We start from the raw sequence: 57,671 nt of genomic DNA on the forward strand, positions 1-57,671 counted from the left end.
AACCATCTTCTCCATGAGTATCCTGAGCTGTTACAAGTTCTCTTTTAATAGGAGTACTCTCCCCTAAATAAACAGGTATATCTAATCTATTCAAAAGCTTAAGTACCTTTAAAGCATTTTTAGCTCCCTGTAGACTTTCAACATTACCTGATACAGTTGTTATACCTACGACCTCAATCTCTTCTGATTTTAATGCAAGAATAAGCGCTAAAGCGTCGTCTATTCCTGGATCACAATCAATAATCACCTTTCTCTTATACATTTTAAATTCCTCCCTTTGATTTAAATTAACCAAAAGGCACTGTTATTACTCTCAAAAACACTCCTTATTCCTTGTAAAATCTTTCTGAAAATAATAAAAAACTATATTACAGGCATACTAAAGAGTATAACTATCCTACAATACAGTTACAGTCCTAGTTTTTTATAGAGGGATGGTTACGAACCTCTACCAAGTGAACTTGGATTTTATTATAAAGCTATGTTTTATGTAAATATTGATTTTAAGATGATCTTACAGTTCTATCTAAAAATCAACACTTGTTTAAAACATGATCTATTATAAAATTTTAGGTATGGTGTATATTTCACCATACCTATTATATATCAAAATTATATAAATTCAAATGGATCTTTTGATTCTTTTGAAATAACAAATTCTACATCTGAATCTAATCTTTCTTTTACCTTTTCACTTACATTAATTAGAACAGGCCACTCTGAATTAAAATGTCCTATATCCAGTATATTAAGTCCCATCTCTTTATAATCTGAAACAAAGTGATATGTTGTATCTCCAGTTATTATTAAGTCTGCACCAAGCTTTTTTGCATCTCCAAAGAAATCTTGACCACTACCATTTACAATGGCAACCTTCTTAACAACTTCATTTAAATCTCCTGCATATCTTAAATTTTTAACTTCTAGAGAATTTTTAATATTCTCTACTATTTCAAGGACAGTCATTTCTTTATTTAATTCAACAACTCTTCCTATACCAGCCTCATTATCAAATTGATTTTTCTCCATTATAATACCTTTTTCAAAACCTAACATTTTTACTAAGGTATCATTTAATCCATCTTTAACAGAATCCCAATTGGTATGAGCTGAATAAAGATTTATATCATTTCTTATTAATTCTATAATTTTTCTTCCTAACAAAGTATCTGTTGTTATTGATTGAGGTTTTCTGAATAAAAGTGGGTGATGAGTTAAAATAAGCTCTGCTCCCATTTCCTTAGCCTCTCTAATAACCTCTTCAGTACAATCTAAAGCTAATAAAACCTTAGTTATATTTTTCTTTCTATCCCCAACCATAAGACCTACATTATCAAAGCCTTCTTTTAAATTAACTGGGGCTATATCCTCTATTATTTTTATAATGTCATCTAGTTTCATTATATCATCCCCTTAAGCTTATTTATCTTTTCTTCTAAATCAGCTTTTCTCTTTTTTGCAGCCTCTGTGTCATCCTTAATAAAGCTTAATATTGTTTCACATCTATTTATTTTTTCTTCAATAAATTCTTTGAATAATGGATGTTCTTTTTTTCTTAAAATAGGACTGATTTCATAATCTATTTCATCTTCAAAAATTAATTTTTCTGAATCCTCATTATATTTAACTTTAAATAGCTCATAAAATCTTCCCTCATCCTTAATTAAATCCTCATCTATTATTTCATAATTATTTTTATATAAGAACTCTCTTAAAACTTCTGGATTTTGAGCTGGTTGTAAAATTAGAAAATCATATTTCTTTACCTTTGGCATATCAGCTAATAATATATCTCTAGTTAAGTTTCCTCCCATACCAGCTAATATAACACCATCTACTTCTCCAAGCTTTAAAGGGTTAAGACCAGGCCCTAAAAGACACTTAACCTTATCACTAACTCCTTCAAAAGCAACATTAACCTTTGCTTTTTCTATAGGACCTTTATTTATATCTGAAGCTATAGCTTTTTCACATATTCCTTCTTTAACTAAATAAATTGGTATATATCCATGATCCGTACCAATGTCAGCTATACTTTCACATTTATCAACATGTTCTGCTATTCTTTTTAATCTTTTACTTAGTTCCATCCTATCCCACTTTCTACAAAAAATTTAATAGTGTTTGTATCTGAGAAACCAAAAACACCAATGATATTATTAAGGACACATAAATATATCTTTGAGCTAATTTTTTATCGTATTTAGCACAAAAATGACTTGCATAATAAATACATACTAACAAAATCATATTCATTATGCCATATATAATTTGCCTTACAGCAAAATCCTTTGCATTTCCAAAAGTACAAGGAATAAAATGTGCATTAAAGTCAATTGGCATTTTATCAGGCATAATCCCAGATAAATATAATATAGAAGGTATCAAAATAATTGCTAATATTATTAATGATGTTATTATAAATGGAATATAAAATCCCTTATCCTTTATTATTGCCCTTGCATTATTAATCTTTACCTTAAAACTTTCTTCTTTTATGCCTTTTGATATTATTAACTCTTTGAACTTTTCAAATTCATCTGGAGATAATCCATAACTTATCTCTTCAGTGTGTATGTATATAACCTTTTTCCCAGAAGTTACAAACATACGCGCAAGCCCTACATTATGAACAACACATCTACCAAAACAATATTTATGCTTTCCAAAACCAGATAATTTAAATCCATTTATAAACTTATCTTGTTCTAAAAAACCATTTACATCTTTAAAATTTATCCTAAGTTTTTTTAATCCTTTAAAACAGTTTATTTCAATGTAATCATCATTAACTTCATAAACTAAGGATAAATCCAGTAGAATATAATAAATGCATATAATACTGTAAACAAAGCTTGCTACTATTACTAGGTTTCTTTCTAAATAACCATTCATTATGTCATTTAGTATTGCTAACAATACATTTCCTAATAAGAAATATGCCAAAACTTCAAATACGCCTTGGCCTCTTCTAGCCTTAAATTTTGTCATTTACTACTTCACCTCATTGTAATTATATCATAAAATAAAGCTTTCTTCAGAACTCACTCTTCTCTATTCATATAGACTGTACATACTTTATATGAATAATAAAATTTATCTGCTCCTTCAATAAAATGAATTCTTTAAACTCTACCTCAAATTCTTTATAAATAAGATTGTATTTTAAACCAATGTTGATTTTAGATAGAACTGTAAGCCCATCTTAATAAGCAACTTAGAGTTTCATTATCTATGGAAATATAAAAAAAGATTAGTACCATAAAGGTACTAATCTAAATAATCTTTTAATTTTTTACTTCTACTTGGATGTCTTAACTTTCTTAAAGCTTTTGCTTCAATCTGTCTAATTCTCTCTCTAGTTACGTTGAATTCTTTACCAACTTCCTCAAGAGTTCTAGCTCTTCCATCATCTAATCCAAATCTTAGTCTTAATACTTTTTCTTCTCTAGGAGTTAAAGTATCTAAAACATTGATTAATTGCTCTTTTAACATTGTGAATGCAGCTGCTTCTGCTGGTGCTGGAGCATCATCATCAGGTATAAAGTCACCTAAATGTGAATCTTCCTCTTCACCTATTGGAGTTTCTAATGAAACTGGTTCTTGAGCTATTTTTAAGATTTCTCTTACCTTATCAACTGGCATATCCATTTGTTTTGATAATTCCTCTGGTAATGGATCTCTTCCTAACTCTTGAACTAATTGTCTTTGAATTCTTATAAGTTTGTTTATAGTTTCTACCATATGAACTGGTATTCTTATAGTTCTTGCTTGGTCAGCAATAGCTCTAGTTATCGCCTGTCTTATCCACCATGTAGCATATGTTGAGAACTTATATCCTTTTCTGTAGTCAAACTTTTCAACAGCCTTTATAAGACCTAAGTTACCTTCTTGTATAAGATCTAGGAATAACATTCCTCTACCAACATATCTTTTAGCTATACTTACAACAAGTCTTAAGTTAGCCTCTGCTAATTTTTTCTTAGCATAGTTGCTTCCTTCTTCTATTTTCTTAGCAAGTTCTATTTCATCCTCTGATGATAATAGTGGAACTTTACCTATTTCCTTTAAGTACATTCTTACTGGGTCATCAATAGCAATTCCCTCTGGAACAGAAAGATCTAATTCCTCTTCCTCTTCCTCTTCTTGCTCTATTTCACTTATTACCTCTATACCCATTGATTCTAGAACTTCATAGATTTTTTCTATTTGTTCTGGGTTTAATTCTATTTCATCAAGTTCATCCATTATCTCCTTGTAAGTCAATGAACCGCTTTTTTTCCCTTTATCTATAAGCCTTTTTACTAAGACCATTTTGTCAACTTTTTCTTTTACTTCTTTACCTTCACTTTTTTTCGCTTTTGTTGTTTTAGCTTTCATTTTATTACCTCCTTCCGCCATTAAAACTACTTACTCCTTTCTAGTTCTTTTAGTTTATCACTTATTTCTTTAGCTCTTTTAACTAAATCAAGTGATTCCTTAAACATATTGTTTTGTTCACAAATTTTTAGTTCTTTAAGTACAGTAGTCTGTTCTTGCTCTAACTTATATTTTTTAATAAGATTAACATAGTCCTTAACAAGAACTTCTATATTAGAAGAATGATCTAGAATAAGTAAGTCTTTTACTTCTAACCATTCCTTTAAAACTTTTGGATCTTCACACTTAGCTTCTACATGCTTTTCTAAATCGCCAAATCCCACTTCATTTATGGAATCATTGATTATTTTTTCTAATGATTTAATATTAGGAGATATTAAATCATCCTCTTCTAAGTATTTTTTTACTAATGAATGGTTTTCCTCCATACAAAGAAGTTTTAAAACACTTCTTTCACATTTAACATAAGGAGGCTCTACATATAATTTTGTTCCATATTCTTCCTTATTATTCACATTTTCATGGTTTTTATTGTTATTTGTCAAATTTTTATTTAATAAATCATAAAATGCTTGTTCTTTTATGGATGTTTCTTCTGAAATTTTCTTTATGTATACATCTTTTTCTATTGGATTTAAATCTGATAATATATCCACAACTCTTTCAGCATACTTTATTAATCCATTGTTATCTGAAAAATCTATACCGATTCTAGCTCTATGAAGCTTATAATCTATAAGTTTTTTGGCAGATTGAATTAATTTTATAAAAGCTTCTTTACCATTTGCTCTTATAAATTCATCTGGATCTTTACCTTTTGGTACTGTTAGTACTCTAACATCTAATCCAGCATTTTGCAATATCTCAAGTCCTCGTATAGTAGCCATTTGTCCAGCAATATCTGCATCATATGAGATTATTACTCTGTCTACATATCTTTTTAATAACCTAGCTTGATTATCTGTTAATGCAGTTCCTAGAGAAGCAACTACATTAGTTATTCCATATTGGTGAAGTGATATACAATCCATATATCCTTCAACTATTATTAATGTTCTTTCTTTTAATCCATGTTTTATAGCAAAATTTAAAGCATATAAATTAGTTCCTTTGTGAAAAACTAGTGTTTCTGGAGAGTTTAAATATTTTGGTTTTGAATCATCTAAAACTCTACCACCAAAACCTATTACACTCCCTTTATAATCAAATACAGGAAAAATAACTCTATTCCTGAATCTATCATAAAAAGTTCCCTTTTCACTCTTAATTCCTAATCCAGCAGCTTCAATAGCTTCATTATTGAATCCTTGTTTTCTAAGATAGTTTATGGTATTTTGCCATCCTTCCTTAGCGTATCCAAGTCCAAAGCTTTTTAATATATTTTCTTTTATTCCTCTTCTTAAAAAATATTCCTTAGCTTCCTTATTGTTTTGGAGATTAGAAAAGTAATATCTAGCAGCTTGCTTATTTATGTTATATAAAACTTGTTTTTTTCTTTGTGTTTCACTTTGTTTTCCATCCTCTATAGGAATTATTATGTTAGCTCTATCAGCTAATTCTTTAACAGCATCCACAAAGTTCAAATTTTTAGTTTTCATAACAAAGCTTATTACATTTCCAGCTTCTCCACATCCAAAGCACTTAAATATTTGTTTATCAGGAGAAACACTAAAAGACGGACTCTTTTCATGATGAAATGGACATAAACCAGAAAAATTCCTTCCTGCTCTTTTTAGTCTTACAACATCAGAAACAACATCAACAATATCGTTTTGCTCTTTAACTTTTTCTATAATTTCTTCTGAAATTCGCAAGAACTCTACTCACCTTCTTAATATTTTTTGACAATTAATTATTATTCGACATCAATTGATAAATTCCTTCTCAAATTTTAAATATAACTTTTTTTTTATTATTTTTCAAGTCTAAATTTATAACAATTATATTTTGGCAACATTTAGTTCTAATTATTCCAAAAATATTTAATAAATCACAAACTTTGGAACATATATCTTATTAAACTCATTTGTACAGTAATCATCGGTCATTCCAGCTACGTAATCGGCTACCCCTCTATGTATTCCTTCTGATTCACATATATCCTTATATAATTTCGGCATTTCATTCCAATTCTTATAATAATGTTCTATGACCTTACTCAATACAAACTCAGCTTTTTTCCTCTCATCTTCTAAATATTTTCCTAAATATATATTATCAAACAAAAATTTTCTAAGCTGAATAAAGGCATATCCTATTTCTTCACTTAAAGATACCTTGAGTTCTCCTTGTTCCATATTTTTAATTGTATTAAAAACACAATCTTTAACTAAAGTTTCTATTCTTTTACTCCCACTATTACCTAATTTATTAATTATTTCCTTAGGTAGATCTTCTTCTTTTAAAATTCCCGCTCTAATTGAATCGTCTATATCATGATTTACATAAGCTATCTTATCTGCAAACCTAACAACTTGTCCTTCAAACGTTCCTGCGACTTTACTAATATTTGAAAAGCCACTATGATTTAATATTCCATCTAAAACTTCTTTTGTTAGATTAAGTCCTAAGCCATCCTTCTCTATCTTCTTAACAACTCTTACACTTTGCTCATTATGCTTAAAACCACCTGGTAGAAAATCGTTTATAACATCTTCCCCAATATGAGCGAAAGCTGCATGACCTAAATCATGACCTAAAGCAATAGCCTCTATTAAATATTCATTTAATGAAAGAGCTACGCCTATGGTTCTTGCTACTTGAGAAACCTCTAAAGTATGCACAAGTCTAGTTCTATAATGATCACCATAAGTTCTTATAAAAACTTGAGTTTTTCTCTTTAATCTTCTAAATGATTTACTATGGATTATTCTATCTCTGTCAACCATAAAGCAAGTTCTTATATCATCTGGCTCTTCAAATCTTTCTCTTCCTATTGATTCTTCTGAAAACTTTGCGACTTTATTTAACTTTATTCTTTCGAAAACTTCAATATTCTCTCTTATTTTCATAGCATCACCTATTATATATATTCTATTCCCCTATTTAAAATCCTTTTATATTATATAAATTTTATATAATAGCCATTAATTTTATAATCTATATTTTAAAATCTAAAATATTATGCTTTTTTAACCATTTAATTTACCAACTTAACTATTATTTTATTTAAATAACTAAACTATTTCACATTTTAAAGTATAATCTAAACTTAATGATAATATGCTTATATTAAGGAATTTTTATTAGGAGGTCAATCATGGGAAAGCATTCTAACCGTTTTAATGAAGCCGATGAAGTTTTAAGTGCTGTAAAAACCATAGTTTTACCTATGTATAACTTAGAAAATTATTCAATAGAAAATATAAAATTTAAAAATACAGATAAAAATAGAGCTGTTTATAAACTTATTGATAATATCTATAATCCTACTAACATTTTCTGTTTAAAGAAGGTTTATTATGATGAGGGTACTTTATTATTCATATATTCAGTTATGGAATGGTTTGCTAGAAACGAAATTAAACTTCCAAAAATTCTTCCTTCAAAAGTTAATGGTAGATTCGTTAAAGCAAACAACATGCTTTTCATGCTTTCTCCATGGGTTGAAGGAGAAAAATGTAGTTTTGATAATTTAGAACATATTCTACTATCTATAGAAAATCTAGCTAAAATGCATAGCTGCTCAAGAAATTTTAAACCAATTAAAGGTAGTTCAATTAAAACTGGGTTTGATAGTATCTACATATCTACCTTAAAGCATTTTAACAAAATTCTTTCATCATTTAATATGGCTACAAAAATTGAAAATAAGGATAAATTTTCATCAATATTCTTAGATATCTTTGATGATAACCTCTATTTAGCCAAAGAAGCACTATTAGTTTCTAGCTCTATAGATGATAAAAAACTTAGCAAATCTCTTTGTCATGGTGATTATGTAAATAAAAACTTAATAATTAATAATTCTGAAGTTTGGGTAATAGATTTTGATAAGTCTTCTCTTAATTACTCTATGTACGACTTATGTTATTTTATGAGACGCTTATTAAAAAGAACATCTACTAATTGGGACATAGAATTAACTAAAAAAATACTTAAGACATACAATTTAATTACACCATTTACTGAGGACGATCTTAAATATATCTTCTCATACCTATCATTTCCTCAAAAATATTGGCGCTTATCTAAAGATTATTATAATAACATGAAAAAATGTAGTAAATCAATGTTTATAGAATCTCTTAATGAAGTAGCTAATAATACATCAGCCCAAGTTAGGTTTGTTGAAGAATTGAGAATATTATTTTTAACCGAATTTAAAGTTAAATTATAAATAAAGGAGTATTCATAATGAATACTCCTCTTATATTATTTTATTTATTATCTCTTATTTTTAACTTGTGCTTGTGCAGCTGCAAGTCTTGCTAATGGAACTCTGTATGGTGAACAACTTACATAATTTAATCCTAAGTTGTGGCAGAATTCAACAGATGAAGGATCTCCACCATGTTCTCCACATATACCTAATTTAATATCAGGTCTTGTTATCTTACCTTTTTCACAAGCAATCTTCATAAGCTCTCCAACACCAGTTTGGTCCAGTTTAGCAAATGGATCTTGCTCATATATTCCTTTTTCATAGTAATCTTTTAAGAACTTAGCGGCATCATCTCTTGAGAATCCAAATGACATTTGAGTTAAGTCATTTGTACCAAATGAGAAGAACTCAGCTTCCTCTGCTATTCTATCAGCAGTTAAAGCAGCTCTTGGAATCTCAATCATTGTTCCAACCTTATAATCTAATTGAACACCTTTTTCTTCCATTACTGTCTTAGCAGTTTCAACAACTACATTCTTAACATATTTTAATTCTTTTATATCACCTATTAGAGGAATCATTATTTCAGGAACTATATTATATCCTTTATTCTTTTTAACCTCTATAGCAGCCTCTATAACGGCTCTTGTTTGCATCTCAGCTATCTCTGGATAAGATACTGCTAAACGACATCCTCTATGTCCCATCATTGGGTTAAATTCATGTAATTCAGCAACTACAGCCTTAATTTCCTCTACACTAACACCAATTTCCTTAGCTAATGTATTTATATCAGCTTCCTCAGTTGGTAAGAATTCATGTAGAGGTGGATCTAAGAATCTGATTGTAGCTGGTCTTTCTTCTAAAGCTTCATACATTCCTATAAAGTCTTCTCTTTGCATTGGTAGAAGTTTTTCTAATGCAACTCTTCTACTATCTTCATTCTTAGCTAATATCATTTCTCTAACAGCTAAGATTCTATCTTCAGCAAAGAACATATGCTCAGTTCTACATAATCCTATACCTTCTGCACCAAACTCAACAGCTTGTTTAGTATCTCTTGGTGTATCAGCATTAGTTCTAACCTTTAATTTTCTTATTTCATCAGCCCATCCCATGAATGTAGCAAAATGCCCTGTAATTTCAGGAGATACTGTCTTAACTTGCTCTGCATAGATATTTCCTGTTGAACCATCTATTGAAATGTAATCTTCTGAAGTTAATACCTTACCGTCAACTTCTAAAGTTCTAGATTCTTCATTAACTTTTAATTCTCCACATCCAGCTACACAGCAAGTACCCATTCCTCTTGCAACAACAGCTGCATGAGAAGTCATTCCTCCTCTAACAGTTAAGATACCTTCTGCAGCTATCATACCTTCGATATCTTCTGGTGAAGTTTCTAATCTTACTAATACTACTTTTTCACCATTTGCTTTTCTTTCCTTAGCCTCTTCAGCTGTGAAAGCTATTTTACCACATGCAGCTCCTGGTGATGCTGGTAAGCCCTTTGCAACCACTGTAGCCTCTTTTAAGCCATCAGCAGCAAAAGCAGGGTGAAGTAATGTATCTAATTGTTTAGGCTCAACTTTTAATATAGCCTCTTCCTTAGTTAACATTCCTTCCTCAACCAAATCAACAGCTATTTTTAAAGCTGATTGAGCAGTTCTCTTACCATTTCTAGTTTGAAGGAAATATAATTTTCCATCTTCTATTGTGAACTCCATATCTTGCATATCTCTATAATGCTGTTCTAATGTATTAACTATATCTGTAAATTGCTTATATATTTCAGGATTTTGTTCTTCTAAATGACTTATTGGTTGAGGGGTTCTTATACCTGCAACAACATCTTCACCTTGAGCATTCATTAAATACTCACCATATAACTCATTATCCCCATTAGCTGGGTTTCTTGAGAATGCAACTCCAGTTCCTGAAGTTTCTCCCTTATTACCAAATACCATCTCTTGAACGTTAACTGCTGTACCCCATTCCCCTGGAATATCGTTTAATCTTCTATAAACAATAGCTCTTGGGTTATTCCATGATCTAAATACAGCTGTAACAGCCTCTATAAGTTGCTCTTTTGGATTACTTGGGAAATCTTCTCCTTTTTCCTTCTTATAAAGCACCTTAAATTTTCCTACTAAATCTTTTAAGTCTTCTGCTGTTAAATCAGTGTCTATTTTATATCCTTTTTCTTCTTTAACTTCATCTAATAAATCTTCAAAAAGCCTTTTTTCAACACCCATTACAACATCAGCAAACATTTGAATAAATCTTCTATATGAATCATAAGCAAATCTTGGATTATTTGTTAAAGTAGCCATAGCTTCTACTGACTCATCATTTAATCCAAGGTTTAGAATTGTATCCATCATACCTGGCATTGAAACTCTTGCACCTGATCTAACTGATACTAATAAAGGATTTTCAAGAGAACCAAATTTTTTACCAGTTATCTCTTCTAACTCAGCCATTTTATTTTCAATTTCCTCAATAATGCCTTGAGATATTTTTTTACCATCTTCATAATACTTATTACATGCTTCAGTTGTTACTGTAAATCCTTGTGGAACTGGTATTCCTAAAATAGTCATCTCAGATAAGTTAGCACCTTTTCCACCTAATAAATTTTTCATACTTGCGTTACCTTCTTTAAAAAGATAAACATACTGCTTTTTCTCCATCTCAATACTCCTCCGTTCAATACTATAGTTGAATTTTTATATACTAACAGAGAATACTCTCTGGTAGTTACCCATTTGATCTTTCTTTTTAACCATATTTTTTAATTCTCTCCAAGCTTAACAAATAACTTAGTTATGTTAGTCTTAGACACTTTTCCTATGATCTCTAATCTCTCTTTTCCTTCATTTTCTTCAATTCTCTTTACAACTGGTACGGAGTCTATCTCATGTTCTATTATTTTTTTTGCTACATCAAAAGCGCAGTCTTCTTCTACAGCACATACTATGTTAGGCATTCTTGTCATGATAACACCAACAGGAACCTTATATATATCTGTTCCTCCTATAGCGACCTTTAAAAAGTCTTTTCTGGAAACAGCTCCTGTTAGAACTCCTCCATTTTCTACAAACATAGTTCCTACATCATTCAAAAATAGATGTACTATAGCATCATGAAGCATAGTTTCTTCACATACTGTAATCGGTTTAGACATAATGTCTTTAACCTTTATATTTTTTATCTTTTCATAGATGAAACTGTTTGAGGGTTTGTCTGAATATATATATCCAACCTTTGGTCTCGCATCTAATACGCCAATCATTGTAAGTATTGCAAGATCTGGTCTTAAGGCTGCTCTTGTAACCCCTAACTTGCCTGCTAAAGCTTCTGAAGTTATGGGTTGACCCTCTTTTACAAGTCTAACTATTTCTTCCTGCCTTGGTGTTAATTTCAATTTGAATGCTCCTTCCTTTAAACAAACTAGGAACAAAAAGGAATTTATTAAAGTGATTTTTTATATATTAATTGTAACACAACATAAATCTTTTTAGTATAGCAAATTTTCTGAAAAATCATTCAAATCTGATAATTATCACTTAAATTCCTTTGGTTTTTTCCTTTTTATTCCATTTTCCTTTAATTTACATCTACTTGCTAGTCAACATCATCAAATTTTACTGTATATGTAAAATTTGTTTCATTTTCTAGCTTATTATGATGCTTATGAAATTTGTTTATTTTACTTTCATTTGTTTTTCCATTTTCTCTTTTTTCTTTCATATCACTTGCTACACTAAAAGCCTTATCCTTTAGTCCAAATGCTTTTCCTTTAATATCACTAGCCGCATTTTTAACTATTTTATTCACAACCTCAACACTACCATCAGCTTTAGTTATTTCTATAGTTATTTTTGTAGCTATGGCTGCAACAACACTTACAGCTAATATGCTTGGGAATATCACAGCAATTGCTCCTGCTGCTATACCTGCATTAACTGGTATATCAGTTAAAACTTTATCATCCTTAAGTATTCTTACTCTTGATACATTTCCTTTATCAATTAAATCTTTTAAGAATTTCTTTATTTCTTCAAAGCTCTCAGCTTTTTCTTCCATTACCTTTTCTTCTTGTACTTTGCTCTCTTCTTCTCTTTTTTTCTCGATATATATTAAAGCATTTACCACATCACCATCACAAGCCTCTAACGCTTCTTTAGCTTCTGCATAAGTAGCATATGTTCTTTCTATTACTTGGTCTACTTTTTCTAATGTTATTTGACTCATCTAAATCACTCCTTTATAAACTTTAACATTTCTAAACTTTTAGGTTTTCTTGAATAAACAGAAGATATTATGAAGCTAGTTACTTTGAAAAGCTCATCTCTTACCTCTTCTGTCAATGTTAATCTATACACCTTATCCAAAGAAGTATTATTTAAGAACCTAAGAGCATTATATGTAGCTTTATTTATATAAAGTCCATGTTCCTTTGGACATTTATCACATACTCCTCCAAAGTATCTTAAACTAATATAGTTTGAAACATTTAATTTACTTTTACAAAATACGCAGTTATCAAATCTTAATCCATACCCTGTGTATTTTAATAATTTAAGTTCAAAAGCCCTTATTAAAAGTTCATAACTTATTGCCTCTGTATTTAATAAATAAAGACATGTTATGAACTCCCTATATAAGTTGAAATTTTCCTCTTCATCCTGTAGTGATATATCAATAAGCTCACATAAGTAAGATGCGTAAGTAAGCTTTTCTAGGTCAGTTAAAGATGTCTGAAAAGAAGTCCTTATCTTCCCTTCAGACAATCTGTATAAACCTTTTCCCTTGAATAATAAATAATCGCCATAGCATAAAGGGTGCGTTAATGAAAAAAGTCTACTTTTACTCTTTTTTGCACCCTTAGCTATAGCTGTTACCTTACCCATTTTCTCGGTAAAAATCCAAAGCAATTTATCGTTCTCTTTATAATCTTGAGCCTTAATGATAACTCCACCACTCTCTATAAGTGCCAGAAGCTATCCCTCCTATTTAAGTTTTTTATATCCTAATTCCTTTAGTAGTGAAGTATTATCTCTCCACTCTTTTCTAACTTTTACCCATATTTTTATATTAACTTTTTCTCTTAAAAATCTTTCTAATTCAAATCTAGCTGTTGAACCAATCTTCTTAAGTGTTTGACCATTCTTTCCAATTATAATTCCTTTATGTGATGCTTTCTCACATATTAAATCTACCTCTATGTTATACTTTCCACTAGTATCTTGTTTCATTTGTATAACATCTACAGCAATACCATGTGGAACTTCTTGACTTAAGTTTTTAAGAGCTTTTTCTCTAACTATCTCAGCCACAACAAATCTCTCTTGAACATCTGTTATCATATCATCTGGATAATATTTAGGACCCTCTGGTAAGTATTTAACCATAAGCTCTAGAAGCTTATCTGTATTCTTACCTTTCATGGCTGATATAGGAATCATTTCTGCAAAGTCATACTCCTTTGAGAATAACTCTAAAGTTTTAGCAACCTTTTCTGGAGAACTCTCATCCACCTTATTTAATACGAATATAACAGGGGCTTTTTGGTTTTTAAGTTGCTCTATTATGAACTTATCACCTCTACCAACCTCGTCACATGGATTACTTAAAAATAATACTAAATCTACATCTTTTATAGAATCTGTAGCACTATTTACCATATACTCACCTAATTTATGTTTAGGCTTATGTATTCCTGGAGTATCAACGAAAACCATTTGATAGTCATCTCCAGTTAGTATTGTTTGGATATTATTTCTTGTTGTTTGTGGTTTATTAGAAACAATTGAAAGTTTTTCTCCCATTAATAAGTTTGTTAATGTTGACTTACCTACGTTTGGTCTACCAACAATTGTTATAAATCCTGATTTAAACATACTTCCTCCTATTTTTCTAGATCTTCTTTAGTGAATGATCCAGGTAAAATTTTATCTAATGTTGTCTCTATATAATCATCTTCACTTTTAATTATGAATATCTTTATATCTTTATTTTCTGCAAATTCTACTATTACCTGTCTACATATACCACATGGATATGTATATGAATTTAAATCTCCTACTACAGCAACAGCCTTTATAACCTTTGCTCCTTCAGAAACTCCTTTGAATATTGCAGTCCTCTCAGCACAGTTTGTTGCTCCAAATGATGCATTTTCAATATTACATCCTGTATATATCTTACCATTCTCAAATAAAACAGCAGCACCCACCTTAAAATTTGAATATGGGCAATATGCTTGCTCTCTTGCCTCTAAAGCTTTTTTTATAAGTTCATTTTTCATATAATTCATCCTCCATTCTAATTTTAGACACTAAATTTATCAACTAAATATTTTAAATATTAAAATTGTTATAAGCGTTCCTAATAAGGCCCCTGCAATAACTTCCCATACACTATGAACCTCTGAATCGACCCTACTCTGGGCTGTTATTAGAGCCATTAAATAACTAAGTATTATTATAATATGAGAGTTACTTATGAGTGATATAGCCGTAGCTATTGAAAAGGCTATTGCACTATGTCCTGATGGCATACCACCTTTTAAAGGTGTTCCTTCTCCAAAATAAGCTTTTGCAGCAATTGTAACTATACATACTATTGTTAAGACTATGAATACGATATACGGCTCTGTTGCCTTGACCCTATCCATAATTCTAAAAGTTATATTGCTAAGCTCATCCCAAAATATAATATACCCTACTAAGACAGCATTTATAGCAGTTATAAGTACTGCTCCAGCCGCTGTATTCTTAGCAATTTTAGCTAAAGGATGATAATAGTTTGTGCTTAAATCTATAGCACTTTCTATAGCGGTATTAATAAGTTCTGCCGCTATTACCATGGTTATTGTTATAGCTAATATTATAAACTCTATTTTGCTTATATCATAAACAAAACAAGCTGATAATATAATTAAAGCAACTATAAAATGTATTCTCATATTTCTTTGAGTTCTTAAGGCATATATTATACCATCTATTGCATAATTAAAGCTATCAATAAGTTTTCTTACCTTCATAATATTCTCCTAAACAAATTCATACCTTAGCTTTCTCTTGTTATATTTAACTTACCAAGTAACTCCTCTTCTCTTCCTCTCATTCTAGCCTTTTCTTCTTCCTCCATATGGTCATAACCTAGAAGGTGTAAAACTGAATGTGTCACTAAGTAGCAAGCCTCTCTTTCAAATGAGTGATTAAACTCAATACTCTGTTCCTTAGTTCTCTCTAGAGATAAAACTATATCACCTAATATAAGCTCATCTCCATCAAAATAACATTTATCAAACTCATGTTCTAAGTAAACATCCTTATAAACCTTATCCTCTGGATAATCAATCATTGGAAATGATAAAACATCTGTGGCTCTATCTATTCCTCTTGTTTCATTGTTTATTCCTCTTATTTCATCATTATCTACAAAAACTAAAGAAACTTCACAATCTTCTTTCACTTTTTCTTCTTTTAATACAAATGATATAACCTCTTCTAGTTTTTTCGTTAGCTCTTCAGTAACTTCAAATTTATTCTGTCTATCATCTATGAATATCATAATTACTTATTCTCCTTTTTATTGTTATCATCTGGATACTCTATTCTTTCATGATGTATTCCATTTAAAGCTTTTAAGAAACATTTTTTTATTTTACTTATGTCTCTAAGAGTAAGATCACAATTATCTAATTGTCCAGTTGCTAACTTATCATCAATAATATTATTGATCATTTTTTCTATTTTCTCTTCAGTTGGTTCATTAATCGATCTAACAGCTGCCTCTGTGGAGTCCGCTAACATTAATATCCCTTGCTCCTTACTCATAGGTTTCGGACCAGGATATTTGAAATCCTCTTCCTTAACTTCATCTGGGTTTTCAGAATTATTCTTAACTGTTAAATAAAAATATTTAACTAGAGTTTCTCCATGATGAGTAACTATAAAATCCTGTATGGTTTTAGGTAAATTATATTCCTTTGCTAAATCTGAACCATCCTTAACATGGGATAGTATTATTTTGCTACTTACCTCTGGTTTTATCCTATCATGAGGATTTTTCTTTCCTATTTGATTTTCTCTAAAGAAATATGGTCTCTTCGTTTTACCAATATCATGATAGTAAGCACCAATTCTTGCCAATAGAGGATTCCCGCCTACTTGCTCTGCTGCTAACTCTGCTAAGTTAGCAACTAAAATACTATGATGATATGTTCCTGGTGCCTCCATAAGTAATTTCTTAAGTAATGGATTATTAGGATTAGATAATTCTAATAACTTAGCATTAGTTACTATATCAAAAGTTGATTCAAAAAATGGTAATACACCTATTGTAAGTATTCCAGAAAGTACAGCTCCAGCTGCTGCAAATGTACTATCTGCAAGTATTTCCATAAAGTTATTTGTTGTTAAAGTCCCAACACTAAAGGTTAAAATTGAACTTAATACAGCAACAGTTATTGAAGAATATAGGATATCATTTCTCTGTTGCATTTTTCTTAATAATGTTCCTCCTAAAACAACATTTAAAACAGCAAGAACTATTATGTTTGGGTTAAATCCTACTGCCCCACCTATTAGAATTACATTTAGCATACTAAATACCAGTGATATTTTATAATTTAATAGAAGTGTTATTAACATTGGCATACATGCTAATGGTATTATATAATTTGACATCATACCAAATAATCTAGCCAATATAACTGGAAATACATTTAATATGCTTATCATAACTATTTTTGAAAAATCTTTATTGATATCAGGATAGTATTTATTTATATATCCATATTGAAGATACATAACTATAATTACCAAAACTCCTAAAGCTAAATAAATATATAGGCTTGAGCCTGAATCATTTAGTAATCCTAAGGTACCTAAAAGCTCTAATTGATGAGCTGTAACAGGCTCTCCTTCATTAACCACTATTTGATTTTTCTTTATCATGACTGGTGGAACTTGTTTTAAAGTTTCTTTTATAAGATCATCAGTTTTTTCTTTATCATAAAAAAAGTTTGGTTCTATTAAACTAATAAAGTTTAGGGCAACTCCCTTTGCTGAATCACTTAGATCACTAGAAGCTATATAATCTGTATACACCTTTTTAGCATCACTTAAATCCTGTGTATTTCCATCTTCAATAGGAGTTTCATATGCTTTATTTAAACCTTCTACACATGTACTTTCTAACTTTTTAACCTCTTGTTCATTCATAGAAGCAAGTATATTAGCCTCTGCATCTGTTATTTTAAAGGGTACTCTTGGTATAAGTTTAGCCTTTTCTTCTTCTGTTTTATCTTGAATAACTATTTTATCAATAGTAGCAAAAAATCCCCTTATCTTCTCTTCACTTTGTTTTTGAACATCTGTTCTTAAAGAATACTGCTTATCAACTTTTTCTTCTGCTTCTTTTTTTCTTGCTTCAGTAGCCGATTCATCAATTATTTCTCTATGGGCTTTTATGTCTGCTTTTGGTATATCTCCAACTTTCAAGTCATATTTTCTAGTTATTATACCAGTCATTAAAGTACAGTATAAAACTATAAATGTTACGATATATAGGATTATCTTTTTATAATCCTTAAATATATCAATTATCTTTTTCTTAAATTTCCCCATAACTACTCATCTTCTCCTCATTAGGTCATACTTTTATCTAATAATTTAAAGCTATATTTTGTTCTACTACGAAAAGAACCTTTAACTTAATCTTGCCTTCACCTAAATCCTCAGTTGTAATTATTTTATCTACTATTTTAGCTTGCTTACTTATTTCTTTATTTATAGATTTGCTCATTAACTCAACAGCATTATTTATTATGGTTTCCTTATCTTCAGCTATATCATTATCAATCTTTTCATAGTATATGTTTCTATTCACAAACTTTCCTTTACTTTCTATTTTATCATACTTAGCAAACTCTTTAGTAGGCTTTTTTAGATAAATTTTCTTACCCATTATTTCCAAGTATATATCACTATCTTTCTCTCCTGTACGTTCTTCTTTTTTACCGGCAACTTGTAATTCAATAGACTTTTCATAAAAGGTATTTGCTGTAACCTCTCCCTTAGCATCAACCTCATATTCACCACCCTCTATTCCTTGTTGTGGAATTATAAGAACATCTCCTTTTTTTACTATATCTCCTTCTTTAACAACTGCTGTCCCTGAAGTTGTATATATCTTTTTAATTTCTCCATCCATAGAGGCCACAATATTTTTTAATTCTTTATTTTCATTTTCTTCTCTTATTTTAGGACTGACCTTCTCTTCAACTTTTATTTTCAAGGTTCCACCTTCTATACGGGCATTTACCCACATTATGTCTCCATGTCCATTCTCTAATTTCTTCTCTAATCCATATACATTAACACTACTTTTCTTGACCCCAGGTTTAATATTAAATTCATTAAGCATAGTTCTAATTTCAAAAGGAGCTATATTCTTCTTAGTTTCTATGTCTATTCTCCATATAAATCCTGAATAAATATATAACCCAATTAAAAATATTAAAGCTCCAACAAATACACTTATGGATTTTTTAGCTCTAGCTAAGAAGAATATCATTCCCTTAGCTGAAATTATTTTAACTTTTCCATCTAATCTTTTAACATAACCTTTTAAATTCCCATAGTCAGAATAATCAATATTTAAAGTTACAGTTACTACATCTATTTTTCTTACATTTTCAACATTTATACCATTCTTCCATAAAACATTTAAAAGTTTATTTATATCAAAGGTCTTAATTTCAACTTTTATTTGTCCTTTTTTCAAAAAATCTAATCTCATCTTAAGCCTCCTCAAAACTTAAATTCTTAAGCTTTCCTGTTAAGGCAATGGTTCCAGCCCCTATAAACCTTATTTCCATATTTACTCCTTCAATTTTGATAAGACCTAAAATGCTATTTACTTTAATTTCGTCGTCTTTAAAAACCTCTATACCCTTATGATTTTCTATAACAATTTCGCTTTTTCCATGCACAACTATTTTAGGCTCACCATTAATTATCTCTTTAGGTAAATCTAACTCTTCAGCAATTTTATTAGTTACTTGTCTTAATTTATCTCCCACATTCAGACCTCCTACAAAATATTTTCATACTAATCTATGAAAATTTATTTTTTTTTATTCTTAGATAAAAATAGTTAAAACAAATAAAAAGGCATACAAATAGCCTTTTAAGCCATTCATATGCCTTTTAAATAATAAAATGGATTTTCCAAATTTTTATTTCTTTAACCAAAATAAAAGAGAGTTCCTTAGAACTCTCTTACTTATTTAAATATTCTTTTACTAATTGACTTACAAGTTTACCATCAGCTCTACCAACTGTTTGTGGTCTAACCTTTGACATAACTTTTCCCATGTCTTTTATGCTATTTGCACCCACTTCTTCAGCTGCGATTTTTATGATATCTTTTATTTCTTCTTCACTTAACTGCTGAGGAAGGTAATCTAACAAGATTGCAATCTCACTATTGTTTTGATCAACTAAATCCTGTCTATTTCCCTTTTCGAATTCAAGCGCAGCTTCTCTTCTTTGCTTGATTTCTCTTGCTAATATTTCTATAACCTGTTCATCCTCAAGCTTAACACCATCAGTTTTTTCAACCAAAAGTATTGCTGACTTAGCAGTGCTTAGAACTCCAGCTTTGAACTTATCCTTAGCCTTTAAAGCCTGCTTCCAGTCTTCTTGAAGTCTTTCTTTAATAGTTGGCATTTGTATACCTTCTTTCAAAAGAAATTATTCTATAAATTTAAACCAAAAACTATTTGAATTTTCTCTTTCTTGCAGCTTCTGATTTTTTCTTTCTCTTTACGCTTGGCTTTTCGTAGTGTTCTCTTTTTCTTACTTCTGAAAGAACTCCAGCTCTAGCGCATTGTCTCTTAAATCTTCTTAATGCTTGCTCTAATGATTCGTTTTCTTTTACTCTGATTTCTGACATTCTTTATCCCTCCCTCCGCTAGCGTAAATTATTAATGTAATTCACAGCCATGGGCTAAATAACACACGCTATATTATACAACACAGGCTTCTTTAATGTCAAGAAGTTAAATCTAATTTTTAGCCCGGTGGCCACTTTAAATTTCTTCCTCCAAGAACATGAAAATGAATATGGCCTACTGTTTGCCCACCTTGTTCTCCACAATTAGTAACAACTCTATAGCCATTTTCTGCGATTCCTTGTTCCTTTACTAGTTTATTAATAGTTTTGAATATGTGTGCAAATACTTCTGCATTTTCTTCATTTACTTCATTTAAACTAGCTATGTGCGCCTTTGGAATAACTAAAAAATGTACTGGCGCTTCTGGACTTATATCATGAAAAGCTAAAACTTTATCATCTTCATAAATCTTTTTACTTGGAATTTCTCCAGCTACTATTTTACAAAAAATACAATCTGACAACATTCTCACCTCCCCAAAGTATGAATCTATTCTTATATATTATACCTCATTTTGAATGTAAAATTATGTTTTTATAATATTATTTCTCCATGAGCTACTTCATCTTCAAAGGAGTCTATTTTTACGTTTAATATTTTACCTGAAACATTACAATCAGCCTTAGCATTTACCTTTATATAATTTCTTGTATATCCAGTATAAACACCACTACCTAATTCAACTTCCTCTTCAAACAAAACATCAATAACTTTTCCTACGTATTTTTCTGCAAAAGCTTTCTCATTAATTCTATTTAATTCAATAAGTTTTTTACTTCTTTCGTCTTTTTTATTTCCATCAACTTGATTCTCCATATTTTCTGCTCTAGTACCTTTTCTAGGACTATACTTAAATATGTGAGTTTTTGAAAGAGCAATTCTCTTTAAGAATTCATAAGTTTGTTCAAACTCTTCATCAGTTTCTCCTGGGAACCCAACAATTACGTCTGTTGTTATAGAAACATCCTCTATTTTATCTCTTAAAAGATTTACTATATCTTCGTATTCTTTTGCAGTGTATCTTCTATTCATTCTCTTTAATGTAGCATCACATCCACTTTGAAGTGATAAATGGAAATGAGGGCATAATTTCTTAAGAGCTAGTATTCTTCTTACAACATCCTCTGTGAAGAATGTAGGATCTATTGAACCTATTCTAACTCTCTCTATTCCATCTATTTTCTCTATTTCTTCTAATAAATCAACTAATGTTATCTTTTCATCTAAATCTACACCATAAGATGCTGTATGAATTCCTGATAATATTATTTCCTTAAATCCATGATCTGCTAAGCTTCTAATTTCTTCTAATACCTTTTTAGGGTCTTTTGAACAAACAGAACCTCTTGTGTATGGAATTAAACAGTAAGCACAGAATCTATTACATCCATCTTGTATTTTTAAGAATGCTCTAGTCTTATTGTTGTATTCTTCAATTTTTAAGTCTTCAAAAACTTTATTCTTTAAAACAGCACCAACTTTAACTTGTTGCTTACCTTCATCTTTAGCTTTATTTACGTAATAAACTATTTCACCTTTGTTTCTTGAACCTAAAACTACATCAACACCTTCGATTCCTGAAACTTCTGTAGGTGCTATTTGAGCATAACATCCAACAACAGCTATAATAGCTTCTGGATTTTGTCTTCTAGCTCTTCCTATTATTTGTCTAGATTTTTTATCTCCCATGTTAGTTACACTACAAGTATTAACTACATACACGTCTGAGATTTCATTGAAATCTACAACTTCATATCCTTCTCTAACAAATTTTTCAGTCATAGCTTCTGATTCATATGTATTAACTCTACATCCTAATGTAGCAAATGCAACTTTCATTAAATCTTTCCTCCTAAATCACCAAGCTCATACTGAATAATTGAAACACAAGTAAATCCTGCTGTTTCTGTTCTTAAAATTCTTGGTCCTAAAGTTACAATATGAGCTCCTTTTTCTTTTAGGGCTTCTATTTCACTTTCTTCAAATCCGCCTTCTGGTCCAACCATTATTCCAACATTCTTTATACTATTTTTATCCCCTATAGAATTAACCATAGCTCTTATTCCGTATCCTGTAGCATTTTCATAAGGAATAACCATAAGGTCTAGTTCATCTATTTTATCTAAAACCTCTTGAAAGCTCATTGGCTCAGATACTGTTGGTATAACAGTTCTTTTACTTTGCTTACAAGCTTCTAAAGCTATTTTGTTTAATCTATCTAACTTTTTAAACTCACCTTTTAACTTAACATCTACTCTGTCAGTTATTGTTGGAATTATATCTGAAACACCAAGTTCTACGCACTTTTGAACTATTAAATCCATTTTTGCAGCCTTTGGCATTCCTTGAAACAAAGTAATATGTAGATTACTTTCATTGTTCACATCAAGCTTCTCTAAGATTTTGATAGAAACCTCTTGTTTATTGACCTCTTCTACCTCACCTAAAAACTCTTCACTTTCAAGGTTATTTACAACAACCTTCTCACCTGGTTTTACTCTTAAAACCTTATAAATATGTTTAACATCCTCACCAGTTATCACTGCATGAGTATCTGAAAACATATGAGCTGGTGTAAAAAACTTATGCATAATTTCATACTCCCCTACTAAATTATTTTAACTTAGCAACAATACAGTTCCATTCTCCATCTTTGTTAACTTCCATAACTTCAAAACCTTCTTGTTCTAACTTATCTATAACCATTTGTCTTCTCTCATGGATTATACCTGAAGTTATGAAAACACCATCTTTATTTAATGCTTTTTTAACATCATCTACTAATATACAGATTATTTCAGCTATTATGTTAGCAACAACTATATCAGCTTTTCCATCTACAACATCTAAAAGATTTCCGTATAATACTTCTATGTTATTAACATCATTAAATGATATGTTTTCCTTAGCTGAGTCTACAGCTACTGGGTCTAGGTCAACCCCTACAACATGTTTTGCACCAAGTTTAGAAGCAACTAAAGCAAGTATTCCTGAACCTGTTCCAATATCAAATACAGTTGTATCAGCCTTAACATACTTATCTAAAGCCTGAACACACATTCTTGTAGTTTCATGGTCACCAGTACCAAACGCCATACCTGGGTCTAATTCTACTACCATTTCCTCTCCAGTAGCTTCATACTCTTCCCATATTGGTTTTATAACTATTTTTTCTCCAATTTTTATTGGTTTGTAGTATTGCTTCCAGTTATTAGCCCAGTCTTCTTCAAACATTTTTTCAGCTTCAACTGTACCTTCACCGATATCTAACCCTGACTCTTTTAACTCAGCTACTCTATCTTTAACATAAGCTAAAACTTCATCTATGTTGTCTTCCTCTGAGAAATATCCCTTAACAACAGCAACCTTTCCCTTATGTTCTAATATGTTTATATCTGCAAAGTCCCAAGTTAAAGGTCCTTGTTCTCTTCCTAATATATCGTTTGGATCCTCTATAGCAACACCCTTACAGTCTAATCCGTAAAATATTCCTGATATAGGTTCTAATGCCTCACTCTTAGTTATTACTCTAACTTCAATCCAAGTTCCTTCCATTTATGTATCAATCCTTTCTTATGCTACTTTGACTAATAATTTATTTTACACTTTAGTCTAGTATCTGTCTAGCTTATAAGCACTATTATGTTTCATATTCATTGTTAAAATTTATAAGATAACAATACTTGATTATTAATTTATAAATTTCAATTTACTATTACATAATAATTCTAAAAATCTTATTTTTCTAAAAGCCACTCTTATTCATTATCACATATAAAAAAATTAAAGGCTATAGTCTATTATTGACATAACCTTTAAACTTAATTTCATTTAATTTTAAATTCCAAATATAGTTTTAATCAAAAAATTTTCAATAAATGGTGCTATAAAGAAATCTAAAGCTAAAATTAAAATAATAATTAATTCACCATTATATTTGATCCAAAATTTATTGGAAAGATTATTTAATTTAATCCTAGAACTTAACTTCTTAAATAATAATATATAGATTAAATACCCTATAGCTGCCCCTAAAGTATTCATTAATAAGTCATCTATATCAGTGGCTCTCATATTTAATAATTGAAGCACTTCTATTATTAAGCTAAAAGAAAATCCTACTAAAATAGTATTTAAAAATTTCTCGAACTTATTCCAAAGACTAGGTAAAAATACTCCTAGCGGAATAAATAAAATAATATTTGTTATCATTCCAAATAAATTCCCATCTTGAAATTTAAATGGAACCAAACTTATTGTTCTTTCTCTTTCAATTCCTATGTCTAATATATGTCCTGGTCCTGTAATACTAAGAACAGTTACTATATAAAAAGCAAAGATGCATAATCCAAGTGTAAATACCTTTGAAAACTCAACTTCTTCTTTTTTTAAATATAGTATTAAAAAAATACAGTATATAAAAACTCCAACAAACGCCGAAACTAATAGACCCATATTATCATCCCCCTTAGACTTAAGTAAAAATCCAAAATTAGTTATAGACAAAAAGCATTATTAAAATAAAAGCAACGGGTATCATGACCAATGTGCTACAGATAGACACAAAACTTTTAATTCTACCCTCCTCTTTTAAAATGCTTTTTATCATCCAATATATTCCTACACCAATAATTCCTCCAATTGTATTGGTTATTATATCAGTTATATCGCTCGCACCTATAGCAAATATATATTGACCAACTTCAAAAGCCAAAGATATTAGTACTATTACTCCTATCTGCTTATAAATTTTAGAATTATTTAAAAACATACTTATATAAATTCCTAAAGGTATAAATAAAATAATATTTCCTACAATATCTAACTGATTATAATATCCGTTTATAATATCATTAAAAGGAATTAAGTTTATACTTCTATGAAATTCTCTCTGACTACTAAATAACTCAATAGGAGAAACATATTTAAAAAGAATATTCCATAACAAAAATAAAATATAGAATATAAAACTTATTACAAATAAAAAGTTAATTACTCTCTTTTTCACTTGAACTCACCCACTTACTAATAATAAAAAAACTTTCTTAAATAAATATTTACAAATCTTTTTATAGATTAATTAAAGTTAATAAAACAAACTATAAATAGGTTAAAAAACATACAAAGTTCTAAAACCTATTTATAGTTTTTCACTTCAATTTTTAATATCTCTCTTTAATAATCTCTAAAACTTCTTCTTTAGTTAATTTTATAGCTTTCATGCTTTCTATAAATCCATCTAAGGCATCCTCTACTAGTTCTTTTCTTATGTTCTTTAAAATTCCCTCATCCTCTGTTATAGTACTTGGTTTATTTCTCACGGTTTCTATAAGCCCCATAGTTTCCATGTCTCTATACGCCCTTTGAACTGTATTTGGATTTACTTTTAACATCTCTGCAAGCTCCCTTCTTGATGGTATATGCTCCCCTGGTTTTAAATTCCCTATAACTAAAGATTGTTTTATATGTCTTATTATTTGGAGATAAATTGGTTCCCTATCATTTACTTCAAAAAACATTTTTACTTACCTCCTATCACCTTAATGCTATTTACTACTCCATCCTCATATTCTCCTATATAAAGTGGATTTTTACTATTTATATCAACAACACTTATATACCCCTTATAATAAATTAAATTATCCTCATTAAAATCTGTTAAATTTAAAAATACTTTATCTCCACTTATAAGAATATTACTTATATCACTAAAGCTTACACCATATCTTTCAAATCTATCTTTTTCTATAAGATTTTTATAAAAAGTAAATTTCTTAGTATTAAAATTAAAGTTTAATATTGATACGCTACTTCTGTCACTATCGTAGAAAGAAAAATATATATTTTCATCTTGAATATATGATTGTCCCTTATCGCCATCTTTATAGATTTCCTTAATTTCATTATTTATTTTCTCATCTGGTTTATAAATATTTATTTCTTTAGTATTTAAATCTATTTCTAGTACTCCTTCTAAAATAGTATTTTTATTTTTTTCATCTTCAAATACTTCAAAATAAATATTATCACTATATTCGAAATGATTACCATTAAATATATACGAATTGTCCAGATCTAATTCTTTATTTAAACTCATAGGTTCTGATACTTCAAGTTCTTTGCTATCTATATTAATTTCACCAAATATAATCATAGTTTCATTAGAAGTATTTTTCATAAAAAGAATATTTATTTTACCATCCTTATAAGAAATTCCATTTATTCTGTAATCTTGATTTAAGTTTGTTTTATTTTCAACCTGAAAATTTTCATAAGTATTAGTTTTTTTATCCTTAATCCTTACTTTTAAATGTGGATCAACACCATAAGATTGATCTGTAACATCAACCATAACCTCATTATCTTCATAAAAAGTTTCAGGTATAACAAGTAATCCTCTAAAGAACTTTTTATCTTCTAATACATTAACACTAGAATTTATTCCATTAAATCCACTTTCAAAAAACGAAGTTTCTTTTTTCACATCATTACTATCAACAGTTAGATTTTCTACTCTTACTCCTTTGTCTTTTGCTAAATTAAACTGAACATCTCCTAATTCACTTCTTTCTCCATATAAATTAGAAAACTTAATACTACTTTCATTAGCTTCTATAGTTATACCTGACCAGGTAAATATACCCAATAAAAATATTATAGTACAAATTATCGGTACTCTCTTTTTCATACACTCACCTCACCTACACATGAACCTTGTTCTTTAACAAATAATTTGAACCAAACCATCCAATAATTATATAAACTATACTTGTTCCTATCATCCAAAAGAATCTTTCAACAGAATATAATCTTATAATGCTCGGTAATACATAATAAATAAATATTAAAGAACACCCTATTATAGCTCCTAAGATTCCTCCTTTTATTCCAAAGCTCTTTGTCAAAAGCGAAAACAAAAATGCTACTAAAATTAATGCTACTATGCTCACAATAAGCCAAATAATATTTAAATAATCATCTGGAATAATATATCTAAAATTTATTTTTGAATATATTATTAATTCCTTAATACTCTCATGTTTCAAAAATTCCTTTGGAAACTTAACATTAAAAATAAAATATTCTATAATAACAGCTACTATTTGAAAAAACACTAAAGATATATAGAAAAACATTGCTGCTAAAACCTTATATAAAACAATTAATTTTTGAGAAATAGGTAAATTCAAAAGAGTATATGCACTTTTATTCTCTCCCCAAAATTCTCTAAACCATAAGTAACAACAATACAAACAAAAACATATTAATAAAATTAATGTGAAAAATATAGCCATTCTATTATGACTAATATTAAATGATGAAAATGTATTAACTCCACCATTTAATATCTCTGTAGAATTTTCTATTTTTTTTAAAAACCCATCTAAATACCCATTTAAATTATAGATAAACCAAATGATATTTAACATCATTAGTCCTATAGCTATTCCTAGAGTTATTTTCAAATCTCTTATTATTTGAGAATTTAAAAGATAAGAAAACCTTTTAAAATCACTTTTTACCACCTTTATGCACCTCCCTTATTTTATCAACTAAAGATAAGCCCTCTGCTCTAATATCTTCCACATAAAATTCACATTTAATTTTTCCATTGCTTAAGAAAACAACCTTATCAACCACATTTTCTACCTCTTTTATTTCATGTGTAGTTAATATAATACCTATATCTTCATTCATATATGAAATAAGTGATGCTATGAATTTCTCCCTTGTGAATACGTCTATTCCAGAAAAAGGTTCATCTAACAACAAATAATCTGGATTTCTTACAAATCCTAAAATTATTTTAACCCTAGCTATATTACCTTTAGAAAGATGATTTATTTTATCTTCTTCATTAAGCTTAAAATCCTTTAGCATTTCATAAGCCTTAGCCATATCCCATCTTTCATACATTACACTCATATATTCAAAAGCATCTTTTATTTTCATTCCACCATAAGTATTAATAACATCTGGTACAAAGGCTATTTTTTCATAAGTTTTATAACTTCTCTTTTCTCCGTCAAAAAGAATTTCTCCACTGTTTTCTTTAACGAGTCCCATAATTATTTTTAATAATGTTGATTTCCCTACTCCATTTATTCCAAGAAGAGCTGTTATTTCTCCCTTTTTAGCTTGGAATGAAATATTATTTAAAACTTCTTTTCGTCTAAATTTTTTTGTTATATCTTTAACCTCAAGCATTTTTTCACCTCTCTTCTTAATTTTTATCATTAAATCCATTTAACCTAACATTATTCATTTCACCTAAATAAATTAAATTACTATTTGATAAATCTACAACTCCAATAATTGATAAACTGCTATTTTCTACACTTGATAAAAAATATAATTTATTATTAAGTACCTTTAAATACATTGGTTGAGTTTCTCTACCTACATATTCTTCAATCTCATTTTCATTTATAACATTTTTATAATAATCAACAGTAAGGTTTTCTAAATTAATAGTAGCTACTGAATATACTCTTGGAACTTCTGATTTAATCCCCCTATATTTTTTCATTTTTTCTTCATCATTAAATGTCTTTTCTAACTCCGTTGAATCTGACATTTTCACACAAATTGACTTTCCATCGCATTCTACTGACTCTAATGCTATCCCATTTAAATCTATTTTATTTTCTTCTAATATTTTTCTTACATCATAATCTTTAAATGAATTATCCTTTAAATTAACTTTATAAATATTTAAATCAGTAATCTCTTCAATGTTTTTTTTCTCATCATAATTCCTAATTATTTTTCCAATATAAAAATTATCTCCGTCCTTATATTCTAATCCCATCTTTTCAGAATAACTTCCAAATTTCTCAACCTCATTAAAAACTTTTGTTTCAAAATTATATTGTTTTATAACTAAAGGGCATGAATATTTACTATCACTTTCAGGCATCAATATTTTTATTTTATCTTTTTCTCCATAAACAGCTAAAATGTTTGACCCTCCATCATTTTCAATAGATGTTTTTTTAACCTCTCCAGTTTTTTTATCTTTAAGTACAAGCTCTAATATATTTGTTTCATACTTTGTATTTACAACAGCTAAATAATCCTTTCCTTCATATGAGTTAGAGCTACTAATGAAGATACCTCTTAAAGCATCCTTGTTTTTATAAAAATCCACTCCTTGATCACTTTCATCAACAAACATCATTTTAGAATTTATGGAATCTGCTCCAATATTATAATCTTTATAAAAAAAACTCCCTAAATTCTTTTTAACAGAAAAGCTAACATCTCCTAATTCTGACCTATTCCCATATATATCTTTAACTTCTATATTTCTAAACCCATTTATAATATTAATGCCTAAAATTATAGCAAGTATAGCTAAAGCACTAATAAAAATTATATTTGAAAACTTCTTATTCATACTATCTCTCCCTCTTTCTAAACATTAATCTTTTTATTTATTAAGTAATTATTTAACATAAATGTAATTCCAATATAAATTAAAAGACCTATTGTATATAATAAAAGGAATTCTATAGCAAAGAGATGTAATTTTGTTACTGGAACATAGAAAAAAATAAATATTGTTATGATTACATATATGATCCAGTATACTATCCCCTTTATTCCAAAACTTTGTTTTAAAAATACAGCTAAGGCTCCAATTAGACTTATTAAAAATATAAAAATAATCATAACTGTTAAATTGACCATATCCATTGAAATAAAACCATAACTAATATTATTAAATAGTGCTTCAGTTAAAACATTTAATTCTATATTAAAATTACTTCCAAGCTTTATTTTTAACATAAGCCAATTAATAATTATTGATAAAAATTGTCCTAATAGAAACATTCCGAAGAAAAGTAATACAACTAAACTTTTACTTAAAATTAAATTACACTTTTTAATTGGTAAACTTAATGATCTATATATTGTTTTATTTTCAGAATAAAATTCTCTAGCCCAAATAAATATAGAAAATATAATAATTAATAATATTTCTAAAAAGAAGATATATGTTTTCCCACGGTTCATACCTAAAGGCCTTATAGCCATATCATAAATAACCCCTTGAAATAAAACATTATTCTCATAACTACCTACAACAGCCAAGCTCTCTATATAATAAAGAGCTATTGTTATAACCATTGTTATTAAAACATTTAAGGCTATTACCTTAAAATTTCTAGAAGCTTCATATTGAAGCAAGGAAAGAAATTTATTTTTTTTCTTACTCATCTAAAAACACCTCTCTCATCTTATCAATTAAAGAAACTCCTTCACTATATTTCATATCTTCAACATAAAAATCTTCTTTTATATCTCCTTCATTAAGAAGTATTACTCTATCTGCTACCCCTTCTATTTCGGAAATTTCGTGGGTAGTTATAAGAATCCCCTTGTTCTCATTGATATAATTTATTAAACACTCTAAAATATCTTCCCTAGTAAAAATGTCAATTCCTGAAAAAGGCTCGTCCATAAGAATATATTCTGCACCTTGCGCAAAACCCAAAATTATTTTTACTTTTGCTAAATTTCCTTTTGACAATCTATCTATCTTATCTTCCTTATTTAATTCAAATTTTTCTAGCATTTCATGAGCTTTTTTACTATCCCATTTATCATAAAAACACTCCATATATTCGAAACTTTCTATTATCTTCATTCCTTTGAAAATATTTTTCACATCTGGAACGAAAGATAATTTATCTAAATTTTTATAAGTTAATTCTTCTCCATCAATTAAAACACTTCCACTATCTTGCTTAATAAGTCCCATAATAATTTTTAATGTTGTAGATTTTCCAACTCCATTTATTCCTAGTAAAGCTGTGATTTCTCCCCTATTTAGTTTAAAAGAAATACTATCTAAAACCTTTTTACGTCTAAAACTTTTACTAATTTCAGTAACTTCTATCATATTTTCACCCCTAAAACCACTAATTTAATTTATTTGTATCTGTGTATTACTTCATTAATACACTAACCTTAAGTGTATTATAGCATTAGTACACATCCTTGTAAATGATATATTTTACTTTTTTTGTATTTTCACCGAAATATAACTTTTAATAGTATTGATTTACTGCTATATTCAAAATATTATTTTAATTATTATTCTATTTTCACCTTTCATTAAAACATTAAATATTACCTTATAAATATTTTTCTGTTTAAACACATTCTTATTAAAGTTTAATTTAATAATTTCAATATACTAACTTTAAAATCTTTATAATCCAATCATGAGTTTTTTTAAATTAAACTATATGTATAAATAACTAAATTTAAATCATTGATAATCTAAAACAACGTAAAAAAACACTCTAGCTATAATACTAGAGTGTTTAAAACTTATTATTTTTTCTTTTTAAATTTTGAGAAGAAACCTTCATCTTTTTCATCTATATCGTCAACTGATTCTCCTGACGCTCTCATGAATTCTTTTAATGCTTCTTCTTGTTCTTTATTTAAGTGTTTTGGAACCTCTACTACCATATGAACGTATTGATTTCCTCTTCCCCCACCATTAACATGAGGAACACCTTTTCCTTTTAATCTAAACTTAGTTCCAGGTTGAGTACCTGCTGGAACCTTGTACTTAACATTTCCGTCAACTGTAGGAACTGTTATTTCTGTTCCTAAAGCAGCCTTAGCCATACTTATCTTATAATCATAGTAAATATCTGAACCTTCTCTTCTAAATATCTTAGATGGAGCAACATTTACTCTTATATATAAATCTCCTGCAGGACCATTATTTAATCCTTGTTCACCTTGTCCTCTTAAAGGTATGATATTACCAGTATCTACACCTGCTGGTATCTTAACTGTTATCTTTCTAGTCTTTCTAACAGTTCCTTTTCCTTTACAATCTGGACATGGATCTTCTATTATCTTACCTGTTCCACCACATTGGTCACAAGTTGTTGTAGAAACAAAACTTCCTAATGGAGTTTGTCTTTGAACTCTTATCTGACCTGAACCATTACATTTTGGACAAGTTTTAGGAGATGTACCTTGTTTAGCCCCTGTACCATGACAAGTTTCACAAGTTTCAGTTCTAGTTATTGATATTTCTTTTTCACATCCAAATACAGCTTCTTCAAAAGTTATATTTAATCTATACTCTAAATCAGCACCTCTTTGTGGAGCATTTTTTCTTCTAGCTGATCCGCCACCACCGAATCCGCCGCCAAAGAATGATTCAAATATGTCTCCAAATCCGCCCATTTCTGAGAAATCGAATCCGCCAGCATCGAATCCACCAAATCCGCCACCACCGTATCCAGCACTTCCATCAAAGGCTGCATGACCAAATTGATCATATTTAGCTTTTTTATCAGGATCTTTTAATACATCATAAGCTTCATTTACTTCTTTGAATTTTTCCTCAGCTTCCTTATCTCCAGGATTTCTATCCGGGTGATATTTCATAGCCATTTTTCTAAAAGCTTTTTTTATTTCATCATCTGAAGCACCTTTTTGAAGACCAAGCACTTCATAATAATCTCTTTTAGCCACTGTTATTCACCACCTATAATTTTACTTGTAAAAAGGGAAGACTATTGAGCCTTCCCTCTATTAATTCTTTTTATATTATATCAAAGCTTTAAGTCTTGTGATAGTTTTAATTATTATTTATCATCTTGAACTTCGAAGTCAGCATCTACAACATTGTCATCATTGTTTGTAGCTCCAGCACCTGCATTAGCTCCACCCATGTTGTTTGGATCGAATCCTTGGCCTTCTGATCCACCATTTTGTTGGTATAATTTTTCTGATACTTTGTAGAATGCTTGAGTTAAAGCTTCTATAGCATTTTGTATAGCTGGGATATCATCACCATCTTTAACTTTTTTAACTTCTTCTATTTTAGCTTCTATTTCTGCTTTTTCTTCAGCTGAAACTTTGTCTCCAAGTTCATTTAAAGTTTTTTCAGTTTGGTAAACTGTTTGCTCAGCAGTATTTTTAACTTCTATAGCTTCTTTTCTCTTCTTATCTTCTTCAGCGAATTGTTCAGCTTCTTTAACAGCTTTATCTATTTCTGAGTCGCTTAAGTTAGTTGAAGCTGTGATTGTAATATTAGCTTCTTTTCCAGTAGCTTTATCAGTTGCTGAAACCTTAACTATACCGTTAGCATCTATATCGAAAGTAACTTCGATTTGAGGAATTCCTCTTGGTGCTGGTGCGATTCCTGATAATGTAAATCTACCTAAAGTCTTGTTGTCAGCCGCCATTTGTCTTTCACCTTGTACTACGTGAATTTCAACTGATGTTTGGTTATCTGCAGCAGTTGAGAAAGTTTGGCTTTTCTTAGTTGGGATAGTTGAGTTTCTTTCGATTAATGGAGTAGCAACTCCTCCTAAAGTCTCAATTCCTAATGTTAATGGAGTAACATCTAGTAATAATACGTCTTTAACATCACCAGTTAATACACCAGCTTGGATTGCAGCACCCATTGCTACACATTCATCTGGGTTAACTCCTTTTGAAGGTTCTTTTCCAGTGAAGTTTTTAACAGCTTCTTGAACTGCAGGTATTCTAGTTGATCCACCAACTAAGATTATTTTATCTATATCATTTAATGATACATTTCCTGATTTTAAAGCTTCTTTCATTATATTTATTGTTCTTTCAACTAAATCATGAGTTAATTCATTGAATTTAGCTCTAGTTAATGTCATATCTATATGCTTTGGACCAGTTGCATCAGCAGTGATGAATGGTAAGTTAATTAATGTTTGAGTTGATGATGATAACTCAATTTTAGCTTTTTCAGCTGCTTCTTTTAATCTTTGAAGAGCCATTTTATCTTGTCTTAAATCAATTCCATTTTGTGCTTTAAAGTCTTCAGCTATATAGTCTATAATTCTTTGGTCGAAGTCATCTCCACCTAATCTAGCATCTCCGTTTGTTGATACAACTTCAAATACTCCATCTCCTAAGTCTAAGATAGATACGTCGAAAGTACCACCACCTAGGTCATATACTAAGATTTTGTGATTGCTATCCATTTTATCTAAACCATAAGCTAATGAAGCTGCTGTTGGTTCGTTTATTATTCTTAAAACTTCTAATCCAGCTATTCTACCAGCATCCTTAGTTGCTTGTCTTTCAGCATCATTGAAGTAAGCTGGAACTGTAATAACAGCTTTTGTTACTTTTTCTCCTAAGTAAGCTTCAGCATCAGCTTTTAATTTTTGAAGTACCATTGCTGATATTTCTTGTGGAGTATATTCTTTACCATCTATGTTAACTTTGTAGTCAGTTCCCATATGTCTTTTTATTGACATTATTGTTTTATCAGGATTTGTTATTGCCTGTCTTTTAGCAACCTGTCCTACTAATCTTTCTCCATTTGCTTGGAATGAAACTACTGATGGAGTAGTTCTAGCCCCTTCTGAGTTAGTTATAACTACTGGTTCTCCACCTTCCATAACAGCTACGCATGAATTTGTAGTTCCTAAATCTATACCAATTATTTTACTTGTTCTTACATCACTCATTGTTAATTCCTCCTCTAACAATTTTATATATTAATTCTGATTATATGCTTAATTATTTAGTTACAGTTACCATTGAATGTCTGATAACCTTATCCCCTCTCTTGTATCCTTTTTGGAATACTTGAGCCACTTGATTTGGCTCAGAACCTTCTTGATCCACAACCATCATTGCTTGATGTAACTCTGGATCAAAAGCTCCTTCTGTAGGTATTTCTTCAACTTGAAGTTTTTCTAAAGCATCTTCAAATTGTCTTACTGTCATTTCAACACCTTTTTTAAGGTCTTCAACTGAGCCATCTACAGCTAATGCTCTTTCTAAGTTATCTAATACTGGAAGCATTTTTATTAAAACATCTTCACAAGCATCAGTGTATATTCTTTCTTTTTCTTTATCAGTTCTCTTTCTGTAGTTTTCATATTCTGCAGAAATTCTTAATAATCTATCTTTTAAGGCCTCTAATTCATTTTCTAACTTTTTAGTTTTATTTTTAAACATATTATTTTCTTCCTTTAAAGCCTTTAATTCTTCAAAATCAATAACTTTTTCATCAGCCTTAATCTCTTCTGAAACTTCTTCTACTTCTTTATCTACACTAGGATCTTCTTTTTTATTTTCATTATCGAATTCTTCTTGGATATTTTCCTTTAACTTTTCGTCAAACTCTTTGTTATCCTCCATAAATCAGCCCACCTCTTCTCTTTTTTTACTTTACTTATTCTTTAAAGTTTCATTTAATTCTTTCATAACCTCAGTCATGATTGATAATACTTTAGAATAATTTATTCTTCTAGGACCTATTAAAGCTATAGTACCTAATGATTTATCTCCTACATGATATCCAGCTGATATTATAGAGCATTCTTTTGCTTCTGGTACAAATATTTCATCACCTATTTTAATAGTCATATCATCGCTATCACTTATAAGTTCTGAAATACACTTTTTATCATGTAAAAGCTCTAAAATCTCTTTTGCTTTATGAATATTATTATATTCAGGATAATTAAATATATTAATTGTTCCCTCTAAGAACACTTCAGATGTTCCATCGTCTTTCAAGCTTTCATAAAGAGCTGGCAGAACTGCATTCACTATATCTTCATATCCTTCTAAAGCTTTATTGAGATTACTTATAACCTCTAGGTTTATTTGCTCAATAGTAAGGTTCTTAAGCCTTTCAGTTATTATCTTACTAATTTTAATAAGTTCTTCAGATAAAGGAACACTTTTTACTTTTATAACTGTATTTCTTATTACACCATTATCAGTTACTAAAACACATAATATACTTACATCATCAACTTTTAAAAGTTGAATTGATTTTATAAAACTCTTATGAACTGAAGGTGCTTTAACTATACAAGTCATTTTAGTAAGTTCCGATAGAAGAGCACTAGTTTGTTTGATTATCTTATCAACTTCGTACAAGGTACCATCTATTATTGAACTTCTAATAAGCAATTCCTCTTCAGAAGATAATCTTTCGAATTCAACCATTCTATCAACATATAATCTATATCCTCTGCTTGATGGAATTCTTCCTGCCGAAGTATGAGGCTGTTCTAAAAATCCCATTTCTTCTAAGTCAGCCATTTCATTCCTTATGGTAGCTGAACTTACTCCAAGATTATACTTTTTAGCGATAGTTCTCGAACCTACAGGCTCTCCAGTAGATATATAGTCTTGAATTATAGCCCTTAATATTTGAAGCTTTCTATCATCTATCACTAATCTCACCTCTTTATTAGCACTCACTATTAATGAGTGCTAACTAGTACACTATTAATATATTACCTCTCAAGTTTTTTGTCAATCCCATTTTTTATCATTTAATTTAAAAATTATTTATTTACTAATATTTAGTTTTTATTATCTTTAATTTCCTTTCAATTTCTTCTTTTTTCTAAGTTAACTTTTAAACTATTCAAATAAGAAATCAGCCATTATTATATTTGAAAGTTCTATTCCTTTTTGACTAAGATAAATACTTCCTGAATCTCTTATTAATAGATTTTTATCCTCATACTTACTTATTATTTCTCCATAAACATCATTTATATTCATATTAAATCTTTCTTCAAATTCACTTTCCTTTATTCCATTAATCTTTCTAAGTCCCATAAACATAAATTCTTCCATATCATCATTTTTAGAATTAGTTATTACTTCCTCTATAGCTTCTCCTTTTTCATTCATTGCTTTTATATATTCTTCTACACTACTTAGATTTTTAATTCTTTCGCCATTAATATAAGAAGCTGCTGCTGATCCTAAACCAATCCAATTATCCATATTCCAATAGGCTAAGTTATGTCTACACTCCATTCTTCTTTTAGCATAATTAGAAATTTCATATTGTTTAAATCCGTTTTCCTCTAAAATAGTTTTTGCTAAATGATACATTTTTCTTTCCTCTTCCTCACTTGGAAGCTTTAACTTATCATTTTCATAAAGATTATAAAAAGCAGTTCCTTCTTCTATGATTAAACTATATGCTGATATATGTGCTGGCTCTAAAGATATTATTTCTCTTAAAGTCTCTTCCCATTCATTTACTTTTTGATTTGGTAAGCCAAACATTAAATCGACATTTATGTTGTTAAACCCTACTTTTTTAGCTAAAAGAAAATTCTCTTTAAAGGTTTCATAGTTATGTATCCTTCCTAATCCTTTTAAAAGACTATCTTGCTTTGCTTGAAGACCCATACTAATTCTATTAACACCATATTTTTTCATTACATTTAATTTTTCTTCTGTTAAATTACCAGGATTACATTCCATAGAAAATTCAACATCCTTTGATATATTAAGTTTTGCTATTTCACTTAATAAAGTTTCTAACTCCTTTGATTCAAGAACACTTGGTGTTCCTCCACCAATAAATATAGTATTTATTTCTAAATTACTATATTTTTCTTTAAATTTTATTATTTCCTTATTCAATGCATCTATGTATTCTTTTCTTAAATGATCTTTTCTTGCAAAAGAAGGGAAATCACAATAAAGACACTTTTGTGCACAGAAAGGAATGTGTATATATAAAGAAATTTTATCCATGGTTAATTACCTCCATCTTAAAATAAATAAAAAATCCAAACTAAAGTCTCTACTATTATTTGGTTTTCAATTTAATTAATATATAAGTTCTTTAGTCTACTTTCATATTACAACAAAAAAAGTCACGAGTGAATAAACTCATGACTTTTATATGATACTTTCATAATACAAAATTACTTATTTTAAATTTTGTTCATAAGCTTCTTAAAACATTCATATAAACGCAATTTAATTTTTAATTCAAACTACATTTTAAGCTAAAAATCAATATTTATCTAAACAAGTTCAAGTCTTAAAATATATTTAAACTTATTTTTATATTTCTCTTAAATTTATGTTTATAGCATTATGAATTAATAAATCTCTTTGAACTTCTATAATAGAAGTTTTTATTATTTCGCCTTCTAAATTTATATCAACATTACTATGATCTCCATATTTAGCTAAAAACTTATCTAAATCAGAAATTTTAAGACTTACGGAAATATTTTCTCCATTTTTTCTATTTATAACACCAGTTGCTTTTCCAGCATTTCTAAATTTTCTACACTTAACTCTAACATCTCTTTTATTTGCTTGTAACATAAGAACAACTCCCCTTCTCTACATAAGTTTTATTAATTTACTATAAATATATTGAAGGGATTTCTCTTTAATGACTAAATAAAAAAAATATTTATTTTATGAATTTCTTACTAAAAGTCATTATAAAATTAATGTTATTAATCCTAATTTCTTTAAAATCAAAATTCATCTAAAACAGAACTAAACATAAAAAAAGGTAGCATTGATACTTAATAGTATCAAACACTACCTCTTTGTTAATATTTAAAAGCTAATTAGTCAACTTTTAAAACTGACATAAATGCTTCTTGTGGAACTTCAACTGTTCCTAATTGTCTCATTCTCTTCTTACCTTCTTTTTGCTTTTCAAGAAGTTTTTTCTTTCTTGAAATATCTCCACCATAACACTTAGCTAATACGTCTTTTCTCATAGCCTTAACTGTTTCTCTAGCTATGATTTTTGAACCTACAGCTGCTTGAATTGGAACTTCAAACATGTGTCTTGGAATAATTTCCTTAAGTTTTTCAGCTATAGCTCTACCTCTTTGGTAAGCCTTAACTTCTGGAACTATCATAGATAAAGCATCTACGTTATCTCCATTTAATAATATATCTAACTTAACAAGTTTTGATTGCTCATATCCTTTTAATTCATAATCTAATGAAGCGTATCCTCTTGTTTTTGATTTAAGAGTATCGAAGAAGTCATATACTATTTCATTTAATGGTATTTCATAATGAATAACAACCCTTGTTTCCTCTAAGTATTGCATATCTATGAATTTACCTCTTCTGTCTTGGCATAATTCCATTACGGCTCCTGTATAATCAGTTGGAGTAATAATTGAAGCCTTAACAACAGGTTCTTCCATATATTCTATCTCTGTCATTGGAGGAAGATTTGTTGGGTTTGTTAAATCAAATGACTCTCCATTTGTTTTAGTTACCTTGTATATAACTGATGGTGCAGTTGTGATTATATCTAAGTTAAATTCTCTTTCAACTCTCTCTTGAATTATTTCCATGTGTAATAATCCTAGGAATCCACATCTAAAACCAAAACCTAAAGCTACTGAAGTTTCTGGCTCAAATGATAATGCAGCATCATTTATTTGAAGCTTTTCTAAAGCTTCTTTTAACTCTTCGTATTTAGCTCCATCAACTGGGTATATACCAGAATAAACCATTGGTATAGCAGGTTTATATCCTGGTAATGCTTTTTCTGTTGGTCTTGCCGCCTCTGTCACAGTATCCCCAACTCTGGCATCCCTAACATTCTTAATTGAAGCTGTTATATATCCAACTTCGCCTGCACTTAATCCTTCTTTTAAAGGCATTAAAGCGGGTGTGAACACCCCTGTTTCAACTACCTCATAAACTTTACCTGTTGACATCAATTTTACTTTTGTACCTGGTTTAACTTCACCATCTATAACTCTAACATGACAAACAACACCTTTATAACTATCATAGTAAGAATCAAAGATTAAAGCTTTAAGAGGAGCATTTTCATCACCTGATGGTGCTGGAACCTTCTCTACTATTTCTTCTAAAACATCTTCTATGTTTAATCCTGTTTTTGCTGATACTAAAGGTGCATCCTCTGCTTCTATTCCTATAACATCTTCTATTTCTTGCTTTATTTCATCTGGTCTAGCACTAGCTAAATCAACCTTATTTATAACAGGAACTATTTCTAAGTCATTATCTAATGCTAAGTAACAGTTTGCTAAAGTTTGAGCTTGTATTCCTTGAGTTGCATCTACAACAAGTATTGCACCTTCACAAGCTGCTAAACTTCTTGAAACCTCATATGTAAAGTCTACGTGACCTGGAGTATCTATAAGATTTAATATATATTCTTCTCCGTTATCTCTCTTATAGATAAGTCTTGCTGCCTGAGACTTTATTGTAATTCCTCTTTCTTTTTCTAGCTCCATAGTATCTAGTACTTGCTGTTCCATTTCTCTTTGAGTTAATGTACCAGTTTTCTCTAAAAGTCTATCTGCTAATGTTGATTTACCATGATCTATATGCGCTACGATTGAAAAGTTTCTTATATACTTCTTTTTATCCATATCTAAACCTGCTCTCCAAACTGTCTAAAGTTCTTGAACAGTTTTCACCCCCACATTGTAGAATAAGTCAAGTTACATTATATCACAATGTGCCATTAAACTGTCAATATACTTGATTTACATTATTATATTGTTTTCTATGAATTGATTAATATTATTTATTAAATTATTCATCAAATTAAAAGTTCCAATCAATATATTCCCTACAAATCCTTTATTTAGGTTTAAAGTATGTTCTTTAAAAACCAAATAAAATTCATCTTTATTTTCGTATATTTTTATTGGGCTATTATCTTCACTAAATACAGTTAAATCCATTCCTGTTTCTTCTTTTATCCTTTCATAATCAACTTGTTCATTGGATTCATAATTTTGATTATTAAAAGCCTCTGTATTTTCTATATTAACTCCAATAATGCCCCAACAAATTATAGAAAAAAATATTAAGCTAAGCATTCCCATTGTTGTAAACTTTTTCAAAATAAAACACCCCCATAGATTACTATCTATAAGGATGTTCAAAAAACTTTATTTTTATTCACCTTTTCCGTTTAATTCTTCTGCTATTAATCTAGCTATATATTTAGCAGTGCCTTGTGCCTCTTCCGAAGTATTAACTTCTGCTCCAACCTCTATTAGCATTGAATTTTTATTGTATTGTTGGTTAAAAGCATTCTTTCCCCTATTATACTTATAGGTTTCCTGTCTTCTCAAAATATCTGGAAAAAGCTCATTAGCTCTAGTTATAAATCTATTTGCTAGACTCTCTGCATCATTATAATATTTACTATTCTTAGTTGTAACAAACATGACTTTAGCCACGTTTTCTCCATTTATATTAGCAGTCAAATTCTTTTTATTTTGCTCTCCTACAGAATCTCTGTGTATATCTATTATCATTTTAAATTCATCATATTGATCTACGTATTTTTTTACTGTTTCTCCGGATTTATTATAGGATTGCTCATAAGCTGCTGAGTGATTAGTTTTATCATGAATAACTGATATTCCATAATTTTCTTCAAGTTCTTTTGCTACTAAAGATCCCACGCCAACAACATTGTATGCTTCATTATTTGAAGTTCTTTCCTCATTATATCCCTCTGAATTATGTGTATGGTAAATAAGTACCTCTGGCTTAGACTGATCTAATTCCTTTTTTAAGCTTTCATCATAAACTTCATTATTCTTGCTAGCTATTAATTCTTCCCCACCATTTGCTTCTTCCTCAGACACTTCATCTATACTATCGGTATTTAAATCAAAGGAAGATACATCCTCTGCGGAAACATACCCTACTTTATCAATTGAAGCTATCTTATTTGCTGCCCCAAAATAGGGTACTTCATTCATTACTAATTCAATAGGGTCTAAAGGCTTTATATTCAAAGTTTCAAGAGCTAAACTTTTTAATGTAATATTACTTTCTAAGTAAGCATCCTCATCATAATATGTTCCTTTGGCAATAGGCATACCTGCATTCAAAAGTTGTATATATGACAAGTTTTCTCTCATATCTTTACTTGCTGCAATCTTCATAAATCTAAACATAAACATTATTAGTAAAATTAAAAGAACAAGCATTCCTATTGGTATCTCTCTTTTATTAATACCTCTCACATTATCCCCTCCCTCATATTTTCATTTATATGAGATTAGGATAAATATTATGTTACTCTATAATAGTAAATATTAAATTTATTATTCTTCAAAATCACTCATAACTTCCAACAAAAAACTCCTAATTTTTTAATTAAGAAATTTATTTATATCCTCTAAAACCATGTTAGGTTGAAGTGATATATTTATTCCATTAGCTATTATTTTTGAAACTGATTCTATTACATCATCTATTTCCTTTGGGGTAACCATTAAATCTCCAACATAAGGATTTAAAAGACTTTTTATCATAATTCCCTTTTCATTTTTGTCTATATTATTTAATATATTATAAAATTCTTTTCCCTCTTCTGCTTGCTTTATCATTTCATCTAGAACTAAATCCATAGCATCATTGGCAATTGTCGCCGCATCTACCACCGTTGGAACTCCTAATGCAATAACTGGAATACCTAAACTCTCTTCGTTAATTTGCATTCTATGATTACCAACTCCTGCCCCAGGTGATATTCCTGTATTACTTATTTGAATAGTTCTTGCAACTCTTTCAAGTTTTCTTGAAGCTAATGCATCAATACAAACCACCAAATCTGGTTTTATTTTATCAACTAAGGATTTAATAATTTCTCCTGTTTCAATACCTGTTATACCTAAAACTCCCGGTGCAATGGCACATACTGGTCTAACAGAATCGTCTATTACTTCTGGCATAACCTTCTTTAAATGTCTTGTAACCATAAGCTTACCTACTACCTTAGGTCCTATAGCATCTGGAGTAACATTCCAGTTTCCAAGTCCAACAACTAAGGCTGTTCTATCCTCTGGTAAATTAATAAGCTCCTCTAAAGAACTTGCCACTACATGGGATACTTCATCCATTATCCCTCCATCATAATGAGTATATTCAGGAATATCTATGGTAACATATCTTCCAATAGGTTTTCCCATAGCTTTGGCACCTTCTGCGTTTATTATGTCTACATTTGTAACCTTAATATCATCATCTACAGTTTTTTCTTCAAAAATAACTCCATCAATTTCTCTATTGTATCTATGTTTATAAATTTCGCGACTTTCAACAGCTAAGTCAGTTCTTACATTATACATTTTTCCACCTCTTTTTAATTTAAATTGATATATCATATATAATTTCCTTAAAAATGATAATTATGTCGATAAACACGAAAAAAGACTTGAACTTCTATATTTATGATGTTATAATTACCTTTGTTAAATAACGAACTCGTACGCAGATTCCCCAAAACTGCAGATACGCTATAAAAGTTGAAGGGGGTGAACTAGAATGGCAAATATTAAATCAGCAAAGAAAAGAATAAAAGTTACTGAAAAGAAAACTTTAAGAAATAAGATGATTAAGTCAGCTCTTAAAACTGCTATAAAGAAGTTTGAAGTAGCTGTTGAGGCTAAAAACAAAGCAGAAGCTGCGACTTTATACGTTGACGCTGCTAGAGCTTTAGATATGTCTGCTTCTAAAGGAGTAGTTCATAAAAACATGGCTGCTAGAAAGAAATCAAGATTAGCTGCTAAGTTAAACGCTATGGCTTAATTATATGGGTGTTAGAATTTCTAACACCATTTTCTTTTATTAGAAGTATTTCTTCAAGTAAAAAATCCAGATTAGAATTTTCTAATCTGGATTTTTTATATTACAGTATTTACTATCATAAGTTCTAGCTCTGTTTTCTTATTTAAATTTGAATTACTTTTAAGTTTCTTTTCTGTATATAAACATAAATTAATACATTTATTTAATTGCTTAGTCGAAAACTTTTTGCTTTGATTTATAAATTTTTCTATTACAAAGTCTGGTAAATTTATTCTACTAACCTCTAAGAAATCTTTTTTTATCTCATCAATTCTGTACTTTTCAGCAAGCCTTATCTTAACCCTATGCAATTTTTGAAACTGCTCCCTTATTTGACTTAATATAAATATAGGATCTTGCCCTCTTCCAATTAATTCGTCCATTAAATCTATTGCTTGCTTCGCTCTTTTAACTGAAATAAGTTCAACTAAATCGAATATATCATCTTCATATCTTGGAGGAAGTAATAAATCTATGTCTTTTCTAGTTATGTCCCTATCCCCTGTGTAATTTACTATTTTATCAACTTCTCTTTCAATAATATCAAAGTTGTTTTCTACTGAGTCACAAAAATATTTTAATTCTATCTTACCTATGTTTTTATTATATCTCTGAAAAATTTTCCCTACTTTTTGTTGTAATTTAGCTCCTTTTAATTTCTCAACTGAAACTATACAACTATTCTTTTCAAGTTTTTTAAGCTTGCTTAGTCTATTAATTCTATCTCTCTTATCCTTTAAAGTTGTATATGCGATTAAGATACAATGTTCAGGTGTATTTTGAAAATACTCTACACACTGCTTATATAATTTTTCAGTTTCCTTATCTTGTTTATCTCTAAATATATTAGTTCTATTTAAAACCACAACTTTTCTGTCACTCATAAAAGGCAATGTTTCACAAGCATTCATAAAGTCATCAAAGTTAAGATTATTACCATCTAACCTAATTAAATTTAAATCCTTAAATCCATCATCTAATACACTATCAATTATATTTTCTATACCTTCTTTAATTAAAAGCTCATCTAGTCCAACTAATATATAGCTTTTTTCTAATTTTCCTTTTTTCAAATTATCATATAAACCATCTAAATCTATCATTAAAATATCAACCTTTCAAATCCCAGATACTTATTTACATAAGTTAAAGTATATACGCACTTTTCTTTTGAATCAAATCAATTATATCATAATCACTTTTCTCTGGCATTAAAGTTATACTATTAAAATTATCTTCTATTAAAATAGAATATTTTTTTGAAACCTCAAACTGTGCCTCATTCTTTAAGTGAATAACCTCATTCACATATTCTTTTTTCATAATTGCCTTTCTAAAATAATCACTATCATTATTTACTAAAGCAACTTTATTAAATCCGGATTCTATAACTACAGCCTTATTCCATTTATCTTCAACTACTCTTATCTTAATCCCTAATACATGTATATCTAAAATAAGAATTGGTATAACCAGATAAACTCCTATTCTAAACCTCTTAAATCCTTTAACACTCATATAAATTGATAAAAACATAGTCATATATGCTACTGCAAAAACTGGTGATAGATATGGAGTAACCAATATTACCTTATCTAAAAAGACCAAAATCCCTCTAAAAATCATAAAAATTATATTTAGTAAAAATACTATAATCCCAATAAAATTTCCTCCTGTCAAAATAGAGAATAATAATATTTGTAAAACTAACACTATTATTGGTGTTACTAAAAATGTTGATATCAAAAAATTAATAGAAAACTTGCCAAAAACAATTACTAAAATAGGATATATAAAAGCTTGAGCTGACAACCCCAAACTTAAATACTCATTGATTTTTGGAGGTAGCATATAAAAGCCATTTAATAATTTTTTATAAAATAATATTATACCTAAGGTTCCTCCAAAGGATAATAAAAACCCCATGCTAAAAAGGTTATATGGTTTAAAAATCATAAGTACTATTGCTGCTAAAGAAATAGTACTTAAAGAATCATAGGTTTTAAATACTTTTTTAGAACTTTTTAAAAGAGTTATCATTATAAGTGCTCTTAAAGCCGAACTAGATGCTCCAACTAAAATAACATAAATGGAGCAAATCACTAAAGCAACTTTAAATGAAAACTTATTATATATCATTGAAAATAAAAGTGATATGTGAAATCCAGATATACATATTAGATGAATTACTCCTAAATCAGATAAAAAATCTTTTTGATTATAGGTTAGATTATCCTTATCTCCCCACAAAATTGCATTTAAAAGTGCACTTTCTGAAGATGAAAAATTCTCACTTAATCTTTCATAATATTTCTTTGGTATATTTTTAATCTTATATACTAAATCTTTTTCACTTTTTATAACATCCTTTAAGAAAACCTGTCCAACATAACCTCTCTCTAAATTAACATTTCTTTTAAATTTACAAACCCCATATATTTTTTCTCCATATTCAAGTTCAACCTGACTTTGATTTCTTATTTCAACCATTCTTCCATCTATTTTTCCGAGTATAAATTTATTATTAATATCTACTATTCTAATTTCTTGTACTCCCATCTCTTGAAAGTTAGGTTCATAATAAATTGTACAACTTAATATTCCTATGAGAAAAAACACCATACCTATATTAAAATAATCTAATCCTAATAAAAAATATGATATAAAAATTAAAGGCACAACTAAAAAAGCTGTACCTATTAAATTAAAACTACTAAGGTAATATGTTAAAATTCCTAAAGTAACAAAAATACAAATTAATCCTAAAGGTCTATTTATAATAATCTTTTCAAATTTTCTCATAGAATCTCTCCTTCGAGAAAATTATTGACCTTTTCTAAGAATTATAATCATTTATTTAGTTTTCGGATTAAATATTAATGCCATTATGTATCCAAAGAATATAGCAGCTGTTAACCCTCCTGCTGCACCTTTTAATCCTCCAGTGAAAGCTCCTAATAATCCTTGTTCATTTACTTCTTTTATAGTCGCCTTCGCAAGAGCATATCCAAATCCAGGCAAAGGTATAGTTGCCCCGGCTCCTCCAATTTGAACTAGTTTATCATAAATACCTAAAGCGCCTAAGATGGTTCCTAATGTTACAAAAAGAACTAATATTTTTGCTGGGGTCAATTTTGTTTTATCCATTAATAATTGACCTATTACACATATAATTCCACCTACTAAAAATGCATTTATATAACTTTGCAAGTTCATCATCCTCCTTATATATATTCTATAGCAACAGCATGTGCTATTCCTGGTATGCTCTCTCCTTGAAGCGCAGATGTTGAGCTTAATAAAGCTCCTGTTGAAACTAAAAGCACTCTTTTAATTTCCTTTTTCATAAGTTTTTTATATAAATATCCACATCCTACCACTGCAGAACATCCACATCCACTACCACCTGAGAATGTTTTCTGTCTTTCATTATCAAATATTTTTTCTCCACAATCTATGTAAACCTTACTTACATCATAACCATATTCCTTTAATAACTTTTCAGTCAGTTCTCTTCCAGCCTTTCCTAAGTCACCAGTTGCTATTACATCATAATCTTCCGGTTTTCTATTGGTATCAACAAAATGTTTGTATATTGTATCTACTGCTGCTGGTGCCATAGCTGCTCCCATATTATCAGCATCTTTAATTCCATAATCTTTAACAATTCCTGTAGTTATATAGGTTACATATGGAAAATCTCCTTCTCTACCTAAAAGCATAGCTCCAGATCCAGTTACAGTCCATTGTGAATATTCTTTTCTTTGGCATCCATATTCTAAAGGAAATCTAAACTGTCTTTCAGCTGAGCTAAAGTGGGAAGATGTAGCTGCTATTGAATATCTGGCGAAATCTCCATCTATAACCATAGATGCTAAACTTAATGATTCTGCCATAGTTGAACAAGCTCCATATACACCTAAAAAAGGTATTTTAAATTCTCTTGCCACGAAGTTAGTGGAAGTTAATTGATTTAATAAATCTCCTCCAAAAAGATAATCAACATCTTCCTCTTTAACTTTGCTCTTTTTTATAACTTCTTCAATAGAAGTTATCATTAAACTACTCTCAGCCTTTTCAAAACTTTCACATCCATTGCAATCATCTTGTAAAACCTTATCGAAATATTCCTTTAGAGGACCATCTCCCTCTTTAGGCCCAACAATGCTATATGTAGATATTATTCTAGGTTTACTTTCTAATTTTACAGTTTGTTTACCCACTCTCTTCAAATTATTACTCATTAAAAATCACCCCATAAATCCAAATCTAAGTAATAAATAATATATTACTCCTACAATAACTGATGTTCCTACGCCATATACTATTACTGGTCCTGCAATAGTAAACATTTTTGCACCTACTCCCATTACAAAACCTTCTTTTTTAAATTCTATAGCTGGTGATACCATAGCATTAGAAAAACCTGTAATAGGAACTATAGTTCCTGCTCCTGCAACAGCTGCAATCTTGTCATAAATATCAAGACCTGTTAGAAGAGCTGCTAAGAACACCATAGTCATTGGAGTTATAATTGAAACCTGTTCCTCTGGAAATCCATTAGATAATAAGTAATTTCTTATAAACTGCGCAATAACACAGATTAACCCACCAATTATAAATGCCATTATACAATTCTTTAATGTCTTTGGCTGTGGTCTTATTTGTTGTTCAAGTTCATTGAATTTCTTTTTTATTTTTTCATCACTTTGGTAAGTAGCCATATTAACCATCCCTTTCTTTTATTTTATACATATAGTATTAATTTCTTTTCCCTAATATATACAAAAAAATAAGCATTATTTTCTATGATTTGATTCATAAAAATAATGCTCACAAAATATTCCATTTATAATCAATCCTCTTCTAATTTTTCCTTCATAAGTTTCAATACTTTTTTTTCTATTCTAGAAACCTGCACTTGACTTATACCAAGCATTTTAGCAACTTGAATTTGAGTTTTATCCTTAAAATACCTAAGCATTATAATTTGCCTTCCTTTTGTATCTAAGGACCCTATAGCCTCTTTTAAAGCTATTTTATTTACCATATCATCATCTTTACCCTTCTCACTAAGTTTATCTATAAGGAGTACAGGTGTTCCTTCATCATGATGTATAGTATCATATAAATATTGCATACTATTTGCAGATTCTAAGGCTACTATAACTTCTTCTTTGTTCACTCCAGAATACTCTGCTAATTCATCTATAGTAGGATCTCTATTTAGCTCTTTTATTAATTCTTCTTTATTGTAATGAAGTTTCTTAGCTAAACTTTTTGTACTCCTACTAACCTTTATTATACCATCATCTCTTAAAAATCTTTTTATTTCTCCTATAATCATAGGTACTGCATAGGTAGAAAATTTAACATTAAAACCATCATCAAAATTATTTATAGCCTTGACAAGCCCCATTGAGCCAATTTGGAATATATCTTCATAATCATATCCTCTATTTATAAACCTCTTACATATGGAAGATACTAAAGGAGTGTTAACTTCTATAAGTTTATTCATAGCCTCCTTATTTCCCTCTTTTGCTAGGACTATGAGAGCTGTATTCTTATCATAATTAAAATTATCTTTCTCAATACTACTAATATCCATAGACTTTCTTCACCTGCCTATGTATTCATTTTTTTCTTCATTATTATTTTTGTACCCTTGCCTTTTTCACTATAAACTTCTAAAGAATCCATAAATGTTTCCATAACTGTAAATCCCATACCTGATCTTTCTAACTCTGGCTTTGATGTATATAGGGGCTCTCTTGCCTCTTCTAAGTTTTCTATTCCTATTCCATTGTCTTCTACAGTTATACTTATTTCATCTCCGCATAAAGTTGCTTCAATAATAACTAACTTACTTTCATCACATTCATATCCATGAATTATAGAATTAGTTACAGCCTCAGAAACAGCAGTTTTAATATCAGTTAATTCTTCAATAGTCGGATCTAATTGAGCAATAAAAGCTGATACACTTACTCTTGCAAATCCTTCATTTTCAGATTTAGCCAAAAACTCTAATCTCATTTTATTATCCATATTTAACCCTCCATTAACCCACTTTTAGAGCTTCATCCAAATTTTCGTAATATTTTATTATCTTAAATATTCCAGATAACTCAAAAACTCTCTTTATACTTTTATTAACAGATATTATGTTAACTTCTCCTGAACGCATACTTAGCCTTTTATATCTACCTATAATAACCCCTATTCCTGAACTATCCATAAATGTTACGCCTGAAAAATCTAATATAAGTTTTCTTACGTTCTCTCTGCTAATTCTATCGTCAATCTTTACTCTTACTTCTTCAGCACTATGATGATCTAATTCTCCAATTAAACTCACTACTAAAACATTTCCTCTTTTTTCAAAATCCAACCACATATGCTCACTCTTATTGAGCTCCACCTCCTATACACTTTCTTTTCCATATTTTAACATATTTTAATTCTTTATGTCAAATAATACTAAAATAAATAAAACTCATAGAAGCAAAATTCCATGAGCTTATTTAATATCATATTCCTTTAAATTTTTTAATTTCTCCATTTATTTTAGTGGCAACATCCTCAATAACCATATCATCTAGAAGTAAGGTGGTAAGTGCTTCATTTATATTCTTCATTATATAAATTTTAAATTCACCCTTTTTAATCGCCTCTTCTATTTCACTATTCAATATCAGTTCATCCTTATTACTTTCTGGTATTAAAACAGCTTTTCCTACATGAGTTCCTATTATTTTGCAAACATTAAAGAATCCCTCTATTTTTTCATTCACTCCTCCTATTGGTTGTACTTCACCAAACTGATTTACTGACCCAGTTACGGCAATACTTTGATTAACCGGGATCTTACTCAAAGCAGAAATCATAGCTATAATCTCAGCAACTGACGCACTATCCCCTTCTATTTTTCCATAAAGCTGTTCAAAGCTTAATTGAAAATCTACAGGTAAAACTTCATAAGCATTAAAAAAGCTACTTAAAAATCCTCTTAAAATGCTTAGAGATTTATTGTGAATACTTCCACTTAGATTACTCTCTCTTTGTGCATCCATAATTTTCCCACTACCTTTATAGCAAGTACATGTTATCCTCATAGGTTTTCCAAAACTCATGTATCCGAAATCTATTACAGATAGCCCATTTACACTTCCAATAATTTTATCTTCTATTTCTAAGATTATCTTTTTATCCTTATACATTTCTAAATAATCTTTTTGAATTTCACCACATTGATTTATAACAGATTCTATAGAACTTTTATCTATAAGTGTTTTATTGTTATTCTTAGCTGATTCATTTCCAAGAAGCAATAATCTTTCTATTTCATCAATATCCCAAAGCATCTTCTTTCTTGTTCCAGCTTTTCTAGCTAACTGCTTTCCTATAGCATTAACGCCAGAGGTTGAAATCTTTAAAAGGTCATTATCACTTATGATTTTATTAACAAGCTCTAATAAAGATTTTTTATTTTTATCTATACCTATTAAATTTGAAAATTCTGCTCTAATTCTAAATATCTTCTTGAAATCTTCATCATAATTATATAAAACATCATAACTCTCAAAATCTCCAATTAAAATAACGTTAACCTTAATTGGTATTGGATCTGGATTAAGTCCATTTAAAGAAAGTACTTCTAAATACCCTCTGTTAAAATCATAATTTATTTTTTCATTTAACAGTGCTCTTCTTAAATAATAGTAGCTATTAGCATTGTTCATCAAAGAACTTAATCTAACTATCAGACATCCTTCATTAGCTTCAAGCAATGAACCTGATTTTATAAGCTTTACACTTGTTGAATATACTCCATTATGATTTTCATACTCTATTGTTCCTAGAAGATTATTTAGACTTGGATCTTCTTCAAATATTACTTTAGGTGTTTCTTGTCCCTTGCTATTCTTTATAATATTACAAATATATTTTGAAATAATTTCATTTATTTTTTCTTCATCATCATCAAAATTTATTGTGTAATTATCAATCAATAAATTTTCTAGGCTTTCACATACATCTATAAGATAATTGTAAGCATCTTCTTCATTTTCAAAATCACTCTTTATTTTCTCTTTAACAGATGATGATTTATTTTCTAAATAAGTTCTAAGTATAACTTTTAACTTTTCAATAGAATCTATCTCTATATTTTTAAGTTCTTCTAAAACATCTTCTGCTCCTTCTTTTAATTTGCCAGCTTTTATCGATATATCACCTTTACTATTTTCTTCTAAATCATCGAACTCTTCCTCCGTCATAGCCTCTCCATCTAATAGAGGAATAAATGCAAAGCCAGAAGATGTAGCTTTTAAATCAAAGCCTTCTTGCTTCGCACTCTTTATTAAATCACCTATATAATCACTTCTCTTTTTTTGTATATCATTAATAATATCTTCCTTATCTTTATTTATAGAAGAATTGTAAAAGGCATAAATCTCTTCGTAATAAAAAGATTTTACATATTCTAATCTTTCCTCTAGCTTTTCTCCTATTCCATTTTCTAAAAATATAACTTTAGGTGCTTTAACATCATCCAAAGTTACATAACATATATCTTTAGGTTTATTTCTTCCTTTCATTTTTTCTTCTAAATGAAGAATTATATCCTTAAGCTTTTGTTTTGAAAATTCGTCGATTAAGTAAACATTAAACCCTTCTTTATTTATACTTAATGCTTCATCAATTCTTTTAAAAACCTCTGAGTATTCACTACCATTGTTTTCTTTTCTAGCTATCCTACTTGTAAAATCCTCATTATAAATTACTTCTTGTGGAGTTAACTCTCTTCTCATATAAATTCACTCATAAAACTAATACTAGCTTTAATAGAGTAACCTCCTCTTTATAAGTACTTTATTATATTAATATTCTAAAAGTTTAAAATTAGCCATCATTTTCATTTTTTTATTTATTTTTTTCTTCGACAAAAAAACCTATAGAAAAAACTTTTCTATAGGCTTTAATAAACTAAAAATATTTAATTATATATTAGTATGTTGAATCTGAAACTTTTCCTTCACATATAGCGATTGAAGCTGATGCTCCTATTCTAGTAGCACCATTTTTAATTACAGCTTCAGCATCTTCTGTTGATCTTACTCCACCTGATGCCTTAACACCCATCTCTGGTCCTACAGTTTCTCTCATTAATTTAATATCTTCTGGAGTTGCTCCACCTGTTGAGAATCCAGTTGATGTTTTAACGAAATCTGCTCCTGCTTTCTTAGCTAATTCACAAGCTTTAACTTTTTCTTCATCAGTTAAAAGACAAGTTTCTATTATAACTTTTGTAAGCGCTTTCTTATCAGCCGCATCTACAACAGCTTTTATATCTTTTTCTACATATTCATAATCTTTATCTTTTAATCTACCTATGTTTATAACCATATCAACTTCATCTGCGCCTTTTGATATTGCATCTTTAGTTTCAAAAGCTTTAACTTCCATAGTGTTTGCTCCTAAAGGGAAACCTATTACTGTACAAACTTTCACATCGCTTCCTTTTAAAAGCTCAGCTGCTAATTCTACATTGGTAGGGTTTACACAAACTGATGCAAAATTATATTCTAAAGCTTCTTTGCAAAGCTTTTCTATTGATGCTCTATCAGCCTCAGGTTTTAATATAGTATGGTCTATCATTCTTGCTAATTGTTGTTTATCCATTACATTTCCTCCTAAGATAACATTTTCATTATACTATTATTATAGAATATAAATTCTTATAAGTCCATAATTTAAATATTTACATTGAATAATTTTAGTATAAAAAATTAAATAATATATTTATATAAAATTCTTATTCTATAGGCTTTCAGCTATTATCAAACTATTTTAATATATTTAATATTATGTTATAATACTATCTATCATATAATATGTATTTATAGTAATAATAAATGTAAATTCGTCAACTTAAAAGGAGTTATAATTATGGGTTTCAAAGAAAAATTATCTAAATATTACACTGATTCTTATCTTGAAAAATACGGCGATAGAATGGCTCAACTTCAAGGAAGCGTAATCTCTGAAAAAATCGAAGAAAAAACTATTCTTTGGATATTCCACAAGTTAGTTGTTACTTTAATAGTTAAACCTGAAAGAAGTAAGCAAATAATAAAATGCGTATATAAAAAGAATCGTTGGTTTAAAAAACCTACTTTCATAAATGTGAAAAAAGGAAATAGTGTTATAGTTCAAGGACTTAAGTCAAATAAAGAAAATGAAAAAGAATATATTGTACTTAATAACGTACTTAACTTAACGACTAAACAAGATTTAGTACCTGTTGATCACTCACAATTAAAGAAAGCTAGACAACAACAACAATTTAAACAAAGATAAAAAGCTGTATAATAATACAGCTTTTTATCTTTTAAATAAACTTTATTTTTCTATTTTAATATTTATTTTTTCACCTTTATAAATAAGTATAAGCTATTTATAAAGAAAATTATTGTTGAAAAGAATAATACTATTAGCCAATGGTTTATTCCTAAAATAGTAGTATGGAAGATACTACTAAAGAAAGGAATATAAATAATGCTTAATAACATTACTATTGATATAAGAACAGCTCCCACTAAATACATATTAGTAAATAATTTTATTTCAAATATAGAATGTCTTTCAGATCTACACTCAAAAACATGTAGTAATTGAGACATAACTAATGTTGATAAAGCAATTGTTCTACATGTATCTAAATCCATTCCATATAATCCACCTACAATAAATGATAATAATGTGCATATTCCAATCAAGCATCCTCTTACTAGAATTTTTTCAGTAAGTCCTCTTGCAAATATACTTTCCTTTTTACTTCTAGGTTGTTGATTCATTATATCCTTATCAGCTGGGTCTACTCCTAAAGCTATTGCTGGTAATCCATCTGTTGCTAAATTTACAAATAATATTTGTATAGGTAACATAGGTGTTGGAAGATAGAAGATTGTAGCTAAGAACATCGTTAATACCTCTCCTAAGTTACATGACAATAAATATCTTATGAACTTTCTTATGTTATCATATATTATTCTTCCCTCTTCTACTGCGGATACTATGGTTTCAAAATTATCATCCATTAAAATCATTGCAGAGGCTTCCTTTGTAACATCAGTTCCTGATATTCCCATAGCGACTCCTATATCCGCCTCTTTTATAGCTGGCGCATCATTTACTCCATCTCCCGTCATAGCAACTATATTACCATTTTGTTTAAAAGCCTTAACTATTCTTAACTTATGGTTAGGTGTAACTCTTGCAAATATTCTAAGCTTATTAACTGACTTTTTAAGTTGATTATCATCTAACTTATCCAATTCTTCTCCAGTTATTACTTGTTCTTGTGACTTAGCAATATTTAAATCCTTCCCTATAGCAAAAGCTGTATTTTTATGGTCGCCAGTTATCATTACAGGGGTTATTCCAGCTAGTCTACATTTTATTACTGAATCTTTAACCTCTGGTCTAGGCGGATCTATAATACCTGCAATCCCAAGGAATATAAAGTCTTTTTCTAATCCTTCATCTCTTGTTAAATTTTCTATTTTATATGCACCAGCTATACATCTTAAGGCTCTATTACTCATATTTTCAACAACATTTAATATTTGTTGTTTCTTTTGAGCAGTCAATAATTTAACTCTTCCTTCTTCGTGTATATATCTACATTTATTTATAAGCCTCTCTGGAGCTCCTTTTACGTAACAAACTTCTTTGCCATTTTCTTTAACTATTACTGACATCATTTTTCTACTTGAATCAAAAGGTATATCAAAAATCCTATTTATATTGGATATTGTATTTTTCAAAGTATCCACATTATTAAAATATGCCTTTATTAATGCTGTTTCAGTAGGATCTCCATTTAAAACATCTTCCACTTTGTTTTTTGAAAAATCGTAATTACAGTCATTGCAATAAATAAATGCCTTCATAAGTATAGGTGAATTTGGAATCTTATCAACATCTATTCTACAATGTTTTCCTTCAACGAATATTTCCTTAACAGTCATTTTATTTTGAGTTAATGTACCAGTTTTATCACTACATATGACTGATGTACATCCTAGAGTTTCTACTGCTGGTAATTTCTTTACCAAAGCATTTTTCTTAAGCATTCTAGAAACACCTAAAGCTAGTGAAACTGTTACTATGGCAGCTAGTCCTTCTGGTATAGCAGCTACTGCTAAACTTACTCCTAATAAGAACATTTCAGTTAAATCATTTCCTCTGATAATACCTAAAATAGTTACTAAAGTACATATTCCAAGGCATAATACTAATAAAATTTTTCCTAATCCATCTAATCTTTCTTTAAGCGGAGATTTTTCTTCTTCTATATCTTGTAGCATATCAGCTATTGAACCCATTTTTGTATTCATTCCTATAGCGGTTACCCTAAATCTTCCTTTACCTTTTAATACTTTAGTCCCCATATAAGTTAAAGAAGCTTCTTTTGAATTACTTGCTTTATTGACTCCTAAGGACTCTCCAGTAAGTAATGATTCATCAACCATAAGATTTGTACATTCAAATATCTCTCCGTCAGCTGGAACTCTATCACCAGCTTCAAGAATTACAATATCTCCTATTGTTAATTCATTGGCATTAATAACTTTAATATTTCCATCTCTTAATACTTTACAGGTTGGTGCTGCTAAAGATTTTAAAGCATCTAAAGACTTTTCTGTTTTAAATTCCTGTATAAATCCTAGAAGACCATTTATTATAACAATAACAAAGATGGTAATAGCATCTGCTACATCTCCCATAAGTCCAGATATAATAGTGGCTCCTATTAAAACCCATATTATAAAATCATTAAATTGTTGTAATAATATTTTTATAGCCGATACCTTTTTCTTTTCTGTTATTTCATTTAATCCAAACTTCTCTGTCCGGTTTTTAGCTTCTTGAGTTGTTAACCCTCTAAAGAGCTCTTTCTCTTGCATAACTTTTTGTTCCTCCTTTTTTTCCTAGCAATCTATTGTAATATATGTTTAATTCGCTTCTTTTTAGAACTAAAAAAATTCTTATGTAACATCTTACACTCATAATATTTCTCTGCTTTCATCTCATAGAAAATTCTCTTAAACTATGATAAAATGAGTTTTGTTAAACTTTACTTTTCATAATTTAGGAATTAAAATATATTCATGAATTAAAAAAAATTTAAATTACAAAGGAGGCAACCTGCATGAAGGATGTTATATACATTACAGGACATAAAAATCCTGATTCAGATTCAATATGTGCTGCTTTAGCATATTCTGAATTTAAAAATAAAACACAAGACATTCCAGCTATACCTGTTAGATTAGGAAATGTTAACCAAGAAACTCAATACATACTTGATTATTTTGGTGTTCAAGCTCCTCAATTTTTAGAAACTGTTAAGCTAAAAGTTGAAGATTTAGAAATGGATAAAATAGCTCCATTAGCTCCAGAAGTGTCACTTAAGATGGCTTGGAATATAATGAGAGATAAAAACTTAAAATCAATTCCAGTTGCTGATGGGAATAATCACTTACTTGGAATGTT

The 57,671-nt window shown here is 29.1% G+C and carries 58 protein-coding genes and 1 riboswitch (2 of these 59 running past the window's edge); of the genes, 4 read left to right on the top strand and 54 right to left on the bottom strand.

Going from position 1 to position 57,671, the window contains the following annotated elements; genetic code table 11:
* The 7 genes from AC2A4K_RS13510 to AC2A4K_RS13540 all read right to left on the bottom strand — a co-directional run.
* Window positions 1-262, bottom strand: the beginning of a protein-coding gene (locus AC2A4K_RS13510; RefSeq protein WP_322503011.1) for a nucleoside hydrolase. The gene continues 719 nt to the left of window position 1, outside the view; 262 of the gene's 981 nt are visible here — the first part of the coding sequence; the start codon lies at window positions 260-262; its stop codon lies off the left edge, out of view.
* A 148-nt stretch (window positions 263-410) separates the two neighbouring features.
* A riboswitch (PreQ1 riboswitch) is annotated at window positions 411-455 on the bottom strand.
* Between the two features lie 157 nt (window positions 456-612).
* Entirely contained in the window at window positions 613-1,401 is a 789-nt protein-coding gene (locus tag AC2A4K_RS13515; protein ID WP_322503012.1) for a Nif3-like dinuclear metal center hexameric protein, read from the bottom strand.
* On the bottom strand, window positions 1,401-2,090 hold the full coding sequence (locus AC2A4K_RS13520; protein WP_322503013.1) for a tRNA (adenine(22)-N(1))-methyltransferase: 690 nt from the start codon (window positions 2,088-2,090) through the stop codon (window positions 1,401-1,403). Before AC2A4K_RS13520 ends, AC2A4K_RS13515 begins: the two co-directional genes overlap by 1 nt.
* Window positions 2,091-2,103: 13 nt before the next feature.
* On the bottom strand, window positions 2,104-2,991 hold the full coding sequence (locus AC2A4K_RS13525) for a PH domain-containing protein (protein WP_322503014.1): 888 nt from the start codon (window positions 2,989-2,991) through the stop codon (window positions 2,104-2,106).
* 279 nt (window positions 2,992-3,270) lie between these two features.
* Window positions 3,271-4,380 carry an RNA polymerase sigma factor RpoD gene (gene rpoD, locus AC2A4K_RS13530; RefSeq protein ID WP_322503015.1) on the bottom strand — a complete coding sequence of 370 codons (1,110 nt, stop codon included), beginning with the start codon at window positions 4,378-4,380 and terminating at the stop codon, window positions 3,271-3,273.
* Between the two features lie 26 nt (window positions 4,381-4,406).
* On the bottom strand, window positions 4,407-6,194 hold the full coding sequence (dnaG, locus tag AC2A4K_RS13535) for a DNA primase (RefSeq protein WP_322503016.1): 1,788 nt from the start codon (window positions 6,192-6,194) through the stop codon (window positions 4,407-4,409).
* 168 nt (window positions 6,195-6,362) lie between these two features.
* Window positions 6,363-7,391, bottom strand: a complete 1,029-nt coding sequence (locus tag AC2A4K_RS13540) for a deoxyguanosinetriphosphate triphosphohydrolase (protein ID WP_322503017.1) — start codon at window positions 7,389-7,391, stop codon at window positions 6,363-6,365.
* Window positions 7,392-7,639: 248 nt separating this feature from the next.
* Between AC2A4K_RS13540 and AC2A4K_RS13545 the strand changes: the two genes are divergently transcribed.
* Entirely contained in the window at window positions 7,640-8,719 is a 1,080-nt protein-coding gene (locus tag AC2A4K_RS13545; protein ID WP_322503018.1) for a CotS family spore coat protein, read from the top strand.
* A gap of 47 nt (window positions 8,720-8,766) precedes the next feature.
* Here the strand turns inward: AC2A4K_RS13545 and ppdK are convergent, their stop codons facing one another.
* From ppdK to gpr, 36 genes are all read right to left on the bottom strand, one after another.
* Window positions 8,767-11,397: a pyruvate, phosphate dikinase gene (gene ppdK, locus AC2A4K_RS13550; RefSeq protein ID WP_322503019.1), complete on the bottom strand. Its 2,631-nt coding sequence runs from the start codon at window positions 11,395-11,397 to the stop codon at window positions 8,767-8,769.
* Window positions 11,398-11,498: 101 nt separating this feature from the next.
* On the bottom strand, window positions 11,499-12,131 hold the full coding sequence (gene ccpN, locus AC2A4K_RS13555) for a transcriptional regulator CcpN (RefSeq protein ID WP_322503020.1): 633 nt from the start codon (window positions 12,129-12,131) through the stop codon (window positions 11,499-11,501).
* A 200-nt stretch (window positions 12,132-12,331) separates the two neighbouring features.
* Window positions 12,332-12,961: a DUF4342 domain-containing protein gene (locus AC2A4K_RS13560; RefSeq protein WP_322503021.1), complete on the bottom strand. Its 630-nt coding sequence runs from the start codon at window positions 12,959-12,961 to the stop codon at window positions 12,332-12,334.
* A 5-nt stretch (window positions 12,962-12,966) separates the two neighbouring features.
* Entirely contained in the window at window positions 12,967-13,698 is a 732-nt protein-coding gene (recO, locus tag AC2A4K_RS13565) for a DNA repair protein RecO (RefSeq protein ID WP_322503255.1), read from the bottom strand.
* A gap of 21 nt (window positions 13,699-13,719) precedes the next feature.
* Window positions 13,720-14,610 (bottom strand): GTPase Era, encoded by an 891-nt coding sequence (gene era / locus AC2A4K_RS13570; RefSeq protein ID WP_322503022.1) that lies wholly within the window; start codon window positions 14,608-14,610, stop codon window positions 13,720-13,722.
* Window positions 14,611-14,618: 8 nt separating this feature from the next.
* Window positions 14,619-15,017, bottom strand: a complete 399-nt coding sequence (locus AC2A4K_RS13575) for a cytidine deaminase (RefSeq protein WP_322503023.1) — start codon at window positions 15,015-15,017, stop codon at window positions 14,619-14,621.
* A gap of 39 nt (window positions 15,018-15,056) precedes the next feature.
* A complete protein-coding gene (locus AC2A4K_RS13580; protein ID WP_322503024.1) occupies window positions 15,057-15,755 on the bottom strand; it encodes a diacylglycerol kinase in 699 nt (232 codons plus the stop codon).
* 26 nt (window positions 15,756-15,781) lie between these two features.
* Entirely contained in the window at window positions 15,782-16,288 is a 507-nt protein-coding gene (ybeY, locus tag AC2A4K_RS13585) for an rRNA maturation RNase YbeY (RefSeq protein WP_322503025.1), read from the bottom strand.
* Between the two features lie 2 nt (window positions 16,289-16,290).
* Entirely contained in the window at window positions 16,291-18,348 is a 2,058-nt protein-coding gene (locus tag AC2A4K_RS13590; RefSeq protein WP_322503026.1) for an HD family phosphohydrolase, read from the bottom strand.
* Between the two features lie 37 nt (window positions 18,349-18,385).
* Complete coding sequence (yqfD, locus tag AC2A4K_RS13595; RefSeq protein WP_322503027.1) at window positions 18,386-19,522, bottom strand: sporulation protein YqfD; 1,137 nt, start codon at window positions 19,520-19,522, stop codon at window positions 18,386-18,388.
* Window position 19,523: 1 nt separating this feature from the next.
* Complete coding sequence (gene yqfC / locus AC2A4K_RS13600) at window positions 19,524-19,805, bottom strand: sporulation protein YqfC (protein ID WP_322503028.1); 282 nt, start codon at window positions 19,803-19,805, stop codon at window positions 19,524-19,526.
* Between the two features lie 199 nt (window positions 19,806-20,004).
* Complete coding sequence (locus AC2A4K_RS13605) at window positions 20,005-20,454, bottom strand: GatB/YqeY domain-containing protein (protein ID WP_322503029.1); 450 nt, start codon at window positions 20,452-20,454, stop codon at window positions 20,005-20,007.
* Window positions 20,455-20,503: 49 nt separating this feature from the next.
* Window positions 20,504-20,680, bottom strand: a complete 177-nt coding sequence (rpsU, locus tag AC2A4K_RS13610) for a 30S ribosomal protein S21 (protein ID WP_003451446.1) — start codon at window positions 20,678-20,680, stop codon at window positions 20,504-20,506.
* A 119-nt stretch (window positions 20,681-20,799) separates the two neighbouring features.
* A complete protein-coding gene (locus tag AC2A4K_RS13615; RefSeq protein ID WP_322503030.1) occupies window positions 20,800-21,144 on the bottom strand; it encodes a histidine triad nucleotide-binding protein in 345 nt (114 codons plus the stop codon).
* Window positions 21,145-21,215: 71 nt separating this feature from the next.
* The gene (gene mtaB, locus AC2A4K_RS13620) at window positions 21,216-22,520 is read right to left on the bottom strand and encodes a tRNA (N(6)-L-threonylcarbamoyladenosine(37)-C(2))-methylthiotransferase MtaB (RefSeq protein WP_322503031.1); all 1,305 of its coding nucleotides are present in this window, start codon (window positions 22,518-22,520) and stop codon (window positions 21,216-21,218) included.
* Window positions 22,520-23,272: a 16S rRNA (uracil(1498)-N(3))-methyltransferase gene (locus tag AC2A4K_RS13625; protein WP_322503032.1), complete on the bottom strand. Its 753-nt coding sequence runs from the start codon at window positions 23,270-23,272 to the stop codon at window positions 22,520-22,522. The genes mtaB and AC2A4K_RS13625 overlap by 1 nt, the downstream gene beginning before the upstream one ends.
* A 22-nt stretch (window positions 23,273-23,294) precedes the next feature.
* On the bottom strand, window positions 23,295-24,236 hold the full coding sequence (gene prmA / locus AC2A4K_RS13630; RefSeq protein WP_322503033.1) for a 50S ribosomal protein L11 methyltransferase: 942 nt from the start codon (window positions 24,234-24,236) through the stop codon (window positions 23,295-23,297).
* A 282-nt stretch (window positions 24,237-24,518) separates the two neighbouring features.
* Window positions 24,519-25,136, bottom strand: a complete 618-nt coding sequence (locus AC2A4K_RS13635) for a VanZ family protein (RefSeq protein WP_322503034.1) — start codon at window positions 25,134-25,136, stop codon at window positions 24,519-24,521.
* 37 nt (window positions 25,137-25,173) lie between these two features.
* A complete protein-coding gene (locus AC2A4K_RS13640; protein WP_322503035.1) occupies window positions 25,174-25,689 on the bottom strand; it encodes a VanZ family protein in 516 nt (171 codons plus the stop codon).
* A gap of 154 nt (window positions 25,690-25,843) precedes the next feature.
* The gene (locus AC2A4K_RS13645; RefSeq protein WP_322503036.1) at window positions 25,844-26,200 is read right to left on the bottom strand and encodes a GntR family transcriptional regulator; all 357 of its coding nucleotides are present in this window, start codon (window positions 26,198-26,200) and stop codon (window positions 25,844-25,846) included.
* A 2-nt stretch (window positions 26,201-26,202) separates the two neighbouring features.
* Window positions 26,203-27,369: a hypothetical protein gene (locus AC2A4K_RS13650; protein WP_322503037.1), complete on the bottom strand. Its 1,167-nt coding sequence runs from the start codon at window positions 27,367-27,369 to the stop codon at window positions 26,203-26,205.
* Window positions 27,370-27,382: 13 nt separating this feature from the next.
* Entirely contained in the window at window positions 27,383-28,207 is an 825-nt protein-coding gene (locus AC2A4K_RS13655) for a hypothetical protein (protein WP_322503038.1), read from the bottom strand.
* Window positions 28,194-28,889, bottom strand: coding sequence for an ABC transporter ATP-binding protein (locus AC2A4K_RS13660; protein WP_322503039.1), 696 nt, complete (start codon window positions 28,887-28,889; stop codon window positions 28,194-28,196). The genes AC2A4K_RS13655 and AC2A4K_RS13660 overlap by 14 nt, the downstream gene beginning before the upstream one ends.
* Window positions 28,890-28,905: 16 nt before the next feature.
* Complete coding sequence (locus AC2A4K_RS13665; RefSeq protein WP_322503040.1) at window positions 28,906-30,081, bottom strand: hypothetical protein; 1,176 nt, start codon at window positions 30,079-30,081, stop codon at window positions 28,906-28,908.
* Window positions 30,082-30,098: 17 nt separating this feature from the next.
* Window positions 30,099-30,905 carry a hypothetical protein gene (locus AC2A4K_RS13670; protein WP_322503041.1) on the bottom strand — a complete coding sequence of 269 codons (807 nt, stop codon included), beginning with the start codon at window positions 30,903-30,905 and terminating at the stop codon, window positions 30,099-30,101.
* Complete coding sequence (locus AC2A4K_RS13675) at window positions 30,898-31,590, bottom strand: ABC transporter ATP-binding protein (protein WP_322503042.1); 693 nt, start codon at window positions 31,588-31,590, stop codon at window positions 30,898-30,900. The genes AC2A4K_RS13670 and AC2A4K_RS13675 overlap by 8 nt, the downstream gene beginning before the upstream one ends.
* Before the next feature lie 437 nt (window positions 31,591-32,027).
* On the bottom strand, window positions 32,028-33,194 hold the full coding sequence (dnaJ, locus tag AC2A4K_RS13680; protein WP_322503043.1) for a molecular chaperone DnaJ: 1,167 nt from the start codon (window positions 33,192-33,194) through the stop codon (window positions 32,028-32,030).
* A 113-nt stretch (window positions 33,195-33,307) separates the two neighbouring features.
* Window positions 33,308-35,179 carry a molecular chaperone DnaK gene (gene dnaK / locus AC2A4K_RS13685; protein WP_322503044.1) on the bottom strand — a complete coding sequence of 624 codons (1,872 nt, stop codon included), beginning with the start codon at window positions 35,177-35,179 and terminating at the stop codon, window positions 33,308-33,310.
* Window positions 35,180-35,231: 52 nt separating this feature from the next.
* Window positions 35,232-35,858 (bottom strand): nucleotide exchange factor GrpE, encoded by a 627-nt coding sequence (grpE, locus tag AC2A4K_RS13690; RefSeq protein WP_322503045.1) that lies wholly within the window; start codon window positions 35,856-35,858, stop codon window positions 35,232-35,234.
* Window positions 35,859-35,888: 30 nt separating this feature from the next.
* Complete coding sequence (gene hrcA, locus AC2A4K_RS13695; RefSeq protein WP_322503046.1) at window positions 35,889-36,908, bottom strand: heat-inducible transcriptional repressor HrcA; 1,020 nt, start codon at window positions 36,906-36,908, stop codon at window positions 35,889-35,891.
* A 192-nt stretch (window positions 36,909-37,100) separates the two neighbouring features.
* Window positions 37,101-38,237: a radical SAM family heme chaperone HemW gene (gene hemW / locus AC2A4K_RS13700; RefSeq protein ID WP_322503047.1), complete on the bottom strand. Its 1,137-nt coding sequence runs from the start codon at window positions 38,235-38,237 to the stop codon at window positions 37,101-37,103.
* Between the two features lie 315 nt (window positions 38,238-38,552).
* Window positions 38,553-38,822 (bottom strand): hypothetical protein, encoded by a 270-nt coding sequence (locus AC2A4K_RS13705; protein ID WP_322503048.1) that lies wholly within the window; start codon window positions 38,820-38,822, stop codon window positions 38,553-38,555.
* A 254-nt stretch (window positions 38,823-39,076) separates the two neighbouring features.
* Window positions 39,077-40,879, bottom strand: coding sequence for a translation elongation factor 4 (lepA, locus tag AC2A4K_RS13710; RefSeq protein WP_322503049.1), 1,803 nt, complete (start codon window positions 40,877-40,879; stop codon window positions 39,077-39,079).
* A gap of 117 nt (window positions 40,880-40,996) precedes the next feature.
* On the bottom strand, window positions 40,997-41,359 hold the full coding sequence (locus AC2A4K_RS13715) for a hypothetical protein (RefSeq protein WP_322503050.1): 363 nt from the start codon (window positions 41,357-41,359) through the stop codon (window positions 40,997-40,999).
* A 54-nt stretch (window positions 41,360-41,413) separates the two neighbouring features.
* Entirely contained in the window at window positions 41,414-42,499 is a 1,086-nt protein-coding gene (locus tag AC2A4K_RS13720; protein ID WP_322503051.1) for a stage II sporulation protein P, read from the bottom strand.
* Between the two features lie 129 nt (window positions 42,500-42,628).
* Window positions 42,629-43,606 (bottom strand): GPR endopeptidase, encoded by a 978-nt coding sequence (gene gpr / locus AC2A4K_RS13725; RefSeq protein WP_322503052.1) that lies wholly within the window; start codon window positions 43,604-43,606, stop codon window positions 42,629-42,631.
* A gap of 196 nt (window positions 43,607-43,802) precedes the next feature.
* On the opposite strand from gpr, the gene rpsT reads away from it, so the two are divergent.
* The gene (rpsT, locus tag AC2A4K_RS13730) at window positions 43,803-44,066 is read left to right on the top strand and encodes a 30S ribosomal protein S20 (protein WP_322503053.1); all 264 of its coding nucleotides are present in this window, start codon (window positions 43,803-43,805) and stop codon (window positions 44,064-44,066) included.
* 95 nt (window positions 44,067-44,161) lie between these two features.
* On the opposite strand, the gene holA is transcribed toward rpsT, so the two are convergent.
* From holA to deoC, 10 genes are all read right to left on the bottom strand, one after another.
* Window positions 44,162-45,208: a DNA polymerase III subunit delta gene (holA, locus tag AC2A4K_RS13735; protein WP_322503054.1), complete on the bottom strand. Its 1,047-nt coding sequence runs from the start codon at window positions 45,206-45,208 to the stop codon at window positions 44,162-44,164.
* A gap of 43 nt (window positions 45,209-45,251) precedes the next feature.
* On the bottom strand, window positions 45,252-46,907 hold the full coding sequence (locus AC2A4K_RS13740) for a ComEC/Rec2 family competence protein (RefSeq protein WP_322503055.1): 1,656 nt from the start codon (window positions 46,905-46,907) through the stop codon (window positions 45,252-45,254).
* Between the two features lie 51 nt (window positions 46,908-46,958).
* Entirely contained in the window at window positions 46,959-47,324 is a 366-nt protein-coding gene (spoVAE, locus tag AC2A4K_RS13745) for a stage V sporulation protein AE (RefSeq protein WP_322503056.1), read from the bottom strand.
* A 5-nt stretch (window positions 47,325-47,329) separates the two neighbouring features.
* Window positions 47,330-48,349, bottom strand: a complete 1,020-nt coding sequence (spoVAD, locus tag AC2A4K_RS13750; protein WP_322503057.1) for a stage V sporulation protein AD — start codon at window positions 48,347-48,349, stop codon at window positions 47,330-47,332.
* A 6-nt stretch (window positions 48,350-48,355) separates the two neighbouring features.
* Entirely contained in the window at window positions 48,356-48,829 is a 474-nt protein-coding gene (gene spoVAC, locus AC2A4K_RS13755) for a stage V sporulation protein AC (RefSeq protein WP_322503058.1), read from the bottom strand.
* 131 nt (window positions 48,830-48,960) lie between these two features.
* A complete protein-coding gene (gene sigF, locus AC2A4K_RS13760) occupies window positions 48,961-49,716 on the bottom strand; it encodes an RNA polymerase sporulation sigma factor SigF (RefSeq protein WP_322503059.1) in 756 nt (251 codons plus the stop codon).
* Window positions 49,717-49,733: 17 nt separating this feature from the next.
* Window positions 49,734-50,156: an anti-sigma F factor gene (spoIIAB, locus tag AC2A4K_RS13765; protein WP_322503060.1), complete on the bottom strand. Its 423-nt coding sequence runs from the start codon at window positions 50,154-50,156 to the stop codon at window positions 49,734-49,736.
* 13 nt (window positions 50,157-50,169) lie between these two features.
* Window positions 50,170-50,505 (bottom strand): anti-sigma F factor antagonist, encoded by a 336-nt coding sequence (gene spoIIAA / locus AC2A4K_RS13770; protein ID WP_322503061.1) that lies wholly within the window; start codon window positions 50,503-50,505, stop codon window positions 50,170-50,172.
* A 133-nt stretch (window positions 50,506-50,638) separates the two neighbouring features.
* Window positions 50,639-52,921, bottom strand: coding sequence for an AAA family ATPase (locus AC2A4K_RS13775; protein WP_322503062.1), 2,283 nt, complete (start codon window positions 52,919-52,921; stop codon window positions 50,639-50,641).
* Between the two features lie 196 nt (window positions 52,922-53,117).
* Window positions 53,118-53,792, bottom strand: a complete 675-nt coding sequence (gene deoC, locus AC2A4K_RS13780) for a deoxyribose-phosphate aldolase (RefSeq protein ID WP_322503063.1) — start codon at window positions 53,790-53,792, stop codon at window positions 53,118-53,120.
* 267 nt (window positions 53,793-54,059) lie between these two features.
* Here deoC and AC2A4K_RS13785 point away from each other — a divergent pair, with 267 nt between their 5' ends.
* Complete coding sequence (locus AC2A4K_RS13785) at window positions 54,060-54,470, top strand: hypothetical protein (protein ID WP_322503064.1); 411 nt, start codon at window positions 54,060-54,062, stop codon at window positions 54,468-54,470.
* A 62-nt stretch (window positions 54,471-54,532) separates the two neighbouring features.
* Here the strand turns inward: AC2A4K_RS13785 and AC2A4K_RS13790 are convergent, their stop codons facing one another.
* Window positions 54,533-57,082, bottom strand: coding sequence for a calcium-translocating P-type ATPase, PMCA-type (locus AC2A4K_RS13790; protein ID WP_322503065.1), 2,550 nt, complete (start codon window positions 57,080-57,082; stop codon window positions 54,533-54,535).
* 245 nt (window positions 57,083-57,327) lie between these two features.
* Here AC2A4K_RS13790 and AC2A4K_RS13795 point away from each other — a divergent pair, with 245 nt between their 5' ends.
* Window positions 57,328-57,671 carry the start of a putative manganese-dependent inorganic diphosphatase gene (locus AC2A4K_RS13795; RefSeq protein ID WP_322503066.1) on the top strand. The gene runs 1,306 nt beyond the window's last position, so only the first 344 of its 1,650 coding nucleotides appear in the window; it begins with the start codon at window positions 57,328-57,330; its stop codon lies off the right edge, out of view.

The sequence above is a fragment of the Clostridium sp. LIBA-8841 genome (genome assembly GCF_057782475.1).

Excerpts from the sequence above, each read along its gene's own strand:
- AC2A4K_RS13515 (WP_322503012.1), bottom strand. The coding sequence starts at position 1,401 with ATGAAACTAGATGACATTATAAAAATAATAGAGGATATAGCCCCAGTT.
- AC2A4K_RS13520 (WP_322503013.1), bottom strand. The coding sequence starts at position 2,090 with ATGGAACTAAGTAAAAGATTAAAAAGAATAGCAGAACATGTTGATAAA.
- AC2A4K_RS13525 (WP_322503014.1), bottom strand. The coding sequence starts at position 2,991 with ATGACAAAATTTAAGGCTAGAAGAGGCCAAGGCGTATTTGAAGTTTTG.
- rpoD (WP_322503015.1), bottom strand. The coding sequence starts at position 4,380 with ATGAAAGCTAAAACAACAAAAGCGAAAAAAAGTGAAGGTAAAGAAGTA.
- AC2A4K_RS13540 (WP_322503017.1), bottom strand. The coding sequence starts at position 7,391 with ATGAAAATAAGAGAGAATATTGAAGTTTTCGAAAGAATAAAGTTAAAT.
- AC2A4K_RS13545 (WP_322503018.1), top strand. The coding sequence starts at position 7,640 with ATGGGAAAGCATTCTAACCGTTTTAATGAAGCCGATGAAGTTTTAAGT.
- ppdK (WP_322503019.1), bottom strand. The coding sequence starts at position 11,397 with ATGGAGAAAAAGCAGTATGTTTATCTTTTTAAAGAAGGTAACGCAAGT.
- AC2A4K_RS13560 (WP_322503021.1), bottom strand. The coding sequence starts at position 12,961 with ATGAGTCAAATAACATTAGAAAAAGTAGACCAAGTAATAGAAAGAACA.
- era (WP_322503022.1), bottom strand. The coding sequence starts at position 14,610 with ATGTTTAAATCAGGATTTATAACAATTGTTGGTAGACCAAACGTAGGT.
- AC2A4K_RS13575 (WP_322503023.1), bottom strand. The coding sequence starts at position 15,017 with ATGAAAAATGAACTTATAAAAAAAGCTTTAGAGGCAAGAGAGCAAGCA.
- AC2A4K_RS13580 (WP_322503024.1), bottom strand. The coding sequence starts at position 15,755 with ATGAAGGTAAGAAAACTTATTGATAGCTTTAATTATGCAATAGATGGT.
- ybeY (WP_322503025.1), bottom strand. The coding sequence starts at position 16,288 with ATGATATTCATAGATGATAGACAGAATAAATTTGAAGTTACTGAAGAG.
- AC2A4K_RS13590 (WP_322503026.1), bottom strand. The coding sequence starts at position 18,348 with ATGGGGAAATTTAAGAAAAAGATAATTGATATATTTAAGGATTATAAA.
- yqfD (WP_322503027.1), bottom strand. The coding sequence starts at position 19,522 with ATGAGATTAGATTTTTTGAAAAAAGGACAAATAAAAGTTGAAATTAAG.
- AC2A4K_RS13605 (WP_322503029.1), bottom strand. The coding sequence starts at position 20,454 with ATGCCAACTATTAAAGAAAGACTTCAAGAAGACTGGAAGCAGGCTTTA.
- rpsU (WP_003451446.1), bottom strand. The coding sequence starts at position 20,680 with ATGTCAGAAATCAGAGTAAAAGAAAACGAATCATTAGAGCAAGCATTA.
- mtaB (WP_322503031.1), bottom strand. The coding sequence starts at position 22,520 with ATGAAAGTTGCATTTGCTACATTAGGATGTAGAGTTAATACATATGAA.
- AC2A4K_RS13625 (WP_322503032.1), bottom strand. The coding sequence starts at position 23,272 with ATGCATAAGTTTTTTACACCAGCTCATATGTTTTCAGATACTCATGCA.
- prmA (WP_322503033.1), bottom strand. The coding sequence starts at position 24,236 with ATGGAAGGAACTTGGATTGAAGTTAGAGTAATAACTAAGAGTGAGGCA.
- AC2A4K_RS13635 (WP_322503034.1), bottom strand. The coding sequence starts at position 25,136 with ATGGGTCTATTAGTTTCGGCGTTTGTTGGAGTTTTTATATACTGTATT.
- AC2A4K_RS13645 (WP_322503036.1), bottom strand. The coding sequence starts at position 26,200 with ATGTTTTTTGAAGTAAATGATAGGGAACCAATTTATCTCCAAATAATA.
- AC2A4K_RS13650 (WP_322503037.1), bottom strand. The coding sequence starts at position 27,369 with ATGAAAAAGAGAGTACCGATAATTTGTACTATAATATTTTTATTGGGT.
- AC2A4K_RS13660 (WP_322503039.1), bottom strand. The coding sequence starts at position 28,889 with ATGCTTGAGGTTAAAGATATAACAAAAAAATTTAGACGAAAAGAAGTT.
- AC2A4K_RS13665 (WP_322503040.1), bottom strand. The coding sequence starts at position 30,081 with ATGAATAAGAAGTTTTCAAATATAATTTTTATTAGTGCTTTAGCTATA.
- AC2A4K_RS13670 (WP_322503041.1), bottom strand. The coding sequence starts at position 30,905 with ATGAGTAAGAAAAAAAATAAATTTCTTTCCTTGCTTCAATATGAAGCT.
- AC2A4K_RS13675 (WP_322503042.1), bottom strand. The coding sequence starts at position 31,590 with ATGATAGAAGTTACTGAAATTAGTAAAAGTTTTAGACGTAAAAAGGTT.
- dnaK (WP_322503044.1), bottom strand. The coding sequence starts at position 35,179 with ATGAGTGATGTAAGAACAAGTAAAATAATTGGTATAGATTTAGGAACT.
- grpE (WP_322503045.1), bottom strand. The coding sequence starts at position 35,858 with ATGGAGGATAACAAAGAGTTTGACGAAAAGTTAAAGGAAAATATCCAA.
- hemW (WP_322503047.1), bottom strand. The coding sequence starts at position 38,237 with ATGGATAAAATTTCTTTATATATACACATTCCTTTCTGTGCACAAAAG.
- AC2A4K_RS13705 (WP_322503048.1), bottom strand. The coding sequence starts at position 38,822 with ATGTTACAAGCAAATAAAAGAGATGTTAGAGTTAAGTGTAGAAAATTT.
- lepA (WP_322503049.1), bottom strand. The coding sequence starts at position 40,879 with ATGGATAAAAAGAAGTATATAAGAAACTTTTCAATCGTAGCGCATATA.
- gpr (WP_322503052.1), bottom strand. The coding sequence starts at position 43,606 with ATGTATAATGTAAGAACTGACTTAGCTGTTGAAAGTCGCGAAATTTAT.
- rpsT (WP_322503053.1), top strand. The coding sequence starts at position 43,803 with ATGGCAAATATTAAATCAGCAAAGAAAAGAATAAAAGTTACTGAAAAG.
- holA (WP_322503054.1), bottom strand. The coding sequence starts at position 45,208 with ATGATAGATTTAGATGGTTTATATGATAATTTGAAAAAAGGAAAATTA.
- AC2A4K_RS13740 (WP_322503055.1), bottom strand. The coding sequence starts at position 46,907 with ATGAGAAAATTTGAAAAGATTATTATAAATAGACCTTTAGGATTAATT.
- spoVAE (WP_322503056.1), bottom strand. The coding sequence starts at position 47,324 with ATGATGAACTTGCAAAGTTATATAAATGCATTTTTAGTAGGTGGAATT.
- spoVAD (WP_322503057.1), bottom strand. The coding sequence starts at position 48,349 with ATGAGTAATAATTTGAAGAGAGTGGGTAAACAAACTGTAAAATTAGAA.
- spoVAC (WP_322503058.1), bottom strand. The coding sequence starts at position 48,829 with ATGGCTACTTACCAAAGTGATGAAAAAATAAAAAAGAAATTCAATGAA.
- sigF (WP_322503059.1), bottom strand. The coding sequence starts at position 49,716 with ATGGATATTAGTAGTATTGAGAAAGATAATTTTAATTATGATAAGAAT.
- spoIIAB (WP_322503060.1), bottom strand. The coding sequence starts at position 50,156 with ATGGATAATAAAATGAGATTAGAGTTTTTGGCTAAATCTGAAAATGAA.
- spoIIAA (WP_322503061.1), bottom strand. The coding sequence starts at position 50,505 with ATGTGGTTGGATTTTGAAAAAAGAGGAAATGTTTTAGTAGTGAGTTTA.
- AC2A4K_RS13775 (WP_322503062.1), bottom strand. The coding sequence starts at position 52,921 with ATGAGAAGAGAGTTAACTCCACAAGAAGTAATTTATAATGAGGATTTT.
- deoC (WP_322503063.1), bottom strand. The coding sequence starts at position 53,792 with ATGGATAAACAACAATTAGCAAGAATGATAGACCATACTATATTAAAA.
- AC2A4K_RS13785 (WP_322503064.1), top strand. The coding sequence starts at position 54,060 with ATGGGTTTCAAAGAAAAATTATCTAAATATTACACTGATTCTTATCTT.
- AC2A4K_RS13790 (WP_322503065.1), bottom strand. The coding sequence starts at position 57,082 with ATGCAAGAGAAAGAGCTCTTTAGAGGGTTAACAACTCAAGAAGCTAAA.